The following is a 57,671-nucleotide window of genomic DNA, read 5'->3' as shown; positions in this document are numbered from 1 at the left end:
GCTTCTTCGTCATTTTTTTCAAAACAATACCAGGTATTGCCATCGTTACAGGAGAAAGTTGATACACTAAAATAAGGTCAAAATCCTTCTTCATAAAGATGGATTTTAATGTAGAAGATATAGCGAAACTAATATAATTTAGAGCTAATCTTTTAGTCCCTTTTCCCCTTCCAAGGAGCCATGAACGTATTACTTTCACTCCATTTATTTCTTCTTTTCTATTTTTAAATACTCTATATCTTTCATCTACAATTCCACTAGGGTAATTAGGAAGCCCTGTTAGAACAGTTACTTCATGTCCTTCTCGTACTAGTTCAGAACAAATATCATTGACTCTAAACTGTTCAGGAAAAAAATATTGACACACTACAAGTATTTTCATTATGACTTTACTCCTAAACTCTTAATATTGCTAAAAAGCTGGTTTTATTAATTATTCCCTTCTTTAACACCTTCACTTTTAGCTACACTAAGTATTGTTTTAAAACATATTCTAATATCAAAAACAAAATTTATTTTTTGAACATATTCTCCATCTAGCTTAGCTTTTATATTTATAGGTAATTCATCCCTACCATTAACTTGTGCCCAGCCAGTAAGGCCTGGACGAATATCATTTGCATTATACATATCACGTTCTTTAATTAAATCATATTGATTCCAAAGCGCCGGTCTAGGACCAACTATACTCATCTCACCTTTAAGAATATTCACAATTTGTGGGAGTTCATCTAAACTTGTTTTACGTAAAAAACGACCAACCTTAGTAATATATTGATTTGGATTTTCTAGAAGATGTGTAGGTGTATCATTAGGTGTATCTATTTTCATTGTTCTAAACTTTAGAATATAAAACTCAGATTTATCTTTTCCAATTCGACATTGCTTAAATAAAACTGGACCTCTCGAATCAATCTTTATACACAAAATTAATAATAAAAATATAGGTGATAGAATTATTAATCCCATTAATGAAATAATAAAATCCATCACACGTTTCATATAATTTATATATAGCATTTTTCACAACCCCGATTATATTAATTTACACTTTAGGTTATTTTTAATATCTTGTTAATAAAAATGAAGCCTTTTTAATTTACAAACACTTTATTATTAGCTATATCCAATAACCGTTCCCTTATTTCTTCTTTACTCATGTATTCAAAATCATGCATAAACTCCAATAAAATACCTTGATCCATTAAAATAGCTTTCCCCACATGAATCTTCGGAAAAATCTGTTCTGGATGTATTTCACTTTCGTTTAATAGCTCTTCGTACATTTTCTCTCCCGGTCTCAATCCGGTAAATTCAATTCCAATTTCTTCAATGGAATATCCCGAAAGGGTAATAAGATTTTTTGCTAAATCAACAATTTTCACTGGATCCCCCATATCAAGGACAAAAAGTTCTCCACCTTTAGCTAACGTTCCAGCTTGAATCACTAGTCTTGAAGCCTCTGGTATTGTCATGAAGTAACGAATCATATCTGGGTGAGTAACAGTTACAGGTCCACCCTTTTGGATTTGCTTCTTAAATAATGGGATTACACTTCCCCTACTACCAAGAACATTCCCAAACCGAACAGCAACGAACCTTGTATTATTACTCACCGCTGCCAAATGTTGTACAAGCATTTCTGCGAATCTCTTTGTTGCCCCCATTACATTCGTAGGGTTTACAGCTTTGTCTGTAGAGACCATTACAAACGTATTTACTTTAAATGTATCAGCTGCTTCTGCAACATTTTTTGTACCAAAAATATTATTTTTCACAGCCTCTTCAGGATTACGTTCCATTAAAGGTACATGTTTATGTGCAGCTGCATGATACACAATGTATGGCTGATGTTTCTTCACGATTTCAAAAATTTTATGACGATCTTGTACATCAGCAATTTCTGTAGTAACTTCAACCGAATTCTTATATGTAACCCGCATTTCCATTTCTATGTTATAAATACTGTTTTCACCATGCCCTAAAAGAACAATTTTTGCTGGTTTATATTTCATCACTTGGCGGCAAATTTCTGATCCAATAGATCCACCAGCACCTGTTACTAAAATTGTTTTACCTGCAATCTTTTCTCCGATTCCCGCATCATCTAATTGAATTGGTTCCCTACCTAATAAATCCTCTACTTGTACATCACGCACTTCATTGACAGACACTTTACCATCTAGAAGATCTTCAAGCATTGGTACAATTTGAGTTTTAGCTTTTGTTTTTCTACACTTTTCAAAAATCTCGTTTATTTGTTTACGATTTAAAGACGGAATAGCAATAATAATGTGTTCAATATCATTATCTTCTACAACTTCTTTAATATGATTTGTTGTACCAATGACTGGCACATTATAAATTTCCAATTTTTGCTTATTTCTATCATCATCGACAAACGCAATTGGATATAAATCTGCTTCCTTATTATGTAGTAACTGTCTAACTACCATAGTGCCTGCTGAGCCTGCACCAACAATTAATGTGCGTTTCTTATTAGTCGGTTTAGTAATATACGTATCACGGAACATACGCCATACAAAGCGAGAACCACCTATTAATAATAAATGTAGCATCCATGCGATAGCCAAAATTCGAACATAAATATCATGATTTATAATTTGTTGAACAATTGCTGTTACAATTATAGAAAGTGTAATTGCTTTAAATATTTGTTTCAGTTCTCCAATACTTGCATATTCCCATGCCTTGTTATAAAGCTTATAAATAGCCGCAAAAATATGATGACTACATAATAATGTAATAGAACTAATAATTACTGTCACAGGAATTTTACTTAATATATTGGGATGCACAAACCAATAACTTAAATACACGGCAGTTAATACAATGAATGAATCTAATAATGTTAATAATGAGAGCCGTTTTCGATAACTCAATATATCTATCCCCTTCTTTGTTTAATTACTATCTTATTAATAATAAAAAAAGACATCCTTTTATGAATGTACCTCTTCTTTTTTTAAAAGTTTTGTTATATATTTCATCAAATCTGTTTTCAACTCTTCATTTTGAAGTGCCATTTCAATTGTCGTTTTAATAAATCCAAACTTCTCCCCAACATCATAACGAGTACCTTCGAAGTCATAGGCAAACACTCTTTGCAGTTCATTTAATCGTTGAATTGCATCAGTTAATTGGATTTCTCCACCAGCACCTGTTTGTTGATTCTCTAGGAACATAAAGATTTCTGGCGTTAATACGTAACGACCCATAATTGCTAAATTTGATGGTGCTGTACCTTCTGCTGGCTTTTCAACAAATTGACGCACTTGATAACGACGGTCATTTTGTTCAACGGGATCAATAATACCGTAACGGTGTGTTTCACCTTCTGGCACTGTTTGTACACCAATAACTGACGATTGTGTTTCTTCATATTGATCCATTAATTGACGTAAACATGGTGTTTCTGCTTGTACAATATCATCACCAAGTAATACCGCAAATGGCTCATTTCCAATAAATTTACGAGCGCACCATACTGCGTGCCCCAAACCTTTTGGTTCTTTTTGTCTTATGTAATGAATATTAATGTTTGAGGAGGCTTGTACTTTTTCAAGTATTTCATGCTTTCCTTTTTCTAAAAGATTTTGTTCTAATTCAAAGGAATGATCAAAATGATCTTCAATCGCACGTTTTCCTTTTCCAGTAACAATAATAATATCTTCAATTCCTGATTCTATCGCTTCTTCTACTATGTATTGAATTGTCGGTTTGTCGACGATTGGTAACATTTCTTTCGGCATCGCTTTCGTGGCTGGTAAAAATCTCGTTCCTAGACCAGCAGCTGGAATAATTGCCTTTTTTACTTTTTTCAATTATAGCCCTCCATATCTATTTATTTATATGTAACAATAACAAAAACCCTACCTATAAAGTCATGTTTATAACTCCATAGGTAGAGTTTCTATTACAAATAAATTATGGGCATCTAACCCATCCTCACGCCATACTCCCGACGACAAGCGTCTAAGGTAGGTTCGAAATAAAAATTTCTACCCACAGCACGACCGAGTGCCTCCGTTGATAACGGTTAGGAGACATCACCTGTTCTTTATTTAAAAGATGCCAAACAACTTTTTACGACGAATTTGTTCTGGATCTTCTTTATAAATTGCTTTTCCGCTAATTATTAAATACGGATTCTCTCTTAAATCATTCATAACATTTGCGCCAAATTCTTTCTCTATTAATTCATAGCTCTCTACTAGATGAAATCCTCTTGACGTTGTGTTATGCGCATCTGATGCGATCATATGAGTTAAATTATGTTCAACAAGTTGTAGTGAGAATTTTTTAATCTTTTTCCCGAATTTGCCTAAGAGACTTCCTGCCGTCACTTGTGTTAAAGCTCCCTTATTTACAAGGTTATATAACTTATCTGGCCGCTCGATTAACTCGGCATTACGTTCGGGATGAACGATAATTGGGATCATTCCTTTTACACGTAGTTCATAAAATAGTTGTTCTGCATAACGAGGTACATGATTAGATGGAAATTCAATAAATATATATTTGTTTGTTTCATTTAAAGTAACGATTTTACCAGCTTCATAGTCTTCTAATAAATCACCGTATAACCTGACCTCTTGCCCTGGTAAAACTTTCAGCGGGATTTCATGTTGTTGTAATTCATCATTTAATTGCTTCACTTGATGAATAATAGAAGTACGCTCATTTACATATTTTCCATTTTGATGATGTGGCGTTGCGACAATTGTATGAATACCTTCCTCTATTGCCTTTTGTGCCATCACTAAACTATCTGTTACTGTCTGTGCACCGTCATCGATACCAGGTAAAATGTGACAATGTAAATCTATCATTTTTTTCATCCTCCCTCTCTCATATAAATCTTTTTTCCCTTGAATATGAGATATCCCTCATATTCAAGGGAAAAAAGGAGATATGTTCTTCCCATATCTCACTCTTTCAATTAATTTGCACCGTAGTAATAATATAAGCCCTGTTCACGTTCACGATCATTCAGGACAACGCCTAACAGTTTACCTTTTGCCGATTCTAATAAACCTTTTGCTTTTACTGCTGATTCTTTTTCTGTCGATTCACTACGAACGACAAGAATAGAAGCATCACATACATTTGCCATAATTTGTGCGTCTGTAACAGCTAAAATTGGCGGTAAATCAAAAATGACTAAATCGTACATACTGTATGCTTGCGCAAGAAGTTCCTGCATTGATTTTGACCCTAACAATTCCGCTGGATTCGGCGGGATTGGACCACAAGCTAAAAAGTGTAAATTATCAACTGATGTCGTTTGTACACATTTTTCTAAACGCTCACTATGCGTTAACACATTTGTTAATCCAAAAATGTTATCTACTTGAAACATTTGATGCATCGCTGGTTTACGCATATCTGCATCAATTAATAATACTTTCTTTCCTTGTTGGGCAAACACGACTGCCATATTCGCTGTCGTTGTCGTTTTCCCTTCACTTGGGTTCGCAGACGTAACCATTAACGAATGTAAATTCGTATCAACAGCTGCAAATTCGATATTTGTTCGAATATTACGATACTGTTCTGAAATTGGTGATTTCGGTTGTTGATGAGCAATTAATTGACGACGTTGGCGATGATTTTTTTTCTTTTTAAATAAATTAAGAGCCAATTGTTTGTCCCCTCACTTTTCTTGATGATGGAGCATGTGATTTCACGTTCGTTGTTTCTTCATCCATACGAGCTACAATACCTAAAACTGGTAAACCAAGTAAATTTTCTACATCTTCTTCCTTTTTCACCGTGTTATCTAAGTATTCTAGTAAGAATGCAAGACCAACGGAAGCTATTAAACCAAGAACAAAGACGATCACAACATTTACCATTGGTCGGGGCTTAATAGGCGATAATTCTTCTGACAATTCTGCTTTTGATAGTACAGTGACATTGTTAACACTCATGATTTTTGCTACTTCACTTTGAAATACTTCGGCAGTGGTATTTGCAATATCACGAGCTAATTTAGGATTTTTATCTTGTACCGTTACTTCTACAACTTGTGAATCTTTCTTATTAGCTACTTCAATCTTTTCATTTAAAGTTTCTGTTGTTAAATTTAAAGCCAGTTTTTCTTTCACTTGATCCAAAATAACAGGACTTTTAATTATAACTTTGTATGTATTTGTTAATTGAATATTTGTTTGCACCTCATTGTACTGAATTGCTGCTCCTTCTTGTTTCTTCTGGTTAACAAGAATTTGCGTCGAAGATTGATAGATTGGTGTCATGAAGAAGAAGCTAATGATAGCACTTACAATAGCTGCACCAAAGGCGATTACGAGGATCATTGCTAAACGTTTTTTTAAAATATGAAATAACTCTTTCAAACTAATTGTTTCTTCCATAAGTTCCTCCAACTTTCTAAAATTTGCACATAAGAAAAATTATAACATATAAATCTTACATTTTTTTATTTTAGTAATATCTATGTACGTTTCTTATTTAAAAACATATATAATCTTACAAAATAATCTTAAATATGACAACACATTCCATCAATTTGACAAAAATTCCATTATATCATTTTTTTCGTATAATACGATGAAAAATTTTAAAACAATTCAAAAAAGCTAGTAAAAAAATACTAGCTTTAAAAAAATACTATTCCATACATTATTTTCTAATAATATCCATATTGCTCGTGTTCTTCTCTTTTGTCGTTTAATATAACACCAAGTAGCTTTCCGGATGCTTTATCTAATATTTGTTTTGCTTTTATTAGTTTATCTTTTTCTGTTTTTTCACTACGCGCTACTAATACAACTCCATCACATTTATTAGCGAGTATTTGTGCATCTGTAACGGCCAATACAGGTGGTGTATCAATCAAAACGATGTCAAACATCTTATATGCCTCTAGAAGTACTTCATCCATTTTACGATATCCAAGTAGCTCTGCTGGGTTTGGCGGGATTGGACCTGCTGACATAACATATACATTCTCTATGTCTGTTTTTTGAATACATTGCACAAACGATGCTTGTCCTGATAATAGATTCGTTAATCCATTTGGATTGTGTGCAGCGAATAAATTTTGCAATGTTGGTTTACGTAAGTCAGCTCCAATTAACAATACTTTTTTCCCTTGTTGCCCAAAAACAACTGCTAGATTAGAAATGGTCGTTGTTTTCCCATCACCTGGATCTGCTGAAGTGACAATGATAGAACGAATATGGTTATCTACTGATGTAAATTCAATATTTGTACGGATATTACGGTATTGTTCCGCAATGCGTGATTTAGGCTCTTTATTTGTAATTAATTGTCTTAATGGCTTTCTCTTCTTTCTCCCGAACATGTTATGGTCTCCTTTTTCAGAATACGTCATTTTCCCCTTGTTCTCTTTTATGCTCGATATGCTACGCCAATTTTTCATTTACTTCTACCGTTAAATTTCTCCATTACTTTCCTCTACTCTTCATCATAACGAATCAGAATAACCTTTGTCCTATCCCACACCTTCTATAATGTGACAACGACTTCTCTATTTTTATCGCGTTATCTTTTATCTTAATTTCAAGATATTTATAGCGTCATTATATATGAACTTCCATTCATTTACAATAAAAAATCTGATTACTCTGTATTTTAATATTTCGAGCCAAAAATACATTAATTAAAAAAATTCTTCTGCAGGTTACAGAAGAATTTTTTTAATTAACATCTATTCTTTTTTATCACCAATCGCAAATGTGATTTCAGCTTCACATGCAACTTCACCATCTACTGTTGCGATTGCTTTTCCTTTTCCGATTGGACCACGTACACGTGTCATCTCTACTTCTAGGCGAAGTTGATCACCTGGGCGTACTTGTTTTTTGAAACGGCAATTGTCGATACCTGCGAAGAAAGCAAGTCTTCCGCGGTTTTCTTCTTTCTTTAGTACAGCAACTGCTCCAACTTGTGCTAATGCTTCTACAATAAGTACACCGGGCATAACTGCATAGTCAGGAAAGTGCCCGTTAAAGAATTCTTCGTTTGCGGATACATTTTTAATTCCTACCGCTCTTTTTCCTTCATCTACTTCTAATATTTTATCAACAAGTAAAAATGGATAGCGGTGAGGAATGATTTCTTTAATTTGTTCTATATTTAACATATAACAATCGCCCCTTTTGTAATATTGGTCTTACCACTTGGACATATTGTCTATTATCCCATTTTGTTTATTGTTTGTCATTATAAAGTGAATCTTTAATCAGTAGGCGCCATTTCCCACTGATTATTAGCCTTCACCAATCGGGCTTTTACGGGCAGGCAACCTCCGCCCTAACTCTCTTGTATTCGCGAAATTTTGAGGCGGGAGTCTTACTCCCCATTAATGCGGGGTAAAGTGAAACTTTAATATCTTTTCAGCTTTATATATAAAAAAATGCACACACTCTATTCCATTAAAATAGTTGCATGTTCCAGCAACTGACACGGAGGTAGAAAAGAGTGTATGCCCAGATTAGGGAAAGGCAATATGTATTTGAACATGATTTGCCTTAATGTCGTATTCGACTCATTATATTATAAACGTTTTCAAATAAGGAAATATTAAATTTAACCATATATATGAATATTTTACCTGTTTCCTTCGTTTTTCTTTATTTTTCTTCTATTTTCTCAAAAAATCATAATAAAAAAATAAAAAAACAAAAAAGAACTAAGGTTAACACCTTAGTTCTTCTCTCTTTATCGCAAAGCGCGACGTGGTAATTTATCGATATTCTCTAACATAATACCTGTACCAACCGCAACGCAGTGCATTGGGTTTTCAGCAATTAATACTGGTACTTTTAGTTCTTCTGCTAGAAGCATGTCGATACCGTGTAGTAAAGCTCCACCGCCTGTTAGAATAACACCGCGGTCGATGATGTCCGCCGATAATTCTGGTGGTGTGCGCTCTAGTACGCCTTTTGCAGCTTGTACAATGACAGCTGCGTCTTCTTTTAGTGCTTCTGTAATTTCTTCAGAGCATACTGTAATTGTACGTGGTAAACCAGTTACCATGTCACGTCCGCGAATTTCAAGCTCTTCGCTACGTGCCCCTGGGAATACTGTACCAACTTTAATTTTAATATTTTCTGAAGTACGTTCTCCAATTAATAGCTTATACTTACGTTTAACATAGTTTAAGATCTCCATATCAAACTTATCGCCAGCCATTTTGATAGAGGAAGAGGTAACAATATCACCCATAGATAGTACAGCGATATCTGTTGTACCTCCACCAATATCAACAACCATGTTACCGCTTGGTTGGAAGATTTCCATACCAGCACCAACTGCGGCTACTTTTGGTTCTTCTTCTAAAAATACTGTTTTACCACCTGAACGTTCAGCAGCCTCACGAATTGCTTTTTGTTCTACTGATGTGATATTTGTTGGACAACAAATTAAAATGCGAGGTTTTGAAAAGAAGCTCTTTACGTCCAATTTGTTAATGAAATACTTTAACATTGCTTCTGTAATTTCGAAATCTGCGATTACACCATCTTTAAGTGGACGAATTGCTACAATATTACCAGGCGTACGCCCCACCATACTTCTTGCTTCTTCACCAACTGCTAATACTTTACCTGTGTTACGATCAATAGCAACAACAGATGGCTCATTTAATACAATACCCTTACCTTTAACATGGATTAATACATTAGCCGTACCTAGGTCAATTCCGATATCTCGCGCAAACATTCCCGTTTTTTCCTCCTCGATATTCAAAATCAGGTTACACCCGAATTCTTTTACACCTAATTTCTGATTTTATCATAAATTTAACAGAAACGTAATATTCGCAAAAAGAATTCTTCTGAAAAATATTACCGAATTTAAACGGAATGTTTGCAATCGCATATTTATTGACGTACCGGCTTTTCTACATCTTCTTTTCTATACTTTTGCTTTGTTGCTTCTCCGCCTCTTAAATGACGAATAGACTTATGATAATCAAGAATTTCTTTCACTTCATTTGCGAGCTCTGGATTAATTTCTGGTAGACGTTCCGTTAAATCTTTATGGACTGTACTCTTTGATACCCCAAATTCCTTTGCAATGACACGCACTGTCTTTCTTGTCTCCACGATATACTTACCAATCTTGATAGTTCTCTCTTTGATGTAATCGTGCACACCACTCGCCTCCCTAAATTGGATGTGAGAAGTGTGAAATGAGCCTCGCTGCATACGACTAAGAAGTAAGTGTGAATGCTGTTTGTAAGCGTTAAACATTCTTGGATTTATAATGAAATGATTCACGATTTCTCACCTCAAACACTCTCTTTGCTTTGGTTTATACCATTGTATTGCCCGCACTACTGATATATGCTACATGTTCACTATTTTTGCGGACTAAGTTAAGAAAAATTACGTTTTTTTGTGAGAAATACGTTAACAGTGACTATTTTGACGAAAAAAAATGACACCTTGTATATAAGGTGTCATTCTTCTCGTTCCAATTCTTCTTCTAACAATTGATGGTGGGGAACCTCTTTCTTACCGGCAATATAATAATATAAAGTAAATAAAACAAACAATAAAATAATAGCAGTCGACAGAACAAATAAAAATGACACAGTATCCCCTCCCTTTTGTAATATATATTCGAGAATCTCGTCATTTTTCCTTGTTATTGCAACTTTTTTCTCGAAATTGAGTATTTTTATATAAAAGTAAAAAAAATCAGCTCTCCTAGAGAACTGATTTTTTTCACTTTCTTATTCTTGTGAAGAAGAACTGTTAGATGATTCTGTAGAACCATTTGTTGATTTTTCTTCTTTCTTCGGTTCTTCTTTTTTGTCAGTAGTCGAACCGCTTGTTGATTTCTCTTCTTTTTGAGACTTATCTTCTGTTTTACTTTCTGGTTTCGTGCTCGTTGACTTTTCTTCTTTTTGAGATTTGTCATCAGCTTTTTTACCAGAAGCATTCGTTGCTTTTGCAGCACCTGCATCAGCTTTAATTTCTGCTACTGACTTATTTAAGTAGCGCTCAGGGTTCACAGCCACGTTGTCTTTACGTACTTCAAAGTGAACGTGAGAACCTGCTTCTTTATTCATTGCACTTAGACCGGATTTTCCTAATACTTCACCTTGTGCAACTCGTGCACCTTTTTCTACTTTCACACTGCCTAAGCTTTGATAAGAAACTGCTACACCATTTCCGCTATCAACTGTTACAACATAACCAAGAAGTGAATCTTTTTCAGCTTTCGTTACCGTACCGCTTAAAGCAGCAGCTACATTGAATTCTTTTCCATTCTTCGCAGCAATGTCAATTCCTTTATTTGGGGAATATGTGTTGTTATAAAAGACAAGTGCTTTTTCTTGTTCCGCCTCAGTTGCTGCATCTTCATAGAATTTCTTCTGTACGACTACTTCCGCACTCGCGGCTGCTGGCATTTTCACTACTTCTGAAGATTTCGTTACTGGTACTGCTGGATCTTCCGTTTGTGTATACGGTGTTGCTTGATCATGGTTCGGAGTCTTCTTCGGATTAGCTCCTTGGAACCATAGCGCAACCATTAAAATTACCGCTGCACAAGCAATGTATAGTGCCGGAAACACCCATCTTTTTTGAAATAAATGTACTACCTTTTGCGACTTTTTATTATTTCTTCCTCGCATTCCATCATCACCTCAGCAATCATTTTGAACAATATTCACGTATCCTATACAACGCATAACTAATTACTTTTCGACAAAATCTGTAAAAATATGTATAGGAATTGTAAAATTTCCGAGGAAATGATAGAAAAAAGAAAAAACTGAGCGTTTCAGCTCAGTTTTTAGTCCATTTGTTTCTTTTTGTAAACTACAATACAAAGAATAATTGAAAGCACGCACCAAATTATAATATTTATTAAATCACCACTAACAGTTGAAAAACCTTTTCCAGCCAATAGTTTCGGCATTGCATCTGCAAGATGTTTCGTTGGAAGGAAATCGATTGCCTTTTTTACAAACTCACTTTTAATAAATCCGCCTAACATTGGAGCTAGAAGAAAAATAAATAGAATCGGCATACCTACTACTGATGTTGACGCCGTTGTTTTAGCTATTAACCCAATCGCCGTACCTAACATAAGGAAGAAAAATATACTAGCAAGTAAAAATAGAACGATTAAAACCATATTCCCCTTAATCACACCTAAAATGGCAAAGTTACTAATACAAATTACGAATGTAATAAGACCTGTTAATGCACTTTTTCCTAGTAAAACTTCTAACGATGATGCTGGCGATAACATCATTACACGTAGCGTTTGTTTTTCTTTTTCTTCCGCAATTAAAGCTGCTTGAACAAAGCTGCCTATCATCGTTAAAGCCATTAAAGTTACCATATTAGCTATATGTTCTTTCGGTCCATTCATCTGTTGATAAACAAAAGAAAATACAATTGGCATTGCCGCCATTACAAGCACAGATGCATTTGCTTTAATATCCTGTACCTCTTTCCGAAAAATAGCAGAAAATCGTCTCATTGAAAATGTCATTATAGTCCCCTCCCAGTAACTTCAATAAAGATATCGCCTAGCGTTGGTTCGTGTGAGTGAATAGATAGTAATTCGCCTTTTTTCATCCATTCTGAAATACGTTTTGCGCCTAATTCATCTTTTTGCACGACTTCTTTTTGTTTATCTTTTAATACGACCTCTATTTGATCCTTAGCGTATTGTAAGCGCAGATTCTCTGGCGTATCAAGTGCTACTATTTCTCCGCCACATAGAAAAGCAATGCGGTTACAAAGCGTTTCTGCTTCGTCCATGTTGTGAGTCGTTAAGAAAATCGTCGTTCCTTCTTTATTTAAGTCTTTTAAGATTTTATGAATGTTTTGTACGTTAATTGGATCGAGTGCAGATGTTGGTTCATCTAAGAAGAGGATATCTGGTTTATGAAGGATTGCTCTTGCTAATGTAACGCGCTGCTTCATTCCCTTTGATAGTTTCTTTACTAATGTTTTTTTATCATCTAATAGATTCACTTGCGCTAGCACTTCATCAATTCGTTCTTTTTTACAATCGTATAAGTCACAAAATAATAGTAAGTTATCATAAATGCTAAGTCTCTCATATAAACCGCTGTTGTCTGTTAAAATACCAATTCGTTTGTAATCGATGCTGTTTGGCCCTGTAATATCTTTACCTAATACTTTTACCGTTCCAACACTATGAAGTAATTGAGAAGTTAAAATTTTTACTGTTGTTGTTTTCCCAGATCCACTCGGTCCGAGGAATCCAAAAATTTCTCCTTGCTTCACCTCAATGTTTACATTTCGAAGTGCCGTTTTTTCATTGAAACTTTTCATTACATCTTTCATTTCAATTGCTAATGTCATCTCGTCATCCCCTTTGTTTTTTCTTTTATAGATGAAAGTCGCTTTAGCGCTTTTCGTTTGTTTGTTTCGCTTTTCTTGACTCAATCATATGAAAATTAAAGGGTAGGCGCAGTAAAATACCTATAAAAGGAGTATTTTTACCGATGAATGGATCGTATTTTGAGCTTATTGGAGCACTTTTTATAGCCCAATCACGCCTTTTAATTCATCCATTCGTCCTTTCGAAAGCGGGATTGAACTTTTTCTTTCGTCATCCAAAATTAAACTAAAACTGTTACGAGTCCAAGTAATCACTTCTCGCACTCTTTGTAAATTTACAAGGTACGAGCGATGACATCTAAAGAAACCAAAACCTGTTAATCTCGCTTCTAGTTCACTTAATGTTAATACGCATACGAAATCCCCTTCACGAACATGAATATGTGTCACTCCGTTTTGCGTTTCAATGAAATGGATCTCCATTGGATCAAGTAAAATGATTTTATCATTCACCTTCGCTGGTATCCTTTCTAACTTCATTTGCGGAATCATTTGAACGACTTTTTCTTCATCGATTTCTTCCACTTCTTCTTGTTCGATTTCTACTTTTTTCACACCATCATTGTTTAATATGTATACATCTTCTGTTAACGAAAGAGCATCCGATAGAAATGATGACGTAATAAAGATTGCCTTTCCTTGCTCTTTCATTTTCATAATCGCTTTTCGAATAATAATCGTACTCTCTGTATCTACATTTTGCTCCGGCTCTTCCAAAATAACTAAATCCGGATTATGAATCATAACTCGCCCGATATGAAGACGACGTTTCTCTGAAAATGATAATTTTTCTATTTTAACGTTTAATTTATCTAAGAGGCCGACAAATTGTACTACTTCTTCTATACTCATATTTGATTCATACAGCCCTAATAAAAACTTGTAGTATTCCTTTACCTTCAAACGTTCGTATGCTTCATCTTTCAAAAAACAAAAGCCGATGCGAGAATAATTTCTCTTTCCAATTGCTCCTCCTTCAAATAGCACGTTGCCAGTTGAAGCTTCTTCCTCACCAATAATAATGCGGTGCAACACTTTAGCTGTATGGTTATTACATTGCAAAACAACACATTGCCCTTTTTCAACCTCCAGTTCAACTGCCGGTAACTGGTTCGTCTTCCCTAACTGTTTCAACTCCAATAACGCCATTCTGTCTCCCCCAAATGTTTTTATCTTATTATACCAAACAATTAATGGAAGATTTAGATATTTTATGAAGCATCATGAAAAGAAAGCTATCCAAATAAAAGGATAGCCTTCTTCTCTATTTCTGCTCTACCATATACGTCTTAAGCTGATCACGCAGCGCTCTCTTTAAAAACTTCCCTACAGATGTTTTCGGAAATTCCGCTTCTAGTAAAGCATACAACTCTTCCTTACCTACTGCTTGTCCCTCTTTTAATACAACACAAGCAACAGGGCGTTCTTGCCATTTTTCATGCGGCACCGCCACAACAGATGCTTCTAACACTTTATCGTGTGACATTAAAGCATTTTCTAAATCTACGGAAGAAATTCATTCGCTTCCGCTTTTAATTAAGTCTTTCGTTCGATCAGCAATTTTAATAAATCCTTCCGAATCAACCGTCACAATATCCCCTGTATGGAGCCAACCGTCTTTCATTGATTCTTCTGTACGCTCATCTTTATAATAGCTACCTGCAATCCATGGACCCCTTAAACAGAGTTCTCCCATCTCTTCTCCATCCCACTTAATTTCACCGTCTTGTCCAATTACTTTCATTTGTCTTCTACAAATAATGACAAAAGGAGCTAATTTTAATTAGCTCCTTTTGCATCCTACTTCTTCACCATTAACTTTCCTTCATAATCATTCATCGTCTTTATTTCAACGCCTTTGTAATAATGGGCGACGATTTCTGTATATTTCTTACCTTCCGCTGCCATGCCATTTGCTCCGTATTGGCTCATGCCGACGCCGTGGCCGAAGCCTTTCGTTGTAACAATGATCTTATCTCCCTCTTGTTTCCAAGTGAAGTCAGAAGAGCGTAAATCTAATTTGTCACGCACATCTCTTCCGGTTAATGTTTTACCTTGAAACGCTACATCTTTTACACGCTTTCCTTCTGTGCGCTCTTTAATATCACCGACTTTTCCGTCTGCTAGCACTTTCACACCGAGACGCTTTTGAAAGTCAGCTACTGTAAAGGTTTGCTCGCTCGTAAATTTTGGAGAGGCTTGATCCCACGGACTATCTACGCTCTTTAAGTACGGATAATCATTTCCCCAATAATCAGCCGCATTTTCTGTCCGGCCATTACTCGTTGAGAAGAAGGATGCTGAGATTGGTTTTCCATCATACGTTAAAACTTGTCCTGCGGTTTTCGAAACGGCTTCCTCAATTTTCTTCAAGTTAGTTTCGTAGTTATTGCCCCATTGTTTCTTCAATTCTTCTTTGCTTTTGTACACTTGATCTTTCACCGTATCTGTCACGTCCGCATTGTTTTTCTTTCCTCCGCTTAGCATACGCTGCACCACAAATGTTCTCGCTGCTAATGCCTGCGCTTTTAGCGCCTCTATTTCAAAACTGGCATTCATCTCAGAAGCTACGACACCGGTCACATACTCCTCCATAGGTAATGTCTCTACCTTTTTCGGTTTCTCACGATATACAGCCACTTGAACCGCTGTATCCACTTTCCCTGGAGCTGGTATACTTTCTATCGCTGGAGGAGTCTTAGAGGCTGCTTCTTCCCCTACTTTTGCTTTCGCAAACGGAATAACAAGAGCAGCAGGTACAATGATAACGAGCGCTATTAGAAGCGCTACTGTGATGAAAAGTGGCTTTGAAAATTTCATCTTATTTCCCCCAATATCAAAAAGCTTTACTCCCTTCATTCTTATGGAACAACTCTTTCTTTTAGAACATACTTAAGGGGAACCCTATAAAACAAAAATTTTCTAAATATTTTTACTGGTACGTGCATAAGTATAGAATTTATTGACTATAACAGTAATAACCCAAAAAAATAGCCTCTACGTCAAAAGACATAGAGACTATTTCAATTAAGCGTGAAGATCAGAAACTTCTTGTTCTTTCGCTTCTTCTACTTTTTCGTTTACACGTTCAATAGTTGCACCTAATGCAGCTAATTTCTTATGGAAATCTACATAACCACGGTCAAGATGCTTTAACTCAGTTACACGAGTGTAACCTTCAGATACTAAACCAGCTAAGATTAATGCAGCAGCAGCACGTAAGTCAGTTGCGCCTACTTCAGCACCTTGTAAGCTGTTTGGACCGTTCATAATAACAGAACGACCTTCGATTTTAATATCAGCATTCATACGGCGGAATTCTTCAACGTGCATAAAGCGGTTTTCGAATACCGTTTCTGTAATCATACTTGTTCCATCAGCTTGTAGTAATAATGCCATCATTTGTGATTGCATGTCTGTTGGGAAACCTGGGTGAGGCATAGTTTTAATATCAACCGCTTTTAACTTATCTGGGCCGATAACACGTACACCTTCATTTTCCTCAATAACTTTAACACCCATTTCTTCCATTTTCGCTGTAATTGAGCGTAAATGTTCAGGTACAGCATTTTCAATTAAGATGTCTCCACCAGTAATTGCCGCTGCAACCATGAATGTTCCCGCTTCAATACGGTCAGGAATAATAGAGTGGTTTCCACCATATAATTTATCAACGCCTTCGATACGAATCGTTCCAGTTCCAGCTCCGCGTACTTTCGCTCCCATCGCATTTAAGAAGTTAGCTAAGTCAACGATTTCTGGTTCTTTCGCTGCGTTTTCAAGGATTGTTGTCCCTTTTGCTAATGTAGCTGCAGACATAATGTTTTCTGTCGCGCCCACGCTTGGGAAGTCTAAATAAATTTTAGCTCCTTTTAGTTCTCCCTCAACGTATGCCTCAACAAAACCATTACCAACCTGTACTTTTGCTCCCATTGCTTCGAAGCCTTTTAAATGTTGGTCAATTGGACGTGAACCAATTGCACATCCACCAGGAAGTGCAATACGAGCACGGCCGTTACGCGCAAGTAATGGTCCCATTACTTGAACAGATGCACGCATTTTACGTACATATTCAAATGGTGCTTCAATGTTTAGTTCTTTAGAAGCATCGATTGTTACTTGGTTATTTTCAAATACGACTTCAGCATTTAAATGACGTAATACCTCATTAATTGTGTATACATCAGACAAAACTGGTACTTCAGATAGTACATTCTTTCCATCACTCGCTAATAGGGCTGCAGCGATTATAGGTAATACAGCATTTTTTGCGCCCTCAACACGCACTGTGCCGTTTAACCGCTTTCCGCCACGGACGATGATCTTTTCCAAATTATTCCCCTCCGTGTCCTTTTTTCAGTATCTATTCACTCAATACTCAGAAGTTATGATCGGTGTGCCAACCACAATTGTATCTTTGTTGTCTGTAGAACGTATTGCTATTTGCACATTTATTTTCTCTCTATTTGTTGAAAGAGCGTCATCCCACTTTTTATTGTATGCGGAGACTGACACAAATGCTCTTTCTTCTATCTGTTCGATCGCTCTTGCTGAAAGATCTTTCAAAACCTGATTGGTTTTATTTTGCAAAACACCTTCAATCTTATCATCCAGTACACCTTGAACACAAGTGTAAATTATAGGTTTTTCACTAAAAATTTTATTTGTTTTCTGAATGTACTTCGGGTCCCATTTCGCCCCACTCACTTCAAAAATAATGAAAGTGTTTTCTTTAGTATTTTCCTTACTCCAAGTTACTACTACTCGTTCTTCATAAGAAGAAAACTTTTTATAGGATGTAGCTTTATATCCATCTGGAGATTGCTCTAATTCCCACTTTTGAATATTCGCCTTGTCCTTCACATCGTTTAACAACTTTTGAAACGTATGTATATTAGAAATTGTTTTTGTTTCTCGCGCTAACCATGACCATTTCTCTACTTTAGCATCATTTTTCTCTAAGGATGCGATCATGCTCTCCATTTTCTTTTCATCGCTGATCGGTTTCATCTCTCTATATCCAACCAAAAATAAAACAACACTCAATGCAACAATAAGAATGGCTTTAAGCTTCAATTTCATCCCCTCCTACCCCCATTGTTAACGGAGATATGAGGTTCTATACACTTACTTTACTAAATACGTTAAACTCTTTGAATAGCCTAAATAATCAAGGAAAAAGTTACTTACAGATGTCCCAATTGCAATTGTAATTAGGATGAGTAATACTCGCGTCTGCATCACCTTTCCAGGCTTCATTAAACGCTCAATGTGAATACCTTGTAAGGCCCACCACGTAATGGTAATAAACAATAAATGCGAAACAATGGCAATCAGTGCTTGTTGCCCTAAAAGATGTGCCAAAAAACCGACCCCTTTTTACCCAGCTACTACTTACGGAATATTATAAAAACGATACCATAATAAGTAGGAGCCACACTTTTTCAAATACAAATAAGCATCTTACATTTCACATCGTAATTTTCTCTTTAAAAACGTATACCTATATGCATTTTCAATTGTAGTTCACACAAAATAAAAAGCGCAGAGTAAGGACTCCACACCTTTTATTTTCACTATTGTACCACGTTCCCTAAGAAGAAGAAATCTTTCATTAATGGAAAATATTCATAAAAGAAATTGTATCCAATCATCGGCATAATCCCTAGTATTACAATCGAAATTGCGCAAAGGCTCATAACAACCTTTATATTGAATGGCAAATGTATTTTCTCTTCCGCTTCTCCCGTCCGGAAAAACATTTGCTGTAAAATACGGAAATAATATACGAATGAGATGACTGTCGTCCCCATCATAATAGAAGCTAGTACGTAATGAGCCGGCTCTACATGAAGTGCACCTAAAAAGATGTTAATTTTCCCGATGAAACCAGCCGTTCCTGGTATCCCGGCCAACGATAAAATAAAAATGGTCATCACGATCGCTGTAAATGGCGACCGTTTATATAATCCGGTGAAAATGGTGATATTTTCTTTGTCGCTTTGTAAGATTAAGCCGTGGATAATTGCAAACGCGCCTATATTCATCAGCATATACGCAAGCATGTAAAACCACATGCTATCCATCGTAAATGGTGATAATGCTACAAGTGGCACGAGTAAATATCCCGCATGTGCGATTCCCGAATAGGCAAATAGACGTTTTACATTATATTGTTTTAATGCTACTACGTTTCCGATAATCATCGTAATACTAGCTAGTACAGCAATGTATATGCTCATACGTCCGTATAAAGATTGCATGTCTCCTTGCACCGATATACTTGCAAAAACCATGAGGAACAACCGAGTAATTAATAGGAACCCTGCAATTTTAGAAATCGTCCCGAGAAAAGCAGTAACAGGTGTAGCAGCCCCTTCATATACATCAGGTGCCCACATATGAAACGGCACTGTTGCAATTTTGAATGAGAGCCCAATGAGTAATAGTAGAAATGCGAGAGCTAACAATAATTGAATACCACTAGCCAGTTCCCCAGCAAATACTTTTTGCATATCCACGATATTGGTCGACCCCGTAATGCCATATAAATAACTCATTCCAAAGAGCGTAATTGCCGTTCCAATTCCTCCATTAATGACATATTTCATTGCCGCCTCATTTGATGCACGGTTCTTTTTTCGTATTCCTACTAAAATATAAGAAGAAAGTGAAAGTAATTCTAAACCGACGAAAAGTGTAATGAAGTCGACACTAGAAGCCATAAACATAGCCCCAAGAAGTGCCATTAAAAATAAGTAATAATATTCTCCCTTATCCTCAATTGGATTCTTCTTATCATCGCTCATTGCGGTGCATAAAATGAGAGCCGCTCCGCCTAACAACAACGTTTTAAACCCTTTTGAAAACCCATCTAACACAAACGATCCGTTTAAAATATCTCCCGCTGGTTCACCGTATAGCGTGATTAATGACACGATTGCTAATATGACGGCTGCGATTGCACTAAGTGCTACATATTTATGGTTCAGCTTAAAAAACAAATCACATATGGAAAGGAGGATGGCAGCTCCGAGAATAATGAATTCTGGCACCATGAGATGCCACGATAAGCTAAGTAACGTATTCATATCCATCCTACTTCACCCCCAATGTTTTCAATGTATTTTGAAGCGGATCCCCTAGTATTTCTGGCATTACTCCAATTGCAATAATGCAGAAGATAAGCAGCAAAATAGGAACATACTCCCACCCGTGTATATCAGCTTTCGCTTCCCACTCTTTCTTACCAAATGTTATTTGAAGTGTTGCTCTTAATACGTATACAGCGGTTAAAATGATGCCAAGTACACCGACCGCTGCAATGACTGGCTCTCCTTGGAATAAACCGAGAAAAGCAAGAAACTCGCTAACAAACCCAGACATTCCTGGCAATCCAAGCGATGCCATTCCTCCCGCTAAGAAGAATCCACTAAGTACTGGTACACTTTTTGCAAGTCCGCCAAGCGCTGTAATATCCGACGTTCCAAAACGCTGTTCTATAACGCCGAGTAAGAAGAAGAGTAAGGCTGCGATTAGACCGTGAGACACAACTTGGAATAGTGCTCCTTGTGTACCTGGTGCATTTAACGCCGCAAGGCCCATTAATACAATGCCCATATGCGAAATACTAGAGTAAGCAAGTACTTTCCGAAAGTCCGTTTGGATGAGCGCTAAGAAGGCTCCGTACAATAAATTAATAACTCCTAAAATCGCAATTAGCGTTGCAAACTCACGAAAGTATTCCGGGAATAGCCCCTGTCCGAAGCGAATCATACCGTATGCTCCAATCTTCAGTAAAACACCCGCATGAAGCATAACTACAGCCGGATGTGCTTCGATATGTACATTGACCATCCAGCGATGTAACGGGAAAACGGGTAGTTTAATTGCAAAAGCAATCATTATGGCAAGAAACAAACCGAACTGTAAGCTACTTGAGACAGCCATTCCTCCACCAGCACCTACACTCGTTAATATTTCTTTAAGCTCTGTAATATTTGTTGTACCTGTTTTCGCAAATAAAACCGAAAAAACGATGAGCAAAATTGCTGAACCAATACCGTTATATATTAAATAACTATAAGCAGCCTTTTCACTCGACAATTTCCCCCACTTCCCAATTAATAAGAACATTGGTGGCAACGTAATTTCAAAGAAGATAAAGAACAACATTAAATTTTGAGCAGCGAAGACACCTAGCATCCCTATCTCTAGCATGAGTAGCAGCATATAAAATGCTTTCAAATTCTTTTTAATAGAAAAGGCTGCAATTGCTGCAAGCGTCGCTAGAAGGGCCGTCAGCACCATCATAACGAGCGATAAACCATCAATACCAAGTTCGTAATAAATGGAGAACCATCTTTTATCCACCGCTGCAAAATCCCCAAATTTAATCCATTTCACTTTTTCATCAAATAGGGACAAACTCTGTCCAGAAGCATATGTACAAGCGAGGACAATAGCGATTCCAAATGGAAGCGCCGTTCCAAATAAACCAAGCGCTCGCACTGTACGCGATTCTTTTTTTGGTGTTAATACAAGTAAGAGAATTCCTAAAAGCGGGGAAAAAATGAAGAACGTTAATAACAAATCATTCATCGTAAATCCCCTCCCGTATAGAGCAAAATAATGACGAGTACCGCAAGCGAAACAGCTGTTACAGTTCCGTACACTTGTACATTTCCGTTTTGAAGTCTAGACCCGAGTCCGCTTATTCCTTTAACTAGACTCCCTATTAAAACAGCAATTCCTTCGACTACATACATCTCAAATAAGCGAAGCACATGAGCGATTCCTTTCGTAATAGGAAGCACCGTCATATTGTATAGTTCATCCACATAATATTTTTCTTTCATAAGGTTATAAAGAGGTGTTCCCTCACCCCCAGCCCAATCTCTAGAAATAGATTTCTTTCCATATATGAAATATGCGAGGACAATCCCTGCAAATGAAACAAGCGTCGCAACAATCATAATCCAAACTGGTCCGTGTGCCTCTTCCACTTTAAAAGCTACATCTTTCGTAAGCCAATCCCCGAGAAACGTTCCAAACCACGGTGTATTTATATAGCCTGCCACGACTGCAAGGACGCCAAGGACAATCATCGGATATGTCATAATGCGGGGCGATTCCTGCACATCTTCCTTCGTCTTCGCTTCCCCAGTAAAGACAAGGAAATATAGCCGGAACATGTAGAACGCTGTTAAAAACGCCGCAATTACTGCTAATATGAATAAAAAGTAATTGCCATCCATCCAGGTCGCCGCTAAAATTTCATCTTTACTAAAGAACCCAGAAAGGAGTGGTACCCCGCTAATTGCAAGTGTACCGATTAAAAATAGCGCAGCAGTTACTTTCATCTTCTTCTGTAAACCGCCCATTTTATTAATGTTTTGCGTATGCACTGCATGAATGACACTTCCTGCCGCCAAAAATAGTAGCGCTTTAAAAAAGGCGTGTGTCGTTAAATGAAAAACACCTGCTACATAACCGGCAGATCCTAATGCAAGCATCATATACCCGAGCTGGCTAACTGTAGAATACGCAAGCACTCTCTTTATATCCGTTTGTACGAGACCGATAGAAGCCGCAAAAATCGCGGTAAAGGCTCCAACGATCGCAACAGTTTGCATGGCTACCGCACTTGCTGAAAATAGCGGGAACATCGTCGCTACTAAATATACGCCAGCTGCTACCATCGTCGCCGCATGAATAAGTGCCGACACAGGCGTCGGTCCTTCCATTGCATCTGGTAACCACGTATGAAGCGGGAACTGACCTGATTTTCCCATCGCCCCGATAAAAATTAATATCGCCGTTATTGTAATCATCGTAGGGGTAAGATCACCTGTATGAATCGCTCTAAAAATTGCGTCATATTCAAAACTACCTGCATGCCAGAAAATTAAGATCATCCCAATAAATAAACCAACATCTCCAATACGGGTCATAATAAAAGCCTTTTTCGCAGCAGCCTTCGCTTCTTCTTTAAAGAAGTAAAAACCGATGAGTAGAAATGAACCGAGTCCTACTAACTCCCAAAATATATAAAGCTGTAATAAATTCGGCGATATAACAAGCCCGAGCATCGCAAATGTAAAGAGCCCTAAATAGGCATAAAAGGTTGGTAGTCTTTCATCACCTTTCATATAACCTTTCGAATACACATGTACAAGTAAACTCACAAGTGTAACAATAAACAGCATTAAAGCCCCTAATGCAGTCACTTCAAAACCAAATGATATATCAATATCTCCAGCTCTAAGCCATACCCACTTATGCTTCACTGGTACTTTCGAAAACCGTTCTATTAATACAAGTACCGCAAATATAAAGGAGAGAAAGACGAAGAAAATACTAAGTACACTGCTTCCTTCTCTAATTTTCTTCCCGAATATAATAAGTAACAAAAACGAAACAAGCGGGAAAAGCGGTATGAGCCATGCATAATCGATCATTGTTTCCTTCCCCCTTTTCGGTCACAATGTTATCCTTTGAGCGTATCCATTTCATCTACATGAACTGTCGTGCGATTACGATACAAAGCAATCAAAATAGCGAGTCCTACCGCCGCCTCCGCTGCTGCTACAGCCATCGTAAACAAAGAAAAAATTTGTCCTGTTAAATTTGGGAACAACCCTAATTTACTAAACGCTACTAAATTTAAATTGGCTGCGTTAAGCATTAATTCAATACAAACTAATACAATCACTGTATTTCGCTTCGTTAAAGCTCCAAATAAACCGATGCAAAACAAAATAATCGCAAGTGTTAAATACGCAGAAGCCGGAACGCTACTCATTGGAATCCTCCTCTTTCTCATCCTTCTTCGCAAGAATAATTGCGCCAACAAGTGCTACAAGTAAAATAACTGAGGTTAACTCAAATGGAATAATATATTCTGAATAGAGAAGTGTACCGATTTGAAGTGTGTTTTTTTCATGGAGAGGTAAACTTCCTTGTGTGCTTTCATTTGCAAAATCAATATTGTTAACAGCGAAATACATAACCGCCCCAAATGCTACAACCGCAAAGAAGATAATCCATTTTCGAAGAGTAAAACGCGATTCATTCTCCGCATTATGTTTCGTTAACATAATGCCAAAAATCATAATAATTGTGATGGCACCAGAGTAAAGTAAAATTTGTGCAACTCCTATAAATTCAGCTGATAAAAGAAAGTACAAACCTGCGATACTAAGAAATGTCAGAACGAGAGCTAGCATCATATGCATGACTTTCGTTAAGTTCAGCATAAAAATGCCGCCAATAATTGCAGACAAGGATAGTATAAAGAATGCTACAAACTCGCCATTCATGCTTTATTCTCCTTCCTGACGTTTTCGTCGTTTTCGTCAAGCCACTGCAAATTTTTAAATAAATCATCACGTGAATATTCCGCGAGTTCAAAGTTATTTGTCATGACAATCGCCTCTGTCGGACAAACTTCTGTACATAAATCACACAGAATACAAATTTCAAAATTAATATCGTACGTGTCGATAATTTTTCCTTTTTTCGTAGGATCCGGATGTTTTTTCCCCGTTAACTGAATACAGTCTGTCGGGCAAATATTGGAGCACTGATTACAAACAATACACTTTTCTGGATAAAACTTTTGAATCCCTCGAAAACGGTCTGGCAGCGGCAACGGTTGATTCGGATAATCATACGTCACCTTCTTCTTACTCAAATTACTTAGTGTATATTTTAATCCTTTAAATAGTCCTTTCATCTCTTACTGGCACCCCCCTCATAGATTAGAAGAATAACTCCTTAATCAATGCCGTTAAGAAAATATTTGCAAGTGCAATTGGCAATAATACTTTCCAGCCAAACTCCATTAACTGATCACCTCTTATACGTGGAAACGTAACGCGGAACCAAATTAATAGAAAGACTACACTGCTAAATTTCAAAGCAAACCATACAGCTCCTGGGATAAATCCAAGAAACATTACTGGATTCCACCCACCTAAAAAGAGCACTGTAATTAAAGATGCCATTCCAAAGAAATATACGTACTCTGAAAGCATGAAAAACGCCCAGCGAAACCCTGAGTATTCCGTATGATATCCAGAAACAAGTTCCGACTCCGCTTCTGGTAAATCAAATGGCGTCCTATTTAACTCTGCTACCGCTGCGATTAAAAACACGACGAAACCGATTGGCTGCACGAAAATGTACCAAACATTCTCCTGCGCTGCCACAATTTCATTTAAATTTAGGCTACCAGCTAACAAAACGACGCCAATTACACTCATTACGAGTGGGATTTCATAAGAAATCATTTGCGCCGCCGCACGCATCCCTCCTAAAAGGGAATATTTATTATTTGATGCCCATCCCCCAGTTACAACGCCGATTGTCGTAATCCCAGAAACAGCAATGTAATACAGTAAGCCTACGCCAATATCTGCAAACTGAAATTTATCAGTAAACGGGATAACTGCAAGCACCATAAACGCTGGCGCGAATGCAATGACAGGAGCTAATATAAACAAAGGTTTATCTGCTGCTTTCGGAATACTATCTTCCTTCAATAGTAGTTTTAAAACATCAGCTACCGTTTGCAGTAAACCGAATCGGCCCCCAACTTGATTGGGTCCAATCCGCCCTTGCATAAATCCCATCACTTTCCGTTCTGCCAAAATACCATATGTAACGAAGCCAAGGACTGCAAATAATAGGAGCACCGCTAATCCGAAAAAAATGAAGAAATTCGTCCAGCTTGAAGGTGATTGTAAGAGCGTCTCAATCATTAGCCATCAACCTCCCCAAGCACAATATCCACTCCACCTAAAATCGTAATTAAATTGGCGATGTTTTCACCTTTTAATAACTTCGGTAAAATTTGCAAATTGTAAAAAGACGGCCTGCGAAACTTCAAACGGTATGGCTCTTTCTTTCCGTCACTAGCAATATAGCAACCAATCTCTCCGCGCGGCGACTCTATACGGACGAACGCTTCCCCTTTCGGCGCCTTAATGATTTTCGGTACTTTCGCCAGCACGGCTCCGTCTTTCGGGAACTGCTGGACAGCTTGCTCAACAATTTTTAATGACTCCTCAATCTCTTGCATGCGGCAAACGTAACGATCCCAAGCATCTCCCACACTCCCAACAGGAATATCGAAATCAAAACGATCATAAATGGAGTACGGTTCATCCTTGCGAAGATCCCAGTTTACTCCGGTGCACCGCAAATTCGCTCCGCTTAAAGAATACGAAATCGCTTCTTCCGCGCTATATATACCAACGCCTTTTACACGATTTAAGAAAATCTCATTACCGCTAACGAGATCATGATAACCTGCCAATTGCTCTCGCATATACGGAACAAACTCTTCCACTTTTTCAATCCAACCGTCCGGCGCATCCCACTTTACACCCCCGACTCTCATATAGTTAAAAGTAAGCCGAGCACCGCATAATTCGTTTAATAAATTTATAATCATCTCTCGTTCACGAAACGCGTACAAAAACGGGCTGACCGCTCCTATATCAAGAAGATTTGTCCCCCACCAAACGAGGTGGCTCGCAATCCTCCCAAGCTCCATTGCAAGTACTCGCAAGTATTCGGCCCGCTCAGGGATTTCAAGCCCCATCATCGTCTCTACAGCATGGCAAATGACGTAATTATTCGTCATTGCTGATAAATAGTCCATTCGATCTGTATAAGGGATAATTTGCGTATACTGTAAACTCTCAGCAATCTTTTCAGTCCCGCGATGCAAATATCCAATAACCGGTGTAGCTTCTTTAATAATTTCTCCGTCAATCTTAATAACAAGCCTGAACACACCATGCGTACTCGGATGCTGAGGACCTACATTCAAAAGCATTTCTTCCGTACGGATCATAAGCTACACCTCCACATCATACGGTTCATAATCTTTCCTAAGCGGATGCCCTATCCAATCGTCCGGCATTAAAATACGTGATAAATTCGGATGCCCCTTAAATACAATGCCCAGCAAATCATACGCTTCTCGCTCTGGCCAGTCCGCGCCTTTCCAAAACGCTGTCACCGATTCTACTTGCGGCTCTTCCCTATCCAGCTTCACCTTCACCGCTACTGACTGTTTCTTTCCATATGAAAATAAATGAACATATACTTCCATATGTGTCACAAAATCCGTCGCATGTAACTCTGACATATAATCAAAAGCAAGTCCCTCATGGAATCGCAGTAATTCCATCACTTCATAATATTTTGAGGGCTCCGCCACAAGAGTTGGCACATCTTTTGAAAGTTTATTAATATAGGAATCTACTAATGTATCCTCTCCTATTTCCCCCTTAATAACCTCAACATACTGATTTAAATACGGTTGATTCACAGATGGCTCTTCCTGCTTCGGCACCTCTTCTTTCTTACCTTCAGCGCCCTTTGTCTTCGCCCTTGCCGCCGCAGCCGCCTTCGCCTTAGCTGCTGCAATTGCTTTCGCCTTTTCATCCCCCGAATCCCCATCACCTTGCGAGGCCTTCTGCTTCGCTAACGCCGCCGCTTTCGCTTTTGCAGCCGCCACTGCCTTTGCCTTCGCTTTGGCCTTTTCTTCTTCCGGTACCTCTTCTGTTCCTTCTCTTTTTTGTTTCGCTAACGCCGCCGCTTTCGCTTTTGCGGCCGCTGCTGCCTTCGCCTTCGCTTTGACCTTTTCTTCTTCCGGTATCTCTTCTATCCCTTCTCTTTTTTGCTTCGCTAACGCTGCTGCTTTTGCTTTTGCAGCCGCCACTGCCTTTGCCTTCGCTTTGGCCTTTTCTTCTTCCGGTACCTCTTCTGTTCCTTCTCTTTTTTGTTTCGCTAACGCCGCGGCTTTCGCTTTTGCGGCCGCTGCTGCCTTCGCCTTCGCTTTGACCTTTTCTTCTTCCGGTATCTCTTCTATTCCTTCTCTTTTTTGCTTCGCTAGCGCTGCCGCTTTTGCTTTTGCGGCCGCGGCTGCACGTCGTTTTGCTTCTTCTACAGTCATATCGTCATTTTTTGGTAGCGCTTTCTCTTTTTCCCGATTTTCTTCCTCAAGTTTACTTATTTCTGCATCATGTTTCGCAACAAGACGCTTTCTCGCCTCTTCTTTCGCACGCCTAGCTGCTTCTCTTTTCAAATCCTCTAAGTCTTTGTTTGGATCACTCATTTATTCGTCACCTGCTTTCCCGTCTTTGCCTCGTAACGAATTTTTTCTTTCAATTTATTAATTCCATAAATTAAAGCAGCGGGATTTGGTGGGCAACCAGGGATATACACATCAACTGGTACAATTTGATCCACACCTTTCACAACAGCGTATGAATTTACATATGGGCCACCTGCTGTCGCACAAGATCCCATCGCAATAACCCATTTTGGTTCGGGCATTTGATCGTATAAACGCCGAACAATAGGAGCCATCTTCTTCGTTACCGTTCCCGACACAATCATAACGTCCGATTGCCTTGGTGAAGTCCGAAAAAATGACCCAAATCGATCCAAATCGTAATGTGATGAACCTACTCCCATCATTTCAATTGCACAGCATGCTAGTCCGAATGTCATCGGCCATAAAGAATTGCTCCGTGCCCATCCTTTTAACTGCTCCAATGTAGAAAAAAAGATATTTCGTTCTAATTCCGCTCGCTCATTTGGATGTAATTCCTCAAAATTTATAACCATTGTAACACCTTCTTTTTCCAAGCATACGCTAATCCAACTAGCAACATTACAACAAAGATGAGCATTTCAATCAGTGCAAATAAACCGAGCTTGTCATATGCAACAGCCCATGGATATAAAAATAAAGTTTCTACATCAAAGATGACAAACAATAAAGCAAAAATATAATAACGAGCATGAAACCGAATATTCGCATCATGAAAAGGCTCAATCCCACTCTCATACGTCGTCGCTTTCGCTGCACTTGGTTTGTTTGGGCGCAGCATCCTTCCTAATGTAAGAGCCACTACCGGCAGCAATATGCCTAATAGCAAGAAAATCAAAACGATCATATAACTATTTTCATATACACTTGCCATTGTGAAACCCTCCCCCCTGAATTAAGAACAAGTTCACTTAGTAAACAATATGTCCTAGTTGCAGCAATTATTATTTTTAAATTTTTCTAAATAATGCAACTATTTTAATCATTATAACAAACTTCAAATTCCTATGTCGATATGTTGGGGACAGAAACGAGAATTATTAAAATCTATTTTTACAACTCGCTATACCTGTGCAAAATAAGTATAGAAATTATATATATGTTTCAAGAAACTATAAAAAATAAAAAGAGGAATTTATATGTATATACAGTGGGTGAGATAAATGAAAAAACAAACACATGTAACTATTCTTATAAGTATTATATTGTTGTCTATAGCAATTCATTACGTGGCAATGCCTTTTCTGTATGAATACTCATTTCCTTTTCAAATATTAATTGGAATGAGTACCCTATTCATTGATATTATCGCTTGTAGTTATATACTTTATTTTTCAAATAGGAAAGAAGGGTTACCTCGTTTATTTTGGACCATATTATCTGTTGGAACCCTATCTTATTTCATTGGTGATATAGTCGTTGCCTATCAACGTTTAATTTTAAAGGACTACTATACATTCGTTGATTCGTCCGACTTTTTTTACCTACTTTTTTTAATTAGCTTTGCATTGGCCTTTCTATATGAGATCATTTATAACCGAGATTTATTAGAAAAGCTTTTTATGATATGTGATATTTGTATTATTGTTACAGCACAATTCACTTTAAGTTACTACTTACTTATTGAACGAACGATTCACGTTTCTTCAACATCCTATATCGACATATTTGTTCAACTTACCTATCCAATGGCTGATTTACTCTTTCTTCTCATAGGAATCAATCTGTTATTCAAGCCATTATCCTTATTACCCCAAAAAGTTGGTGCGCTTCTTGGCAGTGCTTTAATTTTATATGCTACTACTGATGCGATTTATGCTTATATCAAATACTTCACACCCGAGTATTCTATGTTTACAGTTACCCCTCTCTATCAAGTAACTTTAGTACTAGTAGCGATCGCCTGTATTCTGCATACAAAAGAACCTGAAAAACAAGAGCAAGTACTATTAACACCTAAACTTGGGGAATCGATCAGATTGTCATTACCTTATATTTCTGTAGTCATGCTTATTGTTTTTATATTAGTTGAATACGTTTTTGCACCTATTGTAGTAATCGGGCTTATGATAACTTTCTCCTTCGTTCTCATACGCCATAGTTTAGTTCGAAAACAAAATAAAATATTATTACTAGCCCAAATGCAATTCAACTTAGAACTCGAGAAACAAATCGAATTACGTACAGAAGATTTAGTAGAACAAAAAAATGAACTATATCATAACCAACAAATGTTTAAATCTTTATACGAGCATCATCCAGATCCAATTTTCACATTAGACTTGTATGGTAATTTTCTCAACGTGAACAACGCTGGTACTACTTTACTCGGTTATCAAACGAATGAATTATTAAAGCAACCATACTATTCACTTACGTATGAAGAAGATTTGGAAGACATCATTAATGCCTTTCGTCATGTAAAAAAGGGGAAATCTATTTCTTTAGAAGTACGGGCGTATCATAAGAACAGAGATATTTACTACTTGCATGTTACCGCTGTTCCTATCTTTTTAAAGGATCATATTTCTGGTGTTTATTTAATGATTAAAGATATTACGGAAAGTAAACAACAACAAGAGCAAATTAATTTCCTAGCCTATCGTGATACTTTAACAGAGCTTGCAAATCGCCGTGCATTTCATCAATATGTAGAACAAGCAATTGCTCGATCTGAATTATCAAAAAGGCCTTTTGCTGTTATGTTTCTCGACCTAGACCGTTTTAAAGTTATTAATGATACTCTCGGTCATAGGGTAGGAGACCTTCTATTAATTGCAGTAGCAAAAAGACTCGAAGAAATATCGACACCAAATATGAAGCTTGCCCGATTAGCTGGGGATGAGTTCACAATTCTTATCGAAAATTATAAAAAAAGGCCAGATGTTAAAAAAATAGCTGATACGATTGTAGCGGCCATGAACGAACCATTCGAAATCGAAAATCAACACTTACAAATCTCACCGAGCATCGGGATTGCAATCTATCCTGAAGCAGGTGAAGATCCATTATCAATCTTGCAGCATGCTGATATGGCCATGTACGAAGCAAAAAATAAAGGAAAAAACGGTAGCTCTCTGTACACGAAAGAATTGTATAAAAAAATGGAACGAAAAGCTCGAATTGAAAAAGATTTACCACTCGCTTTAGTAAACAAAGAATTTTATCTCGTCTATCAACCACAAATTGATATTACGACGAAAAAGATTATTGGTGCTGAAGCATTAATACGCTGGAAACACCCCCTCCTAGGTGAAATACCACCATGTGAGTTCATTCCAATTGTAGAAGAGACGCCACAAGTCGTTCCACTCGGTCATTGGGTATTAAAAGAATCTTGTCTTCAGTTAAAAATATGGCATACTTTTGGCTACCAAGATTTAAAAATAAGTGTTAACTTATCAGCAAAAGAATTCCAGCAAGAGCATTTAATCGAGAACATTTCACAAATACTAACAGATGTTAAAGTTGATCCAAAATATGTAACACTTGAGTTAACAGAACGAATTGCGATGATCAATGAAAAAGAAACATTATCCAGACTAAAGCAACTAAAGGAATATGGTATTCAAACGTCCATTGATGACTTCGGTACCGGCTATTCTTCTCTCGCTTATTTATCACTTTTCCCTATCGATACATTAAAAGTACCGAGAGAATTTACACAACTAGCCGATCATCGACCTGAAGAAAGAGCCATCGTTTCCACTATCCTTTCCCTTGCAAATACTTTAAACCTTTCTGTCGTTGCTGAAGGAATTGAAACAGAAAAACAACTTAAGTTTCTACAAAAGAACAACTGTAAATACATGCAAGGTTACTATTTCAGTAAACCACTTACTAGTCATCAATTTATAAAATTCCTACAAAAAACACCGAGTATGAACCAATAGCTCATACTCGGTGTTTTTATCATACTATTTGCTGACAGTAAAACTAGTCATCAACGTGAGATGCCCCACTTTATAGTGTCGGAATTGTTTTCTCGTAATATTCCTCTGCAACCTCTTCATAAAAAGCTGCTGACGTCGTATAAAAATATGGAATTAACCATAGGAATCCAATCCCTAATGTAATACAACTTAATATAAACCAACCAATAAAGCTTAAACATAAAATGAAATACTCCATCTTATGTCCATCCATCATACGACGGCTTTCTGTAATAGCTTGGTTCAGTGAATACTCAGGATGGTCGTTTATAATAAAGTACGTCATCGCATAAGAAAATGATTTAATAATGCCTGGGATAATAAATAGTAACATCCATAAGAAAAGATAAAGATTTACTAATAAATATAATAAAAATGATTTTAGAAATCTTTTTCCCTCTGAAAACCAAATGAATATATTACCGATACTAGCTTGCTTTTCACGAAGAATATTTAAAGCAAGATAATATCCACCTAAAGTTAACGGTCCCGTAACAAAAACTGTAAGGATATTCATTGAAAGTGAACCACTTGTTTCTTTTCCACCAATCATTGTAGAAAATCCCCACTCAATACTAAAACTAAAAATCGTGATAAGAATTGAAATGAGTAATGTTGCCCCGACAGCTAATCCCCATTTCCCTTCTAATGAATCTAATGCTTCTCCTTTTAAATCACCAATCATACGTAGCCTCCTATACACAATAACTCTATTAGTATAGCATGTTCCTACTACAATTCATCTTTTGAAAGATAGCGATAAAAATGCGCTGTCGTTGTACTCATATACGGGCTAAGCCAAAGAAAACCTATTCCAAGTGTTAAAATCGCTAAAATACCCCATCCTATAAAACTAAGCCATAAAAGAAACAAATCTAATTTATGTCCCTTCATAAGACGCTTACTTTCTTTCATTGCTTGTGACACACTATACTCTGGATTTTCAACCATTACATAGTACGTCATCGCATAAGAAAAATACATCACAATCATAACAACGATTGAAATAGCTACTAGTACAAAGAAGGCGATAGTAAACGACGTATTTCCTTCTTCACCCAAAAATGCGAATAAGGCTACTAGCAACATTGGAATCCATGTACCTGTATATAATAAAATCGCAAGCATCGCCCACATCGTTTTCATCATTCTTTTAAAACCACGAAACCCTTCAAATAAATGATCTACTTTAGCACCTTCTCTTTTACTAATCTGTAGAAATACATTTATATAACCGTATGATGTAATTCCATACGATGCATTACTTAAAATTATCATAATGCAATAAAAAATCCCAAATGTAATACCTGCTCCGATTGACATCGCTTCCTCTTCAATTGATCCTGTTAAACCAGCAAATAAGAAAAATATAATAATTCCTGGAATTAAAAGTATAAGCATTGCAGCCATTGAAACAACATAACTTAAAATAAAATATAAAATCGTTGATCCGACTCCTAGCCCCCATTTTCCCTTTAAAGAGTGCAACGCTTCTCGTTTCATTTCACCAATCATTTATTCATCCCCTTTATTAATTGTTGTACATTCTCTACTTATACAAGCATCAATATAATTATACCATTTTTGTAAAATTATCCATGAATTACATAAAAAAATCCGTAAAGGCAAAGCCTTTACGGATTTTTTATTTCATATCGGAAACGTTTAAACGGTTCACAGCACGCTGTAAGGCCATTTCTGCACGTCTAAAGTCAACATGTGCTTGTTTATCTTGCATACGTTGCTCAGCACGACGCTTCGCTTCATTTGCACGATGGATGTCGATATGGTTTGCTTCTTCAGCAGATGATGATAATACAGTTACTTTATCTGGACGAACTTCGATAAAGCCACCGCTTACTGCTACATAATCAGTGTGCCCACCATTTTTCAGACGAACTGCACTAATTTTTAATGGTGCAACAGTTGGAATGTGACCCGGTAAGATCCCCATTTCCCCACTCTCTGCTTTTACGCTTACCATTTCTACTTCTTTTTCGTAAACCGGTCCATCAGGAGTTACAATACTGACTGGAAATGTCTTCATACTTCGTCCCTCCTAAGGCCTTACGCCATCATTTTCTTCGCGTTTTCAATAACTTCTTCAATGCCACCAACTAAGCGGAATGCATCTTCTGGAAGGTCATCATATTTTCCTTCTAGAATTTCTTTGAAACCACTAACTGTATTTTTTACAGGTACGTAAGAACCTTTTTGACCTGTAAACTGCTCAGCTACGTGGAAGTTTTGAGATAAGAAGAATTGAATACGACGAGCACGATGTACAACTAACTTATCTTCTTCAGATAACTCATCCATACCTAAGATAGCGATGATGTCTTGAAGCTCTTTATAACGCTGTAAAGTTTGCTGTACTTGACGAGCTACTTCATAATGCTCTTCTCCTACGATTTCTGGAGAAAGTGCACGAGATGTAGATGCTAATGGATCTACGGCTGGGTAAATACCCATTTGTGTTAAACGACGCTCTAAGTTTGTTGTTGCATCTAAGTGAGCGAACGTTGTAGCTGGTGCTGGATCCGTATAGTCATCGGCTGGTACATATACCGCTTGGATAGACGTGATAGACCCTTTATTTGTAGATGTAATACGCTCTTGTAATTGACCCATTTCTGTCGCAAGAGTTGGTTGGTAACCTACCGCAGATGGCATACGACCAAGAAGGGCAGATACTTCAGAACCTGCTTGCGTGAAACGGAAGATGTTATCGATGAACAATAGTACGTCTTGTCCTTGCTCATCACGGAAATGTTCAGCCATTGTTAAACCTGTTAATGCAACACGTTGACGTGCTCCAGGTGGCTCGTTCATTTGTCCGAATACCATCGCAGTTTTCTTAATTACGCCAGAATCGCTCATTTCGTGGTATAAGTCATTACCCTCACGAGTACGCTCACCTACACCAGCGAATACAGAGATACCACCGTGTTCTTGTGCGATGTTGTTAATTAATTCCTGAATTAATACCGTTTTACCTACGCCGGCACCGCCGAATAGACCGATCTTACCACCCTTGATGTAAGGAGCAAGTAAGTCTACTACTTTAATACCAGTTTCAAGAATTTCTACTTTAGTAGATAATTCTTCGAATGCAGGTGCTTGACGGTGAATTGGATCACGATGTACATCGGCTGGAACTTCACCATCTAAGTCAATTGCATCACCTAATACGTTAAATACGCGACCAAGTGTTACATCACCAACTGGTACAGAGATTGCTTTACCAGTATCTTCTACTTCTGTGCCACGAACAAGTCCATCTGTGGAAGACATTGCAACTGTACGAACTGTATCATCACCTAAATGAAGTGCAACTTCAAATGTTAAGTTAATGCTTGCTCCGTTTTCGTTGCTTTGTTTTACCGTAAGGGCGTTGTAGATTTCTGGTAGCTTTCCGCCATCAAACTTAACGTCTACAACCGGACCCATGATTTGCGTAACGCGCCCTTTATTCATCGGGTTCCCTCCTAGCTTTCTTTTAATTAGCCAACTCGCTACGAGCAGTTAGCTTTTAATTTTTTATTGGTTTATGCTTACGCGACTCTTTTGAAAGAGCCGCCTACGCTTTTTAATACTATTCTAACGCTGCTGCTCCACCAACGATTTCCGTAATCTCTTGCGTAATCGCTGCTTGACGCGCACGGTTGAATGAAAGTGTAAGTGAATCGATAACTTCCATTGCGTTGTCTGTAGCACTCTTCATTGCTGTCATACGCGCTGCGTGTTCACTTGCTTTACCGTCTAGTAATGCACCGTACACTAAGCTTTCTGCGTATTGTGGCAATAGTACTTTTAAAATTTCTTCTTCAGAAGGTTCGAATTCATAAGCTGTCGTCTTTTTATCAGACGCCACATCAGTAAGCGGTAAAATTTTATTTTCCGTTACTTCTTGTGAAATTTTACTTACATAGTGGTTGTAGTAAATATACAGCTCATCATAAGCTCCATCTGCAAACATCGCAATTGCTCGAGAAGCAAGATCTTTAATATCAGTAAATGATGGATGGTCAGATAGTCCAACTACTTCATCAATGATGTTAAAGCCGCGACGTTTTAAATAATCACGTCCTAGTCGTCCAAGCACAATAATAGAATATTGGTTTGAATCCATATTATGACGTTCACGAATTACGTTACTAACTGTACGTAATACGTTACTGTTATAACCACCTGCTAGTCCGCGATCCGATGTAATAACGATGTATCCTGTACGCTTTACAGGACGCGCATTTAGCATTGGATGATTAATTCCTTTGCTTCCTTGCGCAATGCTCGCTACTACTTCTTGAATCTTTTCCATATACGGAACGAAAGATTTAGCATTTTGCTCTGCACGGTTTAACTTAGATGCAGATACCATCTCCATCGCTTTCGTAATTTGACTCGTTTTCTTTGTCGAGGTAATCTTCGCTTTTATATCGCGTAAAGATGCCACAGGTTTTCACCACCTTTTTTCCGGAAGTTGGCACGATTAGTAAGAATCCTCTTCCTAATCTACGTTGCAAGATATTCTTGCTCATGATTGAAGGAAAAGAATAGGTGCACCTACTCTTTTCCTTTACATAACCGTCAGCAATCTCAAAAATTGAGATGCCTTTATATATTATCTAACTCCAGCGGCTTGAACGAGCCCCTGGAGCTTTTATTTATTACTCAGAAGCTACGAATACTTTTTTAAATCCGTTAATTGCTGCTGCAAATTTGTCGTCATCCGCAAGTTTCTTAGTTGTGCGGATTTCTTCTAATAAGTCAGTCGCATTAGAATCTAACCAAGCATGGAATTCTTCTTCGAAACGAGTGATATCTACTACTGGGATATCATCTAGGAATCCACGTGTTAAAGCGTAAAGAATGATAACTTGTTTCTCTACACGTAACGGTTTGTGTAATCCTTGTTTTAATACCTCAACAGTACGAGCACCACGGTTTAGTTTCGCTTGAGTTGCTTTATCAAGGTCAGAACCGAACTGAGCGAACGCTTCTAACTCACGGTAAGATGCAAGGTCAAGACGAAGTGTACCTGATACTTTACTCATCGCTTTAATCTGAGCAGATCCACCAACACGAGATACAGAAGTACCCGCATCGATCGCTGGACGTACGCCAGAGAAGAATAGGTCAGATTGTAAGAAGATTTGTCCATCCGTAATAGAGATTACGTTTGTTGGGATGTATGCTGATACGTCCCCTGCTTGTGTTTCGATGAAAGGTAGTGCAGTTAAAGAACCGCCGCCTCTTGCATCACTTAATTTTGCTGCACGCTCTAATAAGCGAGAATGTAAGTAGAATACATCCCCTGGATAAGCTTCACGACCTGGAGGACGACGTAATAGTAATGACAGCTCACGGTAAGCCGCTGCTTGTTTTGATAAGTCATCATATACTACTAATACGTGTTTACCATTGTACATGAACTCTTCACCCATTGTTACACCAGCATAAGGAGCTAAGTATAATAATGGAGCTGGTTGAGAAGCAGATGCAGTTACAACGATTGTGTACTCTAATGCACCGTGCTTACGTAGTGTTTCTACTACGTTACGTACAGTTGATTCTTTTTGTCCGATAGCTACATAGATACAAATCATATCTTCATCTTTTTGGTTAATGATTGTATCAAGTGCAACTGCTGTTTTACCTGTTTGGCGGTCACCGATGATTAACTCACGTTGTCCACGGCCAATTGGTACAAGAGCATCGATCGCTTTAATACCTGTTTGAAGTGGTTCATGAACAGATTTACGATCCATTACACCTGGTGCTGGACTTTCGATTGGACGAGTGTTTGTTGTATTGATTGGGCCTAAACCATCAACTGGTTGACCTAATGGGTTTACAACACGACCGATTAGTTCTTTTCCTACTGGTACTTGCATGATGCGACCAGTACGACGAACTTCGTCACCTTCACGGATTTCTGTGTAAGGTCCTAAGATAATAATACCTACGTTGTTTTCTTCTAAGTTTTGTGCTAGTCCCATAACGCCGTTAGAGAACTCTACAAGTTCACCAGCCATAACGTTATCAAGACCATGAGCACGCGCGATACCGTCACCAACTTGGATAACTGTACCAACATCACTAACTTCGATTTCAGACTGATAGTTCTCGATTTGTTGCTTTATCAGTGCGCTAATTTCCTCAGCTCTGATGCTCATGTGCTTCACCCCTATCTATTCTTCATTAATTCACGTTGAATACGTGCTAATTTGCCTTGTAAACTTCCGTCATAAATGCGATTTCCAATACGTACTTTAATGCCGCCTAGTAAATCTTCATCTACAACATTTTTCACGCGAATTGCATCTCTTCCCGTTCTCTTTGCAAATGCTTCTGCAATGTTAAGCTTCTCTTCTTCTGATAGAAGACGAGTAGAATATACAGTTGCGTCCGCTACGTTACGTTCTTCATTAGCAAGAACAACATATTCATCTGCAATTTCAGGTAAAATATCAATGCGTTTGTTATCAATTAAAATATATAACGTATTTAAAATAGATTCAGAAACAGATCCGAATACGTTTGCAAGAAACGTTTTCTTTTGTTCCTTTGAAATGTTCGGTTGCGTTAAAAAGCTATGTAGTTCTCCGTTCTTTACATAAACGTTTTGTACAAGGCGTAATTCCTCTTCAAACATTTCTAATACGTGTTTTTCTTTAGCAATTTTAAAAAGAGCGACAGCATAACGTTTTGCTACAATCCCATTGCTCATCGCGCTTCTCCTACTTCTTTAATATAATCGCGAATTAACTTCACTTGATCTTCTTCTTTTAATTCTTTTTCAATTACTTTAGAAGCAATTTGAACAGATAAAGAAGCAACTTGTTCTTGTAAAGCAGCAATCGCTTGCTCTTTTTCGCGTTGAATTTCTTGTACAGCAGATGCTTTAATTGATTCTGCTTCTTCTTTCCCAGCAGCAACAATAACATCTTTTTGATCTACAGCTTGTTTTTTCGCTCTTTCGATTAACTCTTGTGCTTCAACACGTGATTGTTTTAACATTTCACGTTGTTCTTCTACTAACTTCTTCGCTTCAGCGTTACTTCTTTCTGCAGCGTCGATTTCATTAGTAACATGCTCTTCACGTTCTTTCATAATTCCCATTAAAGGACCCCACGCAAATTTGCGTAGCATTACTAATAGAAGTAAGAAAATGAACAATGTATAAGCAATCGTTCCAAATGGAATGGCAGCCCCTAATAATAAAGTTGGCACAAGGATTCACTCCCTTCAAAATATCTAAATTGATCATATGAAAAAAAAAGACATACGTTTCATTCATAAAGCAATGGCGAAGAAAGTTCGGAAAAACACTCTTCGCCATCTATGTAAGGGGAGTCTCCCTTATTTGTTCATTACGATGAAAGCAATAACTACACCGATGATTGGAAGTGCCTCAACTAAAGCAACCCCGATGAACATAATTGTTTGAAGTGCGCCTTTTAATTCTGGTTGACGAGCAACACCTTCGATTGTACGTGATACGATAAGACCGTTACCAATACCTGCACCTAATGCTGATAAACCAATTGCAATTGCAGCTGCGATTACACCTAAACTCATTTAATTTGTCCTCCTTTGTATTATAAAAAAATAATTTTTTTCTTACTTAAATTATATTAATGGTCATGACTGACTTTATGAGCCATATAAACCATCGTTAACATAACGAAAATAAATGACTGGATTGATCCAACGAATACGCTGAATCCCATCCATGCTAACATTGGTACAAGCGCACCCAATGCTCCAAGGAATGATGCCCCGCCTAACTTAGCAAGTAATCCTAATAAAATCTCACCTGCATAAATGTTACCGAATAAACGAAGACCTAACGTTAATGTGTTAGCAAACTCCTCAATAACCTTTAATGGGAATAAGAATTTCATCGGTTGGAAATAACCTTTAACGTATTCTTTCGTACCCTTCATCTTAATTCCATAATAATGGGTGAGGGTAACTACCATCACGGCTAATGTTAATGTAACTGCTGGATCAGACGTTGGTGATCTCCACCATGCAATATGTTCGCCAGCCTCAACTGTTGAATACATGAATGGTAAACCAAGGAAGTTCGATACGATGATAAACATGATAAGCGTAACGCCAAGCGTTAAGAAACGTCCACCTGTTTTCCAGTCCATCGTACTATTGATAATCCCTTTCACGAAGTCAAACACCCATTCCATGAAATTTTGCATTCCTGTTGGGCGAAGAGCTAAGCTGCGAGTTCCGATAACAGCGATTAAGAAAACAATAACTGCTGCTACAGTAACCATCATAACTGATGACAAATCGAACGTTAAACCTAGAAATTCAACTAATCTACCGTGTTCCACTAGTAATTCACCTCTCTTCCCTGCTCTTATACTCTAAATAAAGAAAATCTATGATCATGACAAGGTATCCTGTCAGCAATCCCACACCTAAGCCCCACATCGCAATTAACTCTTGATATTTGGCTGCAAATAAAATTAATAACCCAATCGTGGCGAATCTCGAATATGTACTTACCGCTGTTGCTTTAAACTTCACGTTTTCTCCATTTGTTACGCGATCCAACAGCTTGTCTGTTCTACGTGCAATGATGCGCAAACTAAGAAAACTGAAAATCGTTCCGATAATCAGCCCAAGAAACACATCCTTGTAAGAGGTGAATCCCCATCCTAGCACTAGAAGCGCAAGCAAGTAGTACATATATTTCTTTTGTCTTTGGACAAGTCCATGTACGTCTATCATCATTGCTCTCCCGAATAGTAATGTCGAATGAGTCGAATCATTGCGTATACCCCTGTTCCTAATCCAAGTAATAACCCTATAATAAGAAACAATGGAAACGTTCCAACCTTATTATCAATCCACTGCCCACCAAAGATTCCAACAAGAATAGAACCGACTAACTGAGCAAGAATACCTGACATTAAAGCATAAGCTTTTATATGGCTGCGATCGTTTTTTTGCAAGGATTCATCCCTCCAATATGTAACCCTCATTCACGATGTGTTAATAATAACTCATTTTTTTGCATAAATCCTATACAAAATAAAAAGTTTACATTTTCGTCACGGAATAGATGTATTTTTGTCACTGAAAGCCCTACCATCTATCCCCGTTGTTAGCATACAATAGGGTATTAACAGTGTCAACGAGAAATCGTAAAAAATCAAAAAATTTGAGTATTAGTCATTTCCTCCCAAAAATGAAAACGTTCCCCTTCTAAATACTGGTTAGAGATATGCAATTTCTAACAGTTTTCTCTTTATAATAGAAGAGAATGTTCACAAGTTTGTCACTATTATATTTTTAAGATATAACGCTTTCCTTCCATAATATAGTGCTCTTTAGACGTAAGACTTCTATATTATATGTGAAGTGTATGCAACTTATGTTGTATATACTATGTATATTTATCCCCCCTCCCCTACCTAATCGAGACATAAAAAAACGAGAGGGGAATCCCTCTCGTCAGTTGTCTTACTTCGTTCCGAATAAACGGTCACCAGCATCACCAAGACCTGGTACTACATATCCGTGGTCATTTAATTTCTCATCTAATGCTGCTACATAAATATCAACATCAGGATGTTCTTCTTGTACTACTTTTACTCCTTCTGGAGCTGCAACGATACACATTAATTTGATTTGTTTTGCACCGCGCTTTTTCAGAGAATTAATTGCTTCAGCTGCAGAACCACCTGTTGCTAGCATCGGATCTAGTACGATAAAGTCACGTTCTTCTACATCCGTTGGAAGTTTCACATAGTATTCTACCGGTTGCAATGTTTTAGGGTCACGGTATAAACCAACGTGTCCTACTTTTGCTGCTGGAATTAATTTCAGAATTCCATCAACCATTCCTAAACCTGCACGTAAAATCGGAATTAAACCAAGTTTTTTACCAGCGATCACTTTTGTTGTCGCTTTGCTTACAGGTGTTTCAATTTCAATGTCTTTAAGTGGAAGATCGCGAGTAATTTCGAAAGCCATTAAGCTTGCTACTTCGTCCACTAATTCACGAAAATCTTTCGTACCTGTATTCTTATCGCGAATATATGTAATCTTATGTTGAATTAACGGGTGATCAAATACATACAGTTTTCCCATGTGAATCTCTCCTTTAGATGATATTCATGCGTTTACACGCTTTTTTACACTATTTACGATTGTAAAGAAAACGCTACTAATATTCAAGGGCAAATTTGGCAAAATCATGATTTTACGATGAATCTATCTAGTATCTTTACCAATTATGGGAGCTGTATCCTTCATTATATCGCCAAAATTTATTCATCATTTGTATACATACTTAAAGAACAATATATGTCCAAAAAAAAGACTGCCAAAACAATTACGTCTCAGCAGTCTTCTTCCATTTATTATAGGTCTGTGTACATTGGGAATTTGCTCGTTAACGCTTCTACACGCTTACGTGCTTCTTCTAATGCAACTTCATTTTCATGATTTTTTAATGTGTAAGCAATAAGTGATGCAATTTCATCCATTTCTTCTAAACCGAAACCACGAGATGTTACAGCTGCCGTACCGATACGTACACCGCTTGTTACAAATGGGCTTGCTGTTTCAAATGGAATTGTATTTTTGTTCACTGTAATACCAACTTCATCTAATACGTGCTCTGCTACTTTACCTGTAATTTCTAAGTTACGAACATCAATTAAGATTAAATGATTGTCTGTTCCACCAGAAACAAGTGTAAGTCCTTCTTTTTGAAGACCTTCAGCTAAGCGATTCGCATTATTAATGATATTTTGTGCATATGTTTTAAACTCATCTTGTAGTGTCTCACCAAACGCAACAGCTTTTGCAGCAATTACGTGCATAAGTGGACCGCCTTGAATACCAGGGAAGATTGATTTATCAATTTGTTTTGCAAATCGCTCTTCACATAAAATCATACCACCACGTGGACCACGTAATGTTTTATGTGTTGTCGTTGTAACGAAATGTGCATGCGGTACTGGGTTTGGATGTAAACCAGCAGCTACTAAACCAGCGATATGTGCCATATCAACCATAAAGTATGCACCCACTTCATCTGCAATCTCACGGAATCGTTTGAAATCGATAACACGAGGATATGCACTTGCACCTGCAACGATTAATTTTGGTTTATGTTCTTTCGCTTTTGCTAATACATCATCGTAATTAATACGGTGAGACTCAGCATCCACGCCATATTCTACGAAATTATATTGTACTCCACTGAAGTTAACAGGGCTTCCGTGTGTTAAGTGACCACCATGGGATAAATTCATACCAAGTACTGTATCGCCTTGCTCTAAAATTGTGAAGTATACTGCCATGTTCGCTTGCGCACCAGAATGTGGTTGAACATTTACATGCTCTGCACCAAAAATTTCTTTCGCGCGATCACGTGCGATATCTTCCACTACGTCTACGTGCTCACAGCCACCATAGTAACGTTTTCCAGGATATCCTTCAGCATACTTATTCGTTAAAACAGAACCTTGTGCCTCCATTACTGATTCACTTACGAAGTTTTCCGAAGCAATTAACTCAATCTTTGAACGCTGTCTTCCTAGTTCTGCCTCAATTGCAGCAAATACCTTTTCATCTTGACGTTTTAAATGATCCACCAAAATCCCCCTTTTCTGAACGAATTACATCGATTCCCAATAGTTTTTTCTCATTTATTCAGAAAAAACGAAAATTCAGGTTGTAATTCTTTCGAACCTTCATGTTTTCAACTACATTCTAACATGACTTTCTATATCATAAAAGAAAAAAAAGACCGAAAATCGGTCTTTTCTTTCTTCTATGATAAAGTCAGACAACATACCTTATTCGTAGGATACAATGAAACTTTAACGGCAAGTGATAGTCTCTTCCTTCGCCGCATAAACAGCACGTGCTCCACCAATTAGTTTTCCACGTGTTGTTGCCATCGTTACATGCGCACTTCCAATTTCCTTCACACTTGTACGAACCGGAACAGCTACATGCTTTAAATGCATACCGATAAATGTATCGCCAATATCCATTCCTGCATCTGCTTTAATAAACTCAATTACTACCGGATCTTTCAAATTGTGATAAGCATATGTTGCTAATGCACCACCTGCTGATCTAACAGGCGTAACTGTTACAACTTCAAATTGATATTTCATCGCCAACTCTCTCTCAACTACTAAAGCACGGTTTAAATGCTCACAACATTGAAACGCCAACTCAATACCTGTTTGCTCTTGAAATTGTTTTAACTCAGAAAAAATCGCCTCTGCTACTTCCATCGTTCCTGATGTTCCAATTCTTTCTCCTAGCACTTCGCTCGTACTACACCCCACTACAAAAATTTGACCACTTTGTAATGAAGCTTGTTCTTGGAAATCAGAAAGCGACATTTGTAACTGTTCTCTTACCTTTACGATTTCTGTCATTACGCCTCTTCCTTTCACAGGTTGGTTCACCAAATTATATTTCATACTGCTTCTAGTTAGAATCTATTACTTTGCTTCGTATGTTTTAATTTTTCCTACGCGGTTTTCGTGACGGCCACCTTCATAGTCAGTTGTTAACCAAATTTTTGCGATGTCACGTGCTAGACCAGCACCAATTACACGCTCGCCCATTGCTAACATGTTCGTATCATTATGCTCTCTTGTTGCTTTCGCACTGAAAGTATCATGAACTAACGCACAACGAATACCATTTACTTTGTTTGCCGCAATTGACATACCGATGCCTGTCCCACAAACTAAAATACCACGATCTACTTCGCCATTTGCTACCATTTCCGCTGCTGGAAACGCAAAATCAGGGTAATCAACAGAACCAGCTTCACATTCACAACCTAAATCAATATATTCAATATTTAACTCTTCTAATAAACTTACAAGTTCTTTACGGATATTCATACCGCCGTGATCAGATGCTACTACTACTTTCATTTTTACCCCTCCAAAGTTTCAATCCATTATCTTCATTTCTCACTCGCTACCTTAATGGAACGAAGTGATCTCCAATATCGTATTATACACGAAACATCAACCTTCTGAATGTTTTTTCAGTAAAGTTTGTACAAGTTTTTCCATCTCTTCTAACGTTTCTTTATAAGTATAGAGAGAGCCCCCAAATGGATCTGAAATATCCTTACTTATCCGATACGATAAACTTAACTAAATCTATACAATTCAATCAAATTTACACGAGTTAGTGCTTCATCGTGTTCTCGCAACCCCGAAGGGACGAGGGGTATAACACTCCACACGAGGCAGTATCGTTACCTCCTATTATCAAGCATTTATTTTACCCATCTTGATAAATTTATCGACGCATTTACATCCCTATCGTGATGGCTATTGCATGAAGCACAATGCCACTCACGTATTTTTAAACTCCACTGTCCTTCTGGTTGAACTGAATGGTCGTATTTCACTCCGCAACATGAACAAATCTTGCTTGAGGCGAACCATTTATCAGCTTTTACATACTCAATGCCATACTTCTCGCACTTGTATGATAAACAATGAAAGATTTGTTCTTCTGAATCGTAGCGTGTTCCACCAGCATTCTCCTTAGACTACTCGGATGCAAACCTGTTAATTCTGATACTTGACTAACTCGTGAAAATTTCATTATTATTCTCACCCCTATGCATTTACCATCATGCATAGGTTCGGTAGATTCAATGAGACTTGATAGATTTAATTAAATGTATCTCGTTCAACTAAGGGCGCAATTCCTTAGCCAGTTCTCTTATGAACTTCTCATGTTTTCACATGAGCGCAGACTATATGTTTATCTCCTTAGAGATAGAGGATTTTTCCACCACCATAGGCTTGTGGTGTACTCTCGTCAGTTATACGAGATAGTCGTTGAACGTTCATCTTATCCATTTTAACTTAGATGATTCGAGGCGGAAGACCCATTGTTCTAGTGTTTAGGATTTAACCTTGCACCATCTGATTGATTTTTTCTGCTTTCGCGACATTCACGCTCGCTATTTCTAGCCACGTTGTAGTTCAATCAGCTTTAGGGATTGCCCGCAGTTAACCCTCACTACTAGCCAATTACTTGACTAGCAGGGCTTACTGATATATTTAATTAACTTTGATTATAATTGGTTAAATAAATTGTAACAGTTAGTTACCCCTCAGTTACTCCATATAATGTATCTACTTTCTTTTCAACACTCGGATAATGCCCAAGCACAATTTGCTTATGGTTTTCCGTCATTGTTACGACAATATCTGCCCAATCAATCAAGGTTTCGTTCACCTGCTGCGCGGCATGATCGATTGCAATTCCCTTTTCCGCTAAAGCTTCCTTTGCATGTACCGACGCATCACTTCCAGGATAGGCGAAAACACCAGCAGATTGCACTTCAAACTTACCTTTTCCATGATGACGAAGTAACGCCTCAGCCATCGGGCTACGGCATGTATTTCCAGTGCAAACAAATAATACTCGTTTCATCTAAACCCACCTCTTTTCTCTGCTTCCTTTCCTTTATCATAGCGTACATAAGAATAGAACAAAAGAAATGTGAATATACAAAAGGCGCATTTCTCTTATATTTTTTCTAAGAAAAATGCGCCTTATCCACATATATGTGAAACCCTATTTCCAAGTGCCTAGAGTATTTTAACATACATAGCAAGCGTACTACAAAACAAAATAAGGAATCCATTTCATACGAAACGGATTCCTCTTATACAATAATTATTTCATTGTAACTTTCATTACTTCTGTTGAACCTTTTGTAGCTGTTACGCCTACAGTTGTTTTAATAGACTCAGCTGCATCTGTGTTTGTAATAACGATTGGAGTAATTGTACTTTTCGCTTTTTCACGGATTAAGTCTAAGTCGAATGAGATTAATTTATCTCCCGCTTTTACAGCTTGGCCTTCAGAAACGTGAGCTTCGAAACCTTCGCCTTCCATTTTTACAGTTTCTAATCCAACGTGGATTAAAATTTCTGTACCGTTTTTCGCTTTAATTCCTACAGCATGTTTTGTGTGGAATAATTGTACGATTTCACCATCAACTGGAGATACAACTACACCTTCAGTAGGATCGATTGCAACACCTTCACCCATCATACGACCAGCGAATACTGGATCTGGTACTTCTTCAATATTTTTCACTGCTCCAGTTAATGGAGCTACGATTGTTTCTTCATTTGTTTTTGAACCAAGACCGAATAATTTTTTAAACATAGGATAGTCCTCCTTATAATTTACCTAAAAGTTTATAGGGCAATCCCTAGTAAAGATCGGGATACATGTAAGACTTCATACTTCGAATATTATACTGTAAAAACGCTTTCGAAATAAATTACGTCATTACTAATAGACTCTTATTGTAGCGCTTCATAAAATTCCAGTCAATTCTGATTGTCTGAATAACAATAAGAAAGTTAACTTCTACTTATATTTTCTCTTTTTTCGTCCGACTTGTCTAGAGGTCTTTACTACATTTTGTTTTTTGTTGTTAATTTGTAAAATTTTTTCAAACTTTTTTCAAAACCCACTTGACTAAAGTAAGTAACTATTTTATCATTACTTACATAAGGTAAGTTAATAACTTTTAGGAGGTTTTCAAAAATGATGGATTTCGGTCTTCTTATTATTCGTCTTATTATAGGTATTACATTCATGGGTCATGGTGCTCAAAAATTATTTGGTTGGTTTGGTGGCTACGGCCTGAAAGGAACAGGCGGCTGGATGGAATCAATCGGTTTACGCCCTGGCGTATTCATGGCATTTATGGCTGGCGCAACTGAATTATTAGGTGGTTTCTTATTCGCATCAGGTATTTTCACTGCAATCGGCTCATTTTTTATCGTTGGAACAATGTTAATGGCAATCTTCACTGTTCACGGAAAAAATGGTTACTGGGTAACCCAAAACGGATATGAATACAACTTAATGTTAATCGCCGTTGCTATCGGGGTAGCTTTAATCGGACCTGGTGCATACGTTTTATTATAATTTTTATCTTGAACTCGAGATTATTTAGACGGAACTTACTTCATTGCGGTTGAAGTAAGTTCTTTTTATGTAATAAAAATATTATTTTCAGCAGGAGTTTTCCACTAACATCTTGTAAACAAACAATAAGTCGTCATATTTAGAAAGGGGATTTTAAACATGTTATCCATTAATCCAAATGAACAAACGGAAAAAGATAATTACAAATTATTAACGGGAAGTATTATTCCACGCCCTGTCGCGTTCGTTACTTCTGTAACAAAAGACGGCGTATTAAACGGGGCACCATATAGTTATTTCAATATTGTCGCTGCTAATCCACCACTTATCTCAGTTTCTGTACAACGAAAAGCAGGAACACCGAAAGATACTTCTCGAAACGCAATCGAAAAGGGTGAGTTTGTCGTACATATTTCTGATGAATCTTACGTAGAAGCAATTAACGAAACAGCAGCTAACCTCCCACCAAATGAGAGTGAAATTGAACTAGCAAAACTAACACCAATTGAAAGTGATGTCATCTCTGTTCCAGGTGTGAAAGAAGCAAATATTCGAATGGAATGCGTACTAGAACGCGCAATCCCTCTTGGTGGAACAGAAGACTCACCAGCTTGTGATCTACTAATCGGACGCGTCGTTCGTTTCCACGTCGCAGAACACCTATACGAAAATGGCCGCATTCATGCAGAAGGACTAAAACCAGTAAGCCGCCTAGCAGGACACAACTACGCAAAACTAGGAGAACAATTTGAATTGGTGAGGCCTGTTTAAAAGCGGAAGCGGCTCGCCCAGAATCGCAGGGCATTGGAGCTCTCGACCTTGAAGCGCTTTTTGCTTCATGCGAGAGAGCGAAATGACCGGAGATTCTAGCCGCTGAAGCTGGATAATATCTAAAAGCGGAAGCGGCTCGCTCAGAATCGCAGGGCATTGGAGCTTCTGATGTAGAGGCGCTTTTCGCCTCGTAGGAAGACGCGAAGCCACCGACCATTCTAGCCGCTGGAGCTGGATAATACCTAAAAGCGGAAGCGGCTCGATTCCTTCCATCACTTAAACATAAAATCCCCTGCTAAATAGCAGGGGATTTTATCATTGTAATTCTTCCTTCTTTTCTTCTACAGTAGGCATTTTCTCTTTTTTCGGTTTCCCAAGCTTAATTACTAAGAAGTATAGGGAAAGCAATGTAATAAGAAAAACAATTAAAAACGGGTATGGAGAATAAAAAGCACGCGCTGCCTCCGTTTTTCCCGCGACAAACTTCAATGACTCAATATCTAAAAACTCAGCAAACATTTGTACACCGAGCATACTAAACCAAAAAACAAAAAAACTAATAATAATACCAAAAACTTGTTTCAATCTCGTCATCTATCTCATCCTTTCTATATATGTAATTTTTTAGCGCAATGAGTATAGTACAAACAAAACTATGTACAGAAAGGAACTATTTTATCATTCGCGAATTAACTTCATCCAACCTAAAATTGAAATTTGCAAAATAATACCCCAAATAATAAGCAGTCGTAACCATCTAGGAAAGAAAGTTACAAATTGAATATACCATTCCAATAACTTTTTCATAGCGCCCTCACCCTTAAAATTATATAGGAAAAAGGAGATATAATCCAAATCCAACCAAAATGATACCACCTACTATCTCACCATATGTACCGAGCATATCTTTCGCATGTCTACCAATTAATAAACCAATCCATGCTAATAACATACTAACAAATCCAAAAAGTAATATCGTAATAATTGTCTGTGCTCCGTAAATACCAAGACTAAGCCCTACTGAAAAACTATCTATACTAACGCCAAATGCAAATACGAATAAGCTAATTCCAATAGGGGCCGTTTTAGTCTCTTCATTCTCCAAAATAGAGGAATATACAATATAGAATCCTAGTCCAATTAATAAAATAGCACCTGCAAAATGTGCCATATCTCCATACTTCTCTGATAAAAAACGACCTAATACCATTCCTATAAATGGCATGATAATATGAAAAATCCCTATCGTCATACCGATATACAGGATTTGTCTTACCTTTAAGGTCATCATTCCCATACCAAGACTCACCGAGAACGCATCCATTCCTAAGGCGAATGCCATAATTATTAAAGGTAGTAGCTGTTCAAACGTCATTCATGTCCCTCCTCGGACGTGCTACTTCACAATATGCTTATCCGAGGAGAAATATTCTGTTTGCTAATCTTACCTTATCATTCAGTAATAATATGATGTCCTGCCGCTTTTGTTAAGCGATTCATAATTGCATTTCCTATTCCTTCATTCGGGAATGATTCGCTAAAAATAACATCCACTTCACTTGCATCAAACGTTCTAAGTACATCATATAATTTAGTCGCAACGCTAGCTAAATCACTTCGAACACCACAAGATAATATAACATCCGCGCTATACATATGCTGATACTCTTCTGTCGTTAATACCCCTACTTTAAATCCTTCTTCCTTTTTCTCATCCACAAGGTGCTGAATAAACTCACGTGACCCTTCAATAATACTAAGTGGCGCTTTCGGTGCATAATGTGTATATTTCATTCCAGGTGATTTTGGTTTTTCTTTCTCGTCCTTTAAAGCCGGATCTAAAGAAACAGTGCCAATCACCGCTTCCAATTGTTCTTTCGTAATCCCACCTGGACGTAATATCGTTGGAACAGCGCTTGTACAATCAATTACAGTCGATTCCACACCTACTCCTGTTGCACCACCATCTACAATACCTGCGATTTTCTCATTTAAATCTTCATATACGTGAGACGCTAGCGTCGGACTTGGGCGCCCAGAACGATTCGCACTCGGTGCCGCAACAGGTACATTTGCCTCCTCAATAAGAGCAAGCGCTACTGGATGATCAGGCATTCTTACTCCAACCGTATTAAGTCCTGCCGTCACCTTCTCTGAAATCCCCTCTTTTCTAGGTAAAATAATTGTTAACGGGCCTGGCCAAAAATGCTCCATTAACTTCTCTGCAACTGGCGGGATTTCCTTCACAATTCCATCTAATTGCGATTTTGTACCGATGTGGACAATAAGTGGATTATCACTCGGTCTTCCTTTCGCTTCAAAAATTTTCGCGATTGCTTCGTCATTCATCGCGTTCGCACCTAGTCCATATACCGTTTCTGTTGGGAAGGCAATTGCCTCGTTTTCCCTTAATAATTTTGCTGCTTCTTGTAACTGTGGATAATATTTTTTTCTTTCCACAACATTATCCACAACCCACATATTTGTATGCATTTTTTCCCACGTCCTTTTCTACCCTGAAATACTTGTCTATTTTTAGTTTACTATGAGATTTATCCAAAAGACAAACAAGGTTTATCCACAAAATGTGGATAAACCTAATTAATCCGTGGATAACTTTGTGAATAGCTGACAATTTAGTATTATTGCATTTGGCTCTTTTATATTTTTACAAAAGTGTTCTAACTGTCGAATTCCCTCTGGTACGTTTTCTTTCTCTATAGTAATAAAGTCAAAAAACTGAAAGATTGTTATAGATTGTGGATGATTTGTTAGTAAGTACAATTGTCGAATATTTTTTTCTTTCATATACCGCAAAAACATTTCAAAAAAATATAGGAAAGTCTGTTTATCCACATTAGGTGTGAATAAACAAGAACGAATAAGTGCATTTTCTTCACTTTGTTCATATCCAATGACAGCTCGTATTTCTTCCGCCTCTTCCAAAATCATAAATTGCGCGTATAACTCATTTATTTTATCATCTTTTTTATTAGCTTGTCCGAAAAAAGAATGCAATCTTTCCACATCCGCTTTCGTAGCAAAATATACCTTCTTCATAGTAAATCCCTCCTCTTTTTTATATATGAGAAGGGACCTATTAATAGTACTATTTAGAGAATAAAGATGTAAAAGCTTCTACAATAAATAACTTAACTTCTGGCTTTTCTTCTTCCTCTACTTTTACATACTCATTTTTCTTTTCTTGTTTTTGTTCCACAGGTTTCTCCATTTTATCCACAGTTTTTGTTTCTTCTTTACTTACAGGTTGTTCTTCTACCTTCATTTCATTTTTTACTACTTTCTTTTCAGACGCTGTTACTTTTTTTGCTACTTCCTGCTTTACAACTTTCTCTTCTTTCACCGCACCCTCTTTTTTCTCTTGTGTATCTACTACTTCCTCATCTAATTGTTTTCCCTGCTCCTCTTCAGGAGATTCAGCCTTCACCACATGTTCTTCTTTCCTTACAGCTGTACCACTTGAAAAATCTAAGAAACACATCGGTGGAAATAATACACACCACCAGTTTGCCCCTTCACCTTCCCCAATCGTAATCAATACTGCCTCATATTCCCCTGCTGGATAAATAAAATTCCCATATACCTTTGTAGGAAACTTTACATTCTTACTGAATTTCACTTGAAATGAATCTTTACTTCCTTCTTCTTTTAACGTATTTGCCACTGTTTTTTCGATTTCTGGAATATGACTTTGAATGACTTTACGCGCCTCTTCAAATGAAGTTAAATCCGCTACCCATCCATCAATTTGTGCTTTTACTTCATCACGCACTTTGCGCTTTAGCGCCTGATCTTTATCTGAATCACTATTTGCTAAAATCCGTAATCGAACGGCCTCTTTCGGAATAACTGAAGGCCCTTTCGCATCAGCTTTCATATATCCAAACTGCACAAGCAACTGTGCACCAATTAATAATAGAAGAAGATAAGCAATAACTTGTTTTTTCATTTCCTCCACCGTCCCTTCTACAAACAGTGTGGACAGACTTTCATCTTTCTAAACTATTAAATTCAAAATCTATATAAATTTTCCCACAAAAAAATAGAGTAAGGTGTGAACCTTACTCCATCTCTGCAAATACCATACGGTCTTTCCCATTAATATCAAAAACAACCTCAACATGAGCATGTGGAAAAGCTTGTTGTAACAGTCCCTTTACATCCTCACCTTGTCCTACTCCAATTTCAAATGCCACAATTGCTTTCTTCTGCAACACATTCGGCAATTCTTCCATAAAACGGCGATAGAAATCTAATCCGTCTTCACCGCCAACAAGCGCTCTCTTTGGCTCATGCTCCTTCACAACAGTAGAAAGACCACGCCAATCTTCCTCTGGTATGTACGGAGGATTGGAAACAACAACATCTAACTGCTGACCTGTTTCATAAAACGGAGACAGTAAATCGCCGTGATAGAAAGTTACATCCGCCCCTAAAGTCTTTGCATTTTCTTTTGCAACTTCAATCGACTCCTGCGCAATATCTACCGTATACACATGAAGATTTGTATTTTCTAAAGCAAGCGTAATAGAAATCGCTCCACTACCTGTTCCAATATCCGCTATGTGAAGCTCCTCATTACCGAAATGGCGCTTAATTCTCTCTAGCACTCCAACTATAAGTTCCTCTGTTTCCGGTCTTGGTATCAATACTTCTTCATTCACAAAGAATGATCGGCCATAAAACATTTCATAACCGAGCATATACTGGATCGGAGTACCTTCTACGTGCTTGTGGATAAATTCTGCAAAACTCTTCTCTTGTTCCGCAGTTATTTCTTCACGCATATTCATGAGCATCCCGGTTCTATTCGTCTTTAATACATGACAAAGGACAATTTCTCCCGCATTTTCATCTCGTCCATTTTCCTGTAAAAAAGAAGAAGCCCATTTCAGGGCTTCATAGACACGCATTACTCAGCTGCCTCCATCTTTTGAGCCTGATCTTCCATCACTAAGGCATTGATGAAGTCATCTAACTTACCTTGTAAGATTTGATCTAGCTTTTGAATCGTTAAACCGATTCGATGGTCTGTAACACGGTTTTGCGGGAAATTATACGTACGAATACGCTCTGAACGATCACCTGTACCAACAGCTTGCTTACGGTTTTGATCATATTCAGCTTGCGCTTCTTGTCTAAACTTATCATAAACACGTGCACGTAATACTTTCATTGCTTTTTCTTTGTTCTTAATTTGTGACTTCTCGTCCTGACAAGATACAACTACACCAGTCGGTAAATGCGTTAAACGTACCGCTGACATTGTTGTATTAACACTTTGTCCACCAGGACCACTAGAAGCAAATGTATCAACACGAACATCTTTTTCATGAATAGTAATTTCTACTTCTTCTGCCTCTGGTAATACAGCTACAGTTGCTGTAGATGTATGAATACGTCCACCAGATTCCGTTTCAGGAACACGTTGTACACGGTGAGCACCATTCTCGAATTTCAGCTTCGCGAAAGCACCTTTACCGTTAATCATAAAGATAATCTCTTTATATCCACCTAACTCTGTATAGCTCGCTTCGATAATTTCAGTTTTCCAACCTTGTACCTCAGCATAACGGCTATACATACGGTATAAGTCACCAGCAAATAAAGCGGCCTCGTCGCCACCAGCAGCTCCACGAACCTCAACGATAACGTTCTTATCATCATTAGGGTCTTTTGGAACAAGTAAAATTTTCAGACGTTCTGATAATGTTTTCTCTTGTCCTTCTAATTCAGAAACCTCTTCTTTTACCATATCACGCATATCAGCGTCTAACTTATCTTCTAACATTGCTTTTGCATCTCTTAATTGCTCACGAACATCTTTATACTCACGGTACACCTCTACCGTTTCCTGCATATCAGATTGTTCCTTTGAATACTCACGAAGCTTATTTGTATCGCTAATAACCTCTGGGTCACTTAACAATTCATTTAACTTCTCATAACGATCTTCTACAGCTTGCAAACGATCTAACACACCATTCACCTCTACATCCTAGTATCTAATACAAATAGTATATGGTACTTAATCAAAAAAACGCAAATTATATTTAAAAGCGCAGGCGGCTTGCTCAGAATCGCAGGCTATTTGGAACTCTCGACCTTGAAGCGTTCTTTGCCTCGCACGAAGAAGCGAAACCACCGACCATTCTAGCCAATGGAGCTAGATAATATTAAAAGCGCAGGCGGCTTGCTCAGCTCTGACTGCCTAAGGTTCTTAGCTATATATACGAAGAGCTGGCCCCAATCTTCATCTATTTTCGAAAAAAACCCGCTCTACATAGCGAGTTTCATTTATCTTTGTTTTGTAGGTACTGCATGACAATGACGACAACGTGGTTCATACGATTCTGAAGCCCCAACTAAAATAATTGGATCATCAAATGCCGCCGGTTCTCCATCGATTAAACGTTGCGTACGACTTGCAGGAGATCCGCATGCAGAACAAACTGCCTGCAATTTAGTTACATGTTCAGCAATCGCCATCAGCTGAGGAACTTGTCCAAATGGTAGACCACGGAAATCTTGGTCTAATCCAGCTACAATGACACGATAGCCACGATTTGCCAATACTTGCACCACTTCCACAATGTCCCCATCAAAAAATTGTACCTCATCGATTGCAATAACATCCATTTCTTCTGTTACATGGTTAAATATATCTTTTGAAGCTGAAACAGGAACTGCTTTAACCTTCAATCCATTATGTGATACAACATCTTCTTCACTATAACGATTATCAATACATGGTTTAAATACAATCGCATGTTGTTTCGCAAATTGTGTACGGCGTATACGGCGGATGAGCTCTTCTGATTTTCCAGAAAACATACTCCCGCAAATCACTTCAATCCAACCATTTTGATTCATTAAGTACATTGAGCTCTCCTTTCATCTACTTTCCTAATCCAAAGTAGGGTAAAGGTTTAATATTTTTTGCAAAAAAAACAGACAAGCGAATACATACACTTGCCTGTTTTATGTTCTTTATTACTTGATACCGTATTTCTTATTGAAGCGGTCAACACGTCCGTCTGCAGTAGCAAACTTCTGACGTCCAGTGTAGAATGGGTGAGAATCAGAACTGATCTCAATTTTTAGTAATGGATAAGTGTTACCATCTTCCCACTCAACAGTTTCGCTAGAGCCTTTAGTAGACCCGCTTAAGAATTTGAAGCCTGTGTTCGTGTCCATAAATACAACTTTATTGTAATTTGGATGGATTCCTGCTTTCATTCTTTTCATCTCCTTCCGCCCTGAATCATTTTCGAAACAGAGTTTTTCATCTTCAGCTGCTTACACAACTATATTGATGAAACACATATGATGAAATTATAACAAGGCTAACTCCATTTTGCAACTACCTGTTTTTGTCTTTTTAAAATTAAAAGTGGAGGCGGCTCGTTCAGCTCTGACTGGCTAAGGTTCGCTCGCACAAAATGTGCTCTTTACCTTTAGTGTGAGCGGTTCTTAGACACGAAGAGCTAGCCGCTGGAACTGGATATCAATTAAAAGCACAAGCGGCTCGCTCAGAATGGGAGGGGGATGGAGCTTCTGACGTAGAGGCGCTTTTTGCCTCGTAGGAAGAAGTGAAGCCACCGACCATTCTAGCCGCTGGAGCTGGATATTAGTTAAAAGCACAAGCGGCTCGTTCAGAATCCAGGACACTTCAAGCTCTCGACCCAAATATGATTTTTATCTCAAAAAACAAAATTTTCCCCATATATTACTCTCTCTAATATCCCCTTAAAAAACATAAAAAACTCGCTTATCACAAAATAAGCGAGTCCCAATCTTTTCCCTTTACTTAGTTGTTACATACCTTTTCGAGTCTGCAACAATGTTTTGTAAAAATTCTTCATTTGTCTTTGTTTGACGAAGTTTACGTAAAAAACCTTCGACAAAGTCTGGTGTATCACGCATTGTTTTACGAATACCCCATAGCTTGTCTAAATGTTCTTTCGGAATTAATAGATCTTCTTTACGTGTACCAGAACGGCGAATATCAATTGCCGGGAAGATACGACGCTCAGCTAATGAACGATCTAAGTGAAGTTCCATATTTCCAGTTCCTTTAAATTCTTCGTAAATTACATCGTCCATACGAGATCCTGTATCAACAAGCGCTGTTGCTAAAATCGTTAAGCTACCGCCTTCTTCAATATTACGTGCAGCTCCAAAGAAACGCTTCGGTCTATGGAAGGCAGCTGGGTCGATACCACCCGATAATGTTCTACCACTTGGCGGAATAACAAGGTTGTAAGCTCGCGCTAAACGGGTAATACTATCCATTAAAATGATAACATCTTTTTTGTGCTCTACAAGACGCATTGCACGTTCTAACACAAGCTCCGCTACTTTAATATGATTTTCTGGTACTTCATCAAAAGTAGAACTTACAACATCTCC

64 protein-coding genes and 4 pseudogenes (2 of these 68 only partly in view) are annotated in these 57,671 nt (G+C 37.7%); 3 read left to right on the top strand and 65 right to left on the bottom strand.

Annotated features, from left to right (window positions below):
- From QCI44_RS01135 to nuoA, 32 genes and pseudogenes are all read right to left on the bottom strand, one after another.
- A protein-coding gene (locus QCI44_RS01135) for a glycosyltransferase family 4 protein (protein ID WP_327812899.1) crosses the window boundary here: on the bottom strand, positions 1-382 show its beginning. Its footprint begins 836 nt before the window's first position; the window shows 382 of its 1,218 coding nt (coding positions 1-382); the start codon lies at positions 380-382; its stop codon lies beyond the left edge, outside the window.
- A 47-nt stretch (positions 383-429) separates the two neighbouring features.
- Positions 430-1,020 (bottom strand): sugar transferase, encoded by a 591-nt coding sequence (locus QCI44_RS01130; RefSeq protein ID WP_327812900.1) that lies wholly within the window; start codon positions 1,018-1,020, stop codon positions 430-432.
- Between the two features lie 74 nt (positions 1,021-1,094).
- A complete protein-coding gene (locus QCI44_RS01125; protein ID WP_353810972.1) occupies positions 1,095-2,903 on the bottom strand; it encodes a polysaccharide biosynthesis protein in 1,809 nt (602 codons plus the stop codon).
- A 60-nt stretch (positions 2,904-2,963) separates the two neighbouring features.
- Complete coding sequence (gene bpsC / locus QCI44_RS01120; RefSeq protein WP_327812902.1) at positions 2,964-3,845, bottom strand: UTP--glucose-1-phosphate uridylyltransferase BpsC; 882 nt, start codon at positions 3,843-3,845, stop codon at positions 2,964-2,966.
- 240 nt (positions 3,846-4,085) lie between these two features.
- Positions 4,086-4,853, bottom strand: a complete 768-nt coding sequence (locus tag QCI44_RS01115) for a tyrosine-protein phosphatase (protein ID WP_353810971.1) — start codon at positions 4,851-4,853, stop codon at positions 4,086-4,088.
- 110 nt (positions 4,854-4,963) lie between these two features.
- Positions 4,964-5,665, bottom strand: a complete 702-nt coding sequence (locus QCI44_RS01110) for a CpsD/CapB family tyrosine-protein kinase (RefSeq protein WP_128805219.1) — start codon at positions 5,663-5,665, stop codon at positions 4,964-4,966.
- Positions 5,655-6,398: a YveK family protein gene (locus QCI44_RS01105; RefSeq protein WP_327812904.1), complete on the bottom strand. Its 744-nt coding sequence runs from the start codon at positions 6,396-6,398 to the stop codon at positions 5,655-5,657. Before QCI44_RS01105 ends, QCI44_RS01110 begins: the two co-directional genes overlap by 11 nt.
- Positions 6,399-6,673: 275 nt before the next feature.
- Positions 6,674-7,351 carry a CpsD/CapB family tyrosine-protein kinase gene (locus QCI44_RS01100; RefSeq protein WP_061679408.1) on the bottom strand — a complete coding sequence of 226 codons (678 nt, stop codon included), beginning with the start codon at positions 7,349-7,351 and terminating at the stop codon, positions 6,674-6,676.
- A gap of 366 nt (positions 7,352-7,717) precedes the next feature.
- A complete protein-coding gene (gene fabZ / locus QCI44_RS01095; protein ID WP_000931959.1) occupies positions 7,718-8,152 on the bottom strand; it encodes a 3-hydroxyacyl-ACP dehydratase FabZ in 435 nt (144 codons plus the stop codon).
- A 578-nt stretch (positions 8,153-8,730) separates the two neighbouring features.
- Positions 8,731-9,732, bottom strand: coding sequence for a rod shape-determining protein (gene mreB / locus QCI44_RS01090; RefSeq protein ID WP_016085501.1), 1,002 nt, complete (start codon positions 9,730-9,732; stop codon positions 8,731-8,733).
- Between the two features lie 161 nt (positions 9,733-9,893).
- Positions 9,894-10,166, bottom strand: coding sequence for a sporulation transcriptional regulator SpoIIID (gene spoIIID, locus QCI44_RS01085; protein ID WP_000544012.1), 273 nt, complete (start codon positions 10,164-10,166; stop codon positions 9,894-9,896).
- 308 nt (positions 10,167-10,474) lie between these two features.
- The gene (locus tag QCI44_RS01080) at positions 10,475-10,609 is read right to left on the bottom strand and encodes a hypothetical protein (RefSeq protein ID WP_000008903.1); all 135 of its coding nucleotides are present in this window, start codon (positions 10,607-10,609) and stop codon (positions 10,475-10,477) included.
- A 141-nt stretch (positions 10,610-10,750) separates the two neighbouring features.
- A complete protein-coding gene (spoIIQ, locus tag QCI44_RS01075) occupies positions 10,751-11,656 on the bottom strand; it encodes a stage II sporulation protein SpoIIQ (RefSeq protein ID WP_016136079.1) in 906 nt (301 codons plus the stop codon).
- 161 nt (positions 11,657-11,817) lie between these two features.
- Positions 11,818-12,525 (bottom strand): ABC transporter permease, encoded by a 708-nt coding sequence (locus QCI44_RS01070; RefSeq protein ID WP_016085498.1) that lies wholly within the window; start codon positions 12,523-12,525, stop codon positions 11,818-11,820.
- Positions 12,525-13,367 (bottom strand): ABC transporter ATP-binding protein, encoded by an 843-nt coding sequence (locus QCI44_RS01065; protein ID WP_016085497.1) that lies wholly within the window; start codon positions 13,365-13,367, stop codon positions 12,525-12,527. The genes QCI44_RS01070 and QCI44_RS01065 overlap by 1 nt, the downstream gene beginning before the upstream one ends.
- A gap of 180 nt (positions 13,368-13,547) precedes the next feature.
- Positions 13,548-14,555 carry a LytTR family transcriptional regulator DNA-binding domain-containing protein gene (locus QCI44_RS01060; protein WP_098986304.1) on the bottom strand — a complete coding sequence of 336 codons (1,008 nt, stop codon included), beginning with the start codon at positions 14,553-14,555 and terminating at the stop codon, positions 13,548-13,550.
- 115 nt (positions 14,556-14,670) lie between these two features.
- Positions 14,671-15,153 (bottom strand): annotated as a pseudogene (locus QCI44_RS01055) (AMP-binding enzyme); the annotation flags it as partial.
- A 53-nt stretch (positions 15,154-15,206) separates the two neighbouring features.
- Complete coding sequence (spoIID, locus tag QCI44_RS01050; RefSeq protein ID WP_016085494.1) at positions 15,207-16,226, bottom strand: stage II sporulation protein D; 1,020 nt, start codon at positions 16,224-16,226, stop codon at positions 15,207-15,209.
- Positions 16,227-16,433: 207 nt separating this feature from the next.
- Positions 16,434-17,738 (bottom strand): UDP-N-acetylglucosamine 1-carboxyvinyltransferase, encoded by a 1,305-nt coding sequence (murA, locus tag QCI44_RS01045; RefSeq protein ID WP_016085493.1) that lies wholly within the window; start codon positions 17,736-17,738, stop codon positions 16,434-16,436.
- Between the two features lie 39 nt (positions 17,739-17,777).
- Positions 17,778-18,482 (bottom strand): YwmB family TATA-box binding protein, encoded by a 705-nt coding sequence (locus tag QCI44_RS01040; RefSeq protein WP_483299560.1) that lies wholly within the window; start codon positions 18,480-18,482, stop codon positions 17,778-17,780.
- A gap of 51 nt (positions 18,483-18,533) precedes the next feature.
- Positions 18,534-18,770, bottom strand: coding sequence for a DUF1146 family protein (locus tag QCI44_RS01035; RefSeq protein ID WP_000940742.1), 237 nt, complete (start codon positions 18,768-18,770; stop codon positions 18,534-18,536).
- A 212-nt stretch (positions 18,771-18,982) separates the two neighbouring features.
- Positions 18,983-20,497, bottom strand: a complete 1,515-nt coding sequence (nuoN, locus tag QCI44_RS01030; protein ID WP_116349180.1) for an NADH-quinone oxidoreductase subunit NuoN — start codon at positions 20,495-20,497, stop codon at positions 18,983-18,985.
- Between the two features lie 7 nt (positions 20,498-20,504).
- Positions 20,505-22,007, bottom strand: a complete 1,503-nt coding sequence (locus QCI44_RS01025; protein ID WP_088084609.1) for an NADH-quinone oxidoreductase subunit M — start codon at positions 22,005-22,007, stop codon at positions 20,505-20,507.
- Entirely contained in the window at positions 22,004-23,866 is a 1,863-nt protein-coding gene (gene nuoL, locus QCI44_RS01020) for an NADH-quinone oxidoreductase subunit L (RefSeq protein WP_088084610.1), read from the bottom strand. The genes QCI44_RS01025 and nuoL overlap by 4 nt, the downstream gene beginning before the upstream one ends.
- Positions 23,867-23,895: 29 nt before the next feature.
- Positions 23,896-24,210 (bottom strand): NADH-quinone oxidoreductase subunit NuoK, encoded by a 315-nt coding sequence (nuoK, locus tag QCI44_RS01015; RefSeq protein WP_000100078.1) that lies wholly within the window; start codon positions 24,208-24,210, stop codon positions 23,896-23,898.
- On the bottom strand, positions 24,203-24,727 hold the full coding sequence (locus QCI44_RS01010) for an NADH-quinone oxidoreductase subunit J (RefSeq protein ID WP_353810969.1): 525 nt from the start codon (positions 24,725-24,727) through the stop codon (positions 24,203-24,205). The genes nuoK and QCI44_RS01010 overlap by 8 nt, the downstream gene beginning before the upstream one ends.
- On the bottom strand, positions 24,724-25,143 hold the full coding sequence (gene nuoI, locus QCI44_RS01005; RefSeq protein ID WP_000677191.1) for an NADH-quinone oxidoreductase subunit NuoI: 420 nt from the start codon (positions 25,141-25,143) through the stop codon (positions 24,724-24,726). Before nuoI ends, QCI44_RS01010 begins: the two co-directional genes overlap by 4 nt.
- Before the next feature lie 25 nt (positions 25,144-25,168).
- On the bottom strand, positions 25,169-26,170 hold the full coding sequence (nuoH, locus tag QCI44_RS01000; protein WP_000573437.1) for an NADH-quinone oxidoreductase subunit NuoH: 1,002 nt from the start codon (positions 26,168-26,170) through the stop codon (positions 25,169-25,171).
- A complete protein-coding gene (gene nuoD / locus QCI44_RS00995) occupies positions 26,170-27,270 on the bottom strand; it encodes an NADH-quinone oxidoreductase subunit NuoD (protein WP_000621434.1) in 1,101 nt (366 codons plus the stop codon). Before nuoD ends, nuoH begins: the two co-directional genes overlap by 1 nt.
- A 3-nt stretch (positions 27,271-27,273) precedes the next feature.
- Positions 27,274-28,539, bottom strand: coding sequence for an NADH-quinone oxidoreductase subunit C (locus tag QCI44_RS00990; RefSeq protein ID WP_088084612.1), 1,266 nt, complete (start codon positions 28,537-28,539; stop codon positions 27,274-27,276).
- Positions 28,536-29,054, bottom strand: coding sequence for an NADH-quinone oxidoreductase subunit NuoB (gene nuoB / locus QCI44_RS00985; protein WP_000236331.1), 519 nt, complete (start codon positions 29,052-29,054; stop codon positions 28,536-28,538). Before nuoB ends, QCI44_RS00990 begins: the two co-directional genes overlap by 4 nt.
- Positions 29,045-29,413 carry an NADH-quinone oxidoreductase subunit NuoA gene (gene nuoA / locus QCI44_RS00980; RefSeq protein WP_000179273.1) on the bottom strand — a complete coding sequence of 123 codons (369 nt, stop codon included), beginning with the start codon at positions 29,411-29,413 and terminating at the stop codon, positions 29,045-29,047. The genes nuoB and nuoA overlap by 10 nt, the downstream gene beginning before the upstream one ends.
- Before the next feature lie 289 nt (positions 29,414-29,702).
- Here nuoA and QCI44_RS00975 point away from each other — a divergent pair, with 289 nt between their 5' ends.
- Positions 29,703-32,432, top strand: coding sequence for a putative bifunctional diguanylate cyclase/phosphodiesterase (locus QCI44_RS00975; RefSeq protein ID WP_088084613.1), 2,730 nt, complete (start codon positions 29,703-29,705; stop codon positions 32,430-32,432).
- Between the two features lie 70 nt (positions 32,433-32,502).
- On the opposite strand, the gene QCI44_RS00970 is transcribed toward QCI44_RS00975, so the two are convergent.
- The 22 genes and pseudogenes from QCI44_RS00970 to QCI44_RS00865 form a co-directional block, all read right to left on the bottom strand.
- Positions 32,503-33,156: a DUF975 family protein gene (locus QCI44_RS00970; protein ID WP_016085481.1), complete on the bottom strand. Its 654-nt coding sequence runs from the start codon at positions 33,154-33,156 to the stop codon at positions 32,503-32,505.
- Positions 33,157-33,203: 47 nt separating this feature from the next.
- Positions 33,204-33,986 carry a DUF975 family protein gene (locus QCI44_RS00965; RefSeq protein WP_016085480.1) on the bottom strand — a complete coding sequence of 261 codons (783 nt, stop codon included), beginning with the start codon at positions 33,984-33,986 and terminating at the stop codon, positions 33,204-33,206.
- Between the two features lie 130 nt (positions 33,987-34,116).
- The gene (atpC, locus tag QCI44_RS00960; protein ID WP_000847215.1) at positions 34,117-34,518 is read right to left on the bottom strand and encodes a F0F1 ATP synthase subunit epsilon; all 402 of its coding nucleotides are present in this window, start codon (positions 34,516-34,518) and stop codon (positions 34,117-34,119) included.
- 20 nt (positions 34,519-34,538) lie between these two features.
- Complete coding sequence (atpD, locus tag QCI44_RS00955) at positions 34,539-35,948, bottom strand: F0F1 ATP synthase subunit beta (RefSeq protein ID WP_016085479.1); 1,410 nt, start codon at positions 35,946-35,948, stop codon at positions 34,539-34,541.
- 118 nt (positions 35,949-36,066) lie between these two features.
- On the bottom strand, positions 36,067-36,927 hold the full coding sequence (gene atpG / locus QCI44_RS00950; RefSeq protein WP_016085478.1) for a F0F1 ATP synthase subunit gamma: 861 nt from the start codon (positions 36,925-36,927) through the stop codon (positions 36,067-36,069).
- Positions 36,928-37,141: 214 nt separating this feature from the next.
- Positions 37,142-38,650, bottom strand: coding sequence for a F0F1 ATP synthase subunit alpha (gene atpA / locus QCI44_RS00945; protein ID WP_000027521.1), 1,509 nt, complete (start codon positions 38,648-38,650; stop codon positions 37,142-37,144).
- Between the two features lie 11 nt (positions 38,651-38,661).
- Positions 38,662-39,204, bottom strand: coding sequence for a F0F1 ATP synthase subunit delta (gene atpH, locus QCI44_RS00940; protein WP_016085477.1), 543 nt, complete (start codon positions 39,202-39,204; stop codon positions 38,662-38,664).
- Entirely contained in the window at positions 39,201-39,707 is a 507-nt protein-coding gene (gene atpF, locus QCI44_RS00935) for a F0F1 ATP synthase subunit B (RefSeq protein ID WP_353810968.1), read from the bottom strand. The genes atpH and atpF overlap by 4 nt, the downstream gene beginning before the upstream one ends.
- Before the next feature lie 129 nt (positions 39,708-39,836).
- Positions 39,837-40,055, bottom strand: a complete 219-nt coding sequence (gene atpE / locus QCI44_RS00930) for a F0F1 ATP synthase subunit C (RefSeq protein WP_000052064.1) — start codon at positions 40,053-40,055, stop codon at positions 39,837-39,839.
- Positions 40,056-40,111: 56 nt separating this feature from the next.
- The gene (atpB, locus tag QCI44_RS00925; RefSeq protein WP_016085476.1) at positions 40,112-40,831 is read right to left on the bottom strand and encodes a F0F1 ATP synthase subunit A; all 720 of its coding nucleotides are present in this window, start codon (positions 40,829-40,831) and stop codon (positions 40,112-40,114) included.
- 7 nt (positions 40,832-40,838) lie between these two features.
- On the bottom strand, positions 40,839-41,231 hold the full coding sequence (locus QCI44_RS00920) for an ATP synthase subunit I (protein ID WP_000567600.1): 393 nt from the start codon (positions 41,229-41,231) through the stop codon (positions 40,839-40,841).
- Complete coding sequence (locus QCI44_RS00915) at positions 41,231-41,455, bottom strand: AtpZ/AtpI family protein (RefSeq protein WP_001171223.1); 225 nt, start codon at positions 41,453-41,455, stop codon at positions 41,231-41,233. Before QCI44_RS00915 ends, QCI44_RS00920 begins: the two co-directional genes overlap by 1 nt.
- A 26-nt stretch (positions 41,456-41,481) precedes the next feature.
- Complete coding sequence (locus QCI44_RS00910; protein WP_000232961.1) at positions 41,482-41,595, bottom strand: DUF4024 domain-containing protein; 114 nt, start codon at positions 41,593-41,595, stop codon at positions 41,482-41,484.
- Between the two features lie 371 nt (positions 41,596-41,966).
- Positions 41,967-42,596, bottom strand: a complete 630-nt coding sequence (gene upp, locus QCI44_RS00905; RefSeq protein ID WP_000517539.1) for a uracil phosphoribosyltransferase — start codon at positions 42,594-42,596, stop codon at positions 41,967-41,969.
- Between the two features lie 272 nt (positions 42,597-42,868).
- Complete coding sequence (glyA, locus tag QCI44_RS00900) at positions 42,869-44,110, bottom strand: serine hydroxymethyltransferase (RefSeq protein WP_016085475.1); 1,242 nt, start codon at positions 44,108-44,110, stop codon at positions 42,869-42,871.
- Positions 44,111-44,338: 228 nt separating this feature from the next.
- Complete coding sequence (locus QCI44_RS00895) at positions 44,339-44,956, bottom strand: TIGR01440 family protein (protein ID WP_016136088.1); 618 nt, start codon at positions 44,954-44,956, stop codon at positions 44,339-44,341.
- Positions 44,957-44,977: 21 nt separating this feature from the next.
- Entirely contained in the window at positions 44,978-45,421 is a 444-nt protein-coding gene (gene rpiB, locus QCI44_RS00890; RefSeq protein WP_016085473.1) for a ribose 5-phosphate isomerase B, read from the bottom strand.
- 96 nt (positions 45,422-45,517) lie between these two features.
- Positions 45,518-45,643 (bottom strand): annotated as a pseudogene (locus QCI44_RS00885) (low molecular weight protein arginine phosphatase); the annotation flags it as partial.
- Between the two features lie 131 nt (positions 45,644-45,774).
- Positions 45,775-46,005 (bottom strand): annotated as a pseudogene (locus tag QCI44_RS00880) (zinc ribbon domain-containing protein); the annotation flags it as partial.
- On the bottom strand, positions 45,957-46,109 hold the full coding sequence (locus QCI44_RS00875) for a hypothetical protein (protein WP_179197212.1): 153 nt from the start codon (positions 46,107-46,109) through the stop codon (positions 45,957-45,959). The pseudogene QCI44_RS00880 and the gene QCI44_RS00875, both read right to left, overlap by 49 nt.
- Positions 46,110-46,622: 513 nt before the next feature.
- A pseudogene (locus QCI44_RS00870) lies at positions 46,623-46,949 on the bottom strand (low molecular weight protein arginine phosphatase); the annotation flags it as partial.
- 246 nt (positions 46,950-47,195) lie between these two features.
- Positions 47,196-47,693 (bottom strand): PTS sugar transporter subunit IIA, encoded by a 498-nt coding sequence (locus tag QCI44_RS00865; RefSeq protein WP_016085471.1) that lies wholly within the window; start codon positions 47,691-47,693, stop codon positions 47,196-47,198.
- Positions 47,694-48,080: 387 nt separating this feature from the next.
- Between QCI44_RS00865 and QCI44_RS00860 the strand changes: the two genes are divergently transcribed.
- Together QCI44_RS00860 and QCI44_RS00855 are read left to right on the top strand one after the other, a co-directional pair.
- Positions 48,081-48,467 (top strand): DoxX family protein, encoded by a 387-nt coding sequence (locus tag QCI44_RS00860; protein ID WP_016136090.1) that lies wholly within the window; start codon positions 48,081-48,083, stop codon positions 48,465-48,467.
- Positions 48,468-48,626: 159 nt separating this feature from the next.
- Positions 48,627-49,238: a flavin reductase family protein gene (locus tag QCI44_RS00855; RefSeq protein ID WP_016136091.1), complete on the top strand. Its 612-nt coding sequence runs from the start codon at positions 48,627-48,629 to the stop codon at positions 49,236-49,238.
- A gap of 315 nt (positions 49,239-49,553) precedes the next feature.
- Here the strand turns inward: QCI44_RS00855 and QCI44_RS00850 are convergent, their stop codons facing one another.
- From QCI44_RS00850 to rho, 11 genes are all read right to left on the bottom strand, one after another.
- Positions 49,554-49,832: a DUF3935 domain-containing protein gene (locus tag QCI44_RS00850; RefSeq protein WP_016136092.1), complete on the bottom strand. Its 279-nt coding sequence runs from the start codon at positions 49,830-49,832 to the stop codon at positions 49,554-49,556.
- Between the two features lie 84 nt (positions 49,833-49,916).
- The gene (locus QCI44_RS00845; protein ID WP_255290081.1) at positions 49,917-50,045 is read right to left on the bottom strand and encodes a hypothetical protein; all 129 of its coding nucleotides are present in this window, start codon (positions 50,043-50,045) and stop codon (positions 49,917-49,919) included.
- Positions 50,046-50,064: 19 nt separating this feature from the next.
- Positions 50,065-50,613: a manganese efflux pump MntP gene (locus tag QCI44_RS00840; RefSeq protein WP_016136093.1), complete on the bottom strand. Its 549-nt coding sequence runs from the start codon at positions 50,611-50,613 to the stop codon at positions 50,065-50,067.
- A 77-nt stretch (positions 50,614-50,690) separates the two neighbouring features.
- Positions 50,691-51,731, bottom strand: coding sequence for an L-threonylcarbamoyladenylate synthase (locus QCI44_RS00835; RefSeq protein WP_016136094.1), 1,041 nt, complete (start codon positions 51,729-51,731; stop codon positions 50,691-50,693).
- A 108-nt stretch (positions 51,732-51,839) separates the two neighbouring features.
- On the bottom strand, positions 51,840-52,298 hold the full coding sequence (locus tag QCI44_RS00830) for a GNAT family N-acetyltransferase (RefSeq protein WP_016085465.1): 459 nt from the start codon (positions 52,296-52,298) through the stop codon (positions 51,840-51,842).
- 49 nt (positions 52,299-52,347) lie between these two features.
- Positions 52,348-53,208 carry a stage II sporulation protein R gene (gene spoIIR, locus QCI44_RS00825; RefSeq protein ID WP_016136095.1) on the bottom strand — a complete coding sequence of 287 codons (861 nt, stop codon included), beginning with the start codon at positions 53,206-53,208 and terminating at the stop codon, positions 52,348-52,350.
- 112 nt (positions 53,209-53,320) lie between these two features.
- Positions 53,321-54,172: a peptide chain release factor N(5)-glutamine methyltransferase gene (gene prmC / locus QCI44_RS00820; protein WP_016136096.1), complete on the bottom strand. Its 852-nt coding sequence runs from the start codon at positions 54,170-54,172 to the stop codon at positions 53,321-53,323.
- The gene (gene prfA, locus QCI44_RS00815) at positions 54,172-55,239 is read right to left on the bottom strand and encodes a peptide chain release factor 1 (protein ID WP_016085462.1); all 1,068 of its coding nucleotides are present in this window, start codon (positions 55,237-55,239) and stop codon (positions 54,172-54,174) included. The genes prmC and prfA overlap by 1 nt, the downstream gene beginning before the upstream one ends.
- 317 nt (positions 55,240-55,556) lie before the next feature.
- Positions 55,557-56,141 (bottom strand): thymidine kinase, encoded by a 585-nt coding sequence (locus tag QCI44_RS00810; protein WP_000281086.1) that lies wholly within the window; start codon positions 56,139-56,141, stop codon positions 55,557-55,559.
- A 111-nt stretch (positions 56,142-56,252) separates the two neighbouring features.
- Positions 56,253-56,498, bottom strand: a complete 246-nt coding sequence (locus QCI44_RS00805) for a type B 50S ribosomal protein L31 (RefSeq protein WP_000643447.1) — start codon at positions 56,496-56,498, stop codon at positions 56,253-56,255.
- Between the two features lie 567 nt (positions 56,499-57,065).
- Positions 57,066-57,671: the 3' end of a transcription termination factor Rho gene (gene rho / locus QCI44_RS00800; RefSeq protein ID WP_001053898.1), read on the bottom strand. 666 nt of this gene lie beyond the right edge of the window; 606 of the gene's 1,272 nt are visible here — the last part of the coding sequence; its start codon lies beyond the right edge, outside the window — the gene reads right to left on this strand; it ends in the stop codon at positions 57,066-57,068.

The sequence above is a fragment of the Bacillus cereus group sp. RP37 genome, from assembly GCF_040459695.1.
Classification (GTDB): domain Bacteria; phylum Bacillota; class Bacilli; order Bacillales; family Bacillaceae_G; genus Bacillus_A.
Note: the sequence above shows the minus strand (reverse complement) of the source record. Positions and strands in the feature narration are given on the sequence as shown.

What these genes read in the sequence shown, in the direction of transcription:
- QCI44_RS01130 (WP_327812900.1), bottom strand. Translation starts at nt 1,020, where the DNA reads ATGCTATATATAAATTATATGAAACGTGTGATGGATTTTATTATTTCA.
- QCI44_RS01115 (WP_353810971.1), bottom strand. Translation starts at nt 4,853, where the DNA reads ATGATAGATTTACATTGTCACATTTTACCTGGTATCGATGACGGTGCA.
- QCI44_RS01105 (WP_327812904.1), bottom strand. Translation starts at nt 6,398, where the DNA reads ATGGAAGAAACAATTAGTTTGAAAGAGTTATTTCATATTTTAAAAAAA.
- QCI44_RS01100 (WP_061679408.1), bottom strand. Translation starts at nt 7,351, where the DNA reads ATGTTCGGGAGAAAGAAGAGAAAGCCATTAAGACAATTAATTACAAAT.
- fabZ (WP_000931959.1), bottom strand. Translation starts at nt 8,152, where the DNA reads ATGTTAAATATAGAACAAATTAAAGAAATCATTCCTCACCGCTATCCA.
- mreB (WP_016085501.1), bottom strand. Translation starts at nt 9,732, where the DNA reads ATGTTTGCGCGAGATATCGGAATTGACCTAGGTACGGCTAATGTATTA.
- spoIIQ (WP_016136079.1), bottom strand. Translation starts at nt 11,656, where the DNA reads ATGCGAGGAAGAAATAATAAAAAGTCGCAAAAGGTAGTACATTTATTT.
- QCI44_RS01070 (WP_016085498.1), bottom strand. Translation starts at nt 12,525, where the DNA reads ATGACATTTTCAATGAGACGATTTTCTGCTATTTTTCGGAAAGAGGTA.
- QCI44_RS01065 (WP_016085497.1), bottom strand. Translation starts at nt 13,367, where the DNA reads ATGACATTAGCAATTGAAATGAAAGATGTAATGAAAAGTTTCAATGAA.
- QCI44_RS01060 (WP_098986304.1), bottom strand. Translation starts at nt 14,555, where the DNA reads ATGGCGTTATTGGAGTTGAAACAGTTAGGGAAGACGAACCAGTTACCG.
- spoIID (WP_016085494.1), bottom strand. Translation starts at nt 16,226, where the DNA reads ATGAAATTTTCAAAGCCACTTTTCATCACAGTAGCGCTTCTAATAGCG.
- nuoN (WP_116349180.1), bottom strand. Translation starts at nt 20,497, where the DNA reads ATGAATACGTTACTTAGCTTATCGTGGCATCTCATGGTGCCAGAATTC.
- QCI44_RS01025 (WP_088084609.1), bottom strand. Translation starts at nt 22,007, where the DNA reads ATGAATGATTTGTTATTAACGTTCTTCATTTTTTCCCCGCTTTTAGGA.
- nuoL (WP_088084610.1), bottom strand. Translation starts at nt 23,866, where the DNA reads ATGATCGATTATGCATGGCTCATACCGCTTTTCCCGCTTGTTTCGTTT.
- nuoK (WP_000100078.1), bottom strand. Translation starts at nt 24,210, where the DNA reads ATGAGTAGCGTTCCGGCTTCTGCGTATTTAACACTTGCGATTATTTTG.
- QCI44_RS01010 (WP_353810969.1), bottom strand. Translation starts at nt 24,727, where the DNA reads ATGAATGGCGAGTTTGTAGCATTCTTTATACTATCCTTGTCTGCAATT.
- nuoI (WP_000677191.1), bottom strand. Translation starts at nt 25,143, where the DNA reads ATGAAAGGACTATTTAAAGGATTAAAATATACACTAAGTAATTTGAGT.
- nuoH (WP_000573437.1), bottom strand. Translation starts at nt 26,170, where the DNA reads ATGATTGAGACGCTCTTACAATCACCTTCAAGCTGGACGAATTTCTTC.
- nuoD (WP_000621434.1), bottom strand. Translation starts at nt 27,270, where the DNA reads ATGATCCGTACGGAAGAAATGCTTTTGAATGTAGGTCCTCAGCATCCG.
- QCI44_RS00990 (WP_088084612.1), bottom strand. Translation starts at nt 28,539, where the DNA reads ATGAGTGATCCAAACAAAGACTTAGAGGATTTGAAAAGAGAAGCAGCT.
- nuoB (WP_000236331.1), bottom strand. Translation starts at nt 29,054, where the DNA reads ATGGTTATAAATTTTGAGGAATTACATCCAAATGAGCGAGCGGAATTA.
- nuoA (WP_000179273.1), bottom strand. Translation starts at nt 29,413, where the DNA reads ATGGCAAGTGTATATGAAAATAGTTATATGATCGTTTTGATTTTCTTG.
- QCI44_RS00975 (WP_088084613.1), top strand. Translation starts at nt 29,703, where the DNA reads ATGAAAAAACAAACACATGTAACTATTCTTATAAGTATTATATTGTTG.
- QCI44_RS00970 (WP_016085481.1), bottom strand. Translation starts at nt 33,156, where the DNA reads ATGATTGGTGATTTAAAAGGAGAAGCATTAGATTCATTAGAAGGGAAA.
- QCI44_RS00965 (WP_016085480.1), bottom strand. Translation starts at nt 33,986, where the DNA reads ATGATTGGTGAAATGAAACGAGAAGCGTTGCACTCTTTAAAGGGAAAA.
- atpC (WP_000847215.1), bottom strand. Translation starts at nt 34,518, where the DNA reads ATGAAGACATTTCCAGTCAGTATTGTAACTCCTGATGGACCGGTTTAC.
- atpD (WP_016085479.1), bottom strand. Translation starts at nt 35,948, where the DNA reads ATGAATAAAGGGCGCGTTACGCAAATCATGGGTCCGGTTGTAGACGTT.
- atpA (WP_000027521.1), bottom strand. Translation starts at nt 38,650, where the DNA reads ATGAGCATCAGAGCTGAGGAAATTAGCGCACTGATAAAGCAACAAATC.
- atpH (WP_016085477.1), bottom strand. Translation starts at nt 39,204, where the DNA reads ATGAGCAATGGGATTGTAGCAAAACGTTATGCTGTCGCTCTTTTTAAA.
- atpE (WP_000052064.1), bottom strand. Translation starts at nt 40,055, where the DNA reads ATGAGTTTAGGTGTAATCGCAGCTGCAATTGCAATTGGTTTATCAGCA.
- QCI44_RS00920 (WP_000567600.1), bottom strand. Translation starts at nt 41,231, where the DNA reads ATGATAGACGTACATGGACTTGTCCAAAGACAAAAGAAATATATGTAC.
- QCI44_RS00910 (WP_000232961.1), bottom strand. Translation starts at nt 41,595, where the DNA reads ATGGTAGGGCTTTCAGTGACAAAAATACATCTATTCCGTGACGAAAAT.
- upp (WP_000517539.1), bottom strand. Translation starts at nt 42,596, where the DNA reads ATGGGAAAACTGTATGTATTTGATCACCCGTTAATTCAACATAAGATT.
- QCI44_RS00895 (WP_016136088.1), bottom strand. Translation starts at nt 44,956, where the DNA reads ATGAAATATAATTTGGTGAACCAACCTGTGAAAGGAAGAGGCGTAATG.
- rpiB (WP_016085473.1), bottom strand. Translation starts at nt 45,421, where the DNA reads ATGAAAGTAGTAGTAGCATCTGATCACGGCGGTATGAATATCCGTAAA.
- QCI44_RS00875 (WP_179197212.1), bottom strand. Translation starts at nt 46,109, where the DNA reads ATGAAATTTTCACGAGTTAGTCAAGTATCAGAATTAACAGGTTTGCAT.
- QCI44_RS00865 (WP_016085471.1), bottom strand. Translation starts at nt 47,693, where the DNA reads ATGTTTAAAAAATTATTCGGTCTTGGTTCAAAAACAAATGAAGAAACA.
- QCI44_RS00860 (WP_016136090.1), top strand. Translation starts at nt 48,081, where the DNA reads ATGATGGATTTCGGTCTTCTTATTATTCGTCTTATTATAGGTATTACA.
- QCI44_RS00855 (WP_016136091.1), top strand. Translation starts at nt 48,627, where the DNA reads ATGTTATCCATTAATCCAAATGAACAAACGGAAAAAGATAATTACAAA.
- QCI44_RS00850 (WP_016136092.1), bottom strand. Translation starts at nt 49,832, where the DNA reads ATGACGAGATTGAAACAAGTTTTTGGTATTATTATTAGTTTTTTTGTT.
- QCI44_RS00845 (WP_255290081.1), bottom strand. Translation starts at nt 50,045, where the DNA reads ATGAAAAAGTTATTGGAATGGTATATTCAATTTGTAACTTTCTTTCCT.
- QCI44_RS00840 (WP_016136093.1), bottom strand. Translation starts at nt 50,613, where the DNA reads ATGACGTTTGAACAGCTACTACCTTTAATAATTATGGCATTCGCCTTA.
- QCI44_RS00835 (WP_016136094.1), bottom strand. Translation starts at nt 51,731, where the DNA reads ATGCATACAAATATGTGGGTTGTGGATAATGTTGTGGAAAGAAAAAAA.
- QCI44_RS00830 (WP_016085465.1), bottom strand. Translation starts at nt 52,298, where the DNA reads ATGAAGAAGGTATATTTTGCTACGAAAGCGGATGTGGAAAGATTGCAT.
- spoIIR (WP_016136095.1), bottom strand. Translation starts at nt 53,208, where the DNA reads ATGAAAAAACAAGTTATTGCTTATCTTCTTCTATTATTAATTGGTGCA.
- prmC (WP_016136096.1), bottom strand. Translation starts at nt 54,172, where the DNA reads ATGCGTGTCTATGAAGCCCTGAAATGGGCTTCTTCTTTTTTACAGGAA.
- QCI44_RS00810 (WP_000281086.1), bottom strand. Translation starts at nt 56,141, where the DNA reads ATGTACTTAATGAATCAAAATGGTTGGATTGAAGTGATTTGCGGGAGT.
- QCI44_RS00805 (WP_000643447.1), bottom strand. Translation starts at nt 56,498, where the DNA reads ATGAAAGCAGGAATCCATCCAAATTACAATAAAGTTGTATTTATGGAC.